Source organism: Mesorhizobium waitakense (assembly GCF_056431085.1).
In genome coordinates, this window is the sequence record NZ_JBWKME010000049.1 from 55,841 (window position 1) to 111,995 (window position 56,155).

A 56,155-nucleotide genomic window follows, 5' to 3' on the forward strand; every position below is an offset into this window, starting at 1 on the left:
AGGGCATCAACGCGCTGTGCCGCGTGCATGGGCTGGATCTCAGAGGCGTCGGCATGGATCGCGGCGGCATGCGGCCCGACGCATTCGAGGCAGCCTGCGCGCAACTGCGCCCGCGCGCGGTGTTCCTGGTGCCGACGCTGCACAATCCGACGACGATCACGCTCAGCGATCAGCGCCGGCACGAACTGGTGGCGGTCGCCCGGCGCCACAACGTCCTCATCATCGAGGATGACGTCTATCGGCCGCTGGCGGACAATCCGCCACCATCGCTGGCCAGCATCGAGCCCGAACTGACCGTCCATATCGGCGCCCTGTCGAAATGCCTGGCGCCAGGTCTGCGCCTGGGCTTCGTCATCGCGCCACGCACCATAGCCGGCCAGGTCGCGGCGGCTTTGCGTATCAATTGCTGGAGCATCAGTCCGTTGACGGCGCTGATCGGCACGCGGCTGATCGAAGAAGGCACGGCTGCCCGCATCATCGAGGCCCAGAAACAGGAATTGCGCCAGCGCCAGGCGGTGCTGAGCGAAATCCTCGGCGGCTACGATGTTCAGAGCCACGCCACCTCGACCCATGCCTGGCTGCGCCTTCCCGAGCCCTGGCGCGGTGCCGGCTTCGCCCGCACCTGCCTGGAGCGCGGCGTGGCCGTCCTTCCGGGCGATGCCTTCGCGGTCGGCCGCGAACCGGTGCAGCACGGGGTGCGCATCAATGTCGGCGCCGCCCGTTCGCTGGACGATCTGCGCACCGCGCTGACCACGATGGCCGATCTGCTCGCGGCCGGCCATTTGCAACTGCCAGGCTTTGTTTAGGAACCCTAGATTGTCAGCTTCTTCCGAGACGGTCGAAATCGCCATCGTCGGCGCTGGTGTGGTCGGGCTGGCGACGGCGCTCCGTCTTGCCGCCGAGGGGCGCGAAGTCCTGCTCATTGATCCCAACGAGCCCGGTTCCGGCGCCTCGTTCGGCAATGCCGGCACGATCGCCGAATACGCCTGCATGCCGGTTGGCAATCCGGCCGTGCTGCGCGCGCTGCCGAAACTGCTGCTCGACCCCGACAGCCCGTTTTCGCTGCGCTGGCCGGCGCTGTTGCAACTGGCGCCATGGCTGACTCAATTCGTGCGGCAGTCGTTGCCGGCGGCCACCCGCGCCAATGCGCTGGCGCTCGCCGGATTGTTGGCCGACGCCTTGCCGGCTTGGGAGGAAATGGTGACGGAGGCCGGTCTGCAGGACCTCTTGCGCCGCAATGGCTGCCTTTACCTCTATCGCCGCGAAAGCGATTTTGCCGCTGGGGCTGGCGGCCGGGCAATGCGCGCCGGATTTGGTGTCCACCAGGAGATCCTGACGCCAGATGAGGTGGCGGCACTTGAGCCCGGCCTGCCGGCAAGCGGGACGCGTGGCTTGTTCTTCCCGGATTCCACGAACGTCACCGATCCGAAGGCGGTGATGCAGCGGCTGCTCGGTGCGGCGACCGCTCGCGGCGCGTCGGTGACGCAAGCGACAATTACTGGACTGCACATCGAAACCGGTGCTGTCCGGGTCAGCGGTCCCGGCTTCAGCATCAAGGCGGGTACGGTGGTGATCGCCGCCGGTGCACGGTCGCGCGCCCTGGCCGCTCTGGCGGGCAACGATGTCCCGCTCGAGACCGAGCGTGGCTATCACTTGGAATTCCGGACCGACGCACAGTTGGTGACACGGCCTGTCTGTCCCGTCGATCTCGGTTTCTACATGACGCCGATGGCCGGCCGGCTGCGGATCGCCGGAACCGTCGAACTCGGCGGACTTGTCGCGCCACCAAATCCGCGCCGGCTGGCGCTGCTCGATCGCGGCGTCAGGCAATTCTTTCCCAAGCTCGGCTCACCTTCATCGGAATGGCTCGGCTTTCGCCCGTCTCTGCCCGATTCCCGGCCGGTAATCGGCCCTTCGCGCAGCAGCCCACGCGTGATCCATGCTTTCGGCCATGGCCATCTCGGTCTGACGCTTGCCCCGATCACGGCGCGGCTGGTCGCTGAGTTGATCGGCGGACGCAGCGACCCGGCACGTCTCGCACCCTTTGCGGCTGATCGTTTTGGTCGCTGATCGACTGGATCAGAATCCGGCCGCTCGTCCCCGTTAGTGCGCGAAAACCTGCTCCAGTGAGCGAAAGCCCTTGAATTCCAACGCATTGCCGGAGGGATCGCGGATGAACAGCGTTGCCTGTTCGCCGGGCTCGCCCTTGAAGCGGACCATTGGCCGTTCCAGCCAGTCGATGTCGCCGCGCGCCTCCAGCCGCGTCGCCAGCCGCTGCCAGTCGTCCATCAAGAGCACGGCGCCGAAATGCGGGATCGGCACGACGATGCCGTCGACCTTGCCGTCGCTGGCGGCTGGCGTGGCCTGTGGCCGCAGATGCGCCGACATCTGGTGGCCGTAAAGATCGAAATCGACCCAGGTCGCCGATGAGCGGCCGATCGCACAGCCCAGCACCTCGCCATAGAAAAAGCGAGTTTCATCGAGATCACGGACCGGGAAGGCGAGATGGAAAGGCGTCATCGAAAATGCTCCGAGCGGGCTGCGGACCGGGTTACCATGCCTCGGTTCGAGATCTGAACCGTGAACCGATGCATTTTGATTGAAGCCTATGCCATTGCACAAGCCGGACCGGAACAATAGATGGTGGCTGCGGCCAAAGCTCGCCGCGCCAGCGGGATCACGCGCATGACCGATATCACAGAAGCAGCAAAATTGACCGACCGTGTCGCGGCTTTGGTCGAAGCTGCCAGGAAGGCTGGCGCCGACGCCGCCGATGCGGTGGCCGTGCGCAGCCGCTCGACCGGTGTGTCGGTGCGGCTCGGCAAGGTCGAGGGCACCGAATCGGCCGAGAGCGAGGATGTCTCGCTACGCGTCTTCGTCGATGGGCGTGTGGCCAGCGTCTCGGCAACCGCGGCATCCGATCCTGCAACCCTGGCCGAGCGTGCCGTGGCGATGGCGAAAGTGTCGCCAGAGGACCCCTATCAAGGGTTGGCCGACCCGGCATTGCTGGTGAAACAGACGCGCGATCTCGACCTGTTCGACGCCACCGAGGTGTCGGCCGATCAAATGAAGGAAGCGGCACTTGCGGCGGAAGCGGCGGCCCTTGCCGTCAAGGGCGTGACCAATTCGGCCGGCGCCAGCGCCGGTGCCGGCCTCGGCGGCTTGGTGCTGGCCACCTCGCACGGCTTCCTCGGCCACTATGTCGGGTCGCGTTTCTCGCGCTCGGCCAGCGTCATTGCTGGCGAGGGCACCGGCATGGAGCGCGACTATGAATTCTCCTCGCGCCAGCATTTTGCCGATCTCGATGCGCCTGAAGACATCGGCCGCAAGGCCGGCGAACGCGCCGTGCGCCGTATCGGCGCGCGCAAGGCGGCGACCGGGCCGATCGACGTTGTGTTCGACCCGCGCGTCGCGCGCGGTATCGCCGGTCATCTTGCCGGCGCCATCAACGGCGCCTCCGTCGCGCGCAAGACGTCGTTCCTGCGCGACATGATGGGCAAGCAGGTGGCCGCCTCCGCGATCACCGTCACCGACGAGCCGCTCAGGCAGCGTGGCCAGGCCTCGCGTCCGTTCGATGGCGAAGGCATCGAGGGCGAGAAGCTGTTCATGGTCGAAAAAGGCGTGCTCAACCACTGGTTCCTGTCGACATCGGCCGCGCGCGAGCTTGGTCTTGTCACCAATGGGCGCGGTTCGCGCGGCGGCTCGTCCGTCTCGCCGTCCTCGACCAATCTCGCCATCGAACCGGGCGACCGGTCGCCCGAGGATTTGATCAAATCGCTCAAGACCGGCTTCTACGTCACCGAAGTGTTCGGCCAGGGCGTCGACATGGTCACCGGCGAATACAGCCGTGGCGCCTCCGGCTTCTGGATCGAAAATGGTGCGCTGGCCTATCCCGTCGCCGAGGTTACCATCGCCTCGAACCTGAAGACCATGTTCCTCAACATGGTGGCGGCTGATGACCTCGACCGCAATTTCGGCACCGCCGCCCCCACGCTTCTGATCGAAGGCATGACCCTTGCCGGAGCATGACCTGATCACTGCCAGTGCTACCGAGGATTTGCCTTTGCTGCGCGATGCCGCCCGAGAGGCCGGGGTCATCGCCATGCGCTATTTCGGCAACAACCCGCAAGTCTGGATGAAGGGCGGCACATCGCCGGTCAGCGAAGCCGACCATGCCGCCGACGCCTATCTGCGGCAGACGCTGCTTGCAGCACGGCCCGACTATGGCTGGTTGTCGGAAGAAACAACCGACGATCCGGTGCGGCTTTCGGCGCGCCGCACCTTCGTCGTCGACCCGATCGACGGCACGCGCGGCTTCCTGGAAGGCCAGCGCACCTGGTGCGTCAGCGTTGCCGTCGTCGAGCGTGGCCGCACGCTTGCCGGCGTGCTGGAATGCCCGGCGATGAACGAGACCTATTGGGCGCTGCCCGGACAGGGCGCCTTCCGCAACGGCAAGCGCATCGCCGTGCGCAAGCTGGCGGATACGGCCGAGATTTCCGGGCTGAAGCAGTTGACCGACCTGATGCCGGCCGACTGGCAGGCGCGACTGAAGCGGGCGCCCTACAGCCCGTCGCTCGCCTATCGGCTGGCCATGATCGCCAATGGCGCGCTGGATGCCACTTTCGTCAAGCCGAACGCGCATGACTGGGATATTGCCGCCGCCGATCTCATTTTGCGCGAGGCAGGCGGCCAGGTGCTCGACCGGCATGGCCGCGCGCCACTCTATGCCGGCGAGGTGACCCGCCACGGCGCGCTCGCCGCCGGCAGCGGTGAACTGCTGGCCGTGCTCGCCACTGTCATTGCCGGGCTGGATGGGTGAAAGCGTTTTCGAAGGTTCCAAAGTCGACGGCTTTGGTCTAGACCTGTCACAAACTCACGATATGTGAAGGACCGACATGGCCGCGGAAGACGGAAAAAAGCAGCTTTTGCACCTGGTGTTCGGTGGCGAGCTGACGAAGCTTGGCGGCTGCGAGTTCCGCGATCTCGATGGCCTCGATATCGTCGGCATCTATCCGGACTATCAATCCGCGCATACGGCGTGGAAAGCCAAGGCGCAAGCCAGCGTGGACAATGCCCACATGCGTTATTTCGTCGTTCATCTGCACCGGCTGCTGGACCCCGACAACAAGGCTGTCGGTTGACCTCGATGGAGCATGACCTGGCGAAAGAGCCAGCCACGGAGGCCGCGCCCGCGGGCAGGGGGCGCAGCCGCACGACCAAGGCCTTCTGGCGCAGGATTCGCGAACCGCTGGCGCAGTCGCGATTCGTCAAGAACGCCATCGCCAGCCTGTTCGCCCAGTTTGTTCGGCTGGTGCGCCTGACCAATCGCGTTGTCGAGGGGTCGGCGCGGTTTTCGAGCAGCACCTATGCCGAGTTCGAGCCCGGCATCATCGCCCTGTGGCACGGCCAGCACCTGTTGACGCCAGCCTACTATCCCGTGCGCAAGCCGCTGGTCGCCATGGTCTCGCGCAGCGCCGATGCCGAGCTCAACGCGCTGATGCTGGGGAAGTTCGGCATCGAGGCGGTGCGCGGTTCGGGCGGGCGTGAAAATGCCAGGCATCTCGACAAGGGCGGGGCAAAGGCGCTCATCGCCCTGAAAAAGTCGCTCGCCGCCGGCAAGAACGTCGCCATGATCGCCGACATTCCCCACGGCACGCCGCGTGACGCGGGGCTTGGTATCGTTCTCCTGGCACGCCTCTCCGGCCGGCCGCTGCTGCCCGTTGCCATCACCACCAGCCGCCGCAAGGTGCTGGAGAAGAGCTGGGACAAGACCACCATCAACCTGCCGTTCGGCCGCTCGTCGATCGTCATCGGCGCCCCGATCTTCGTGCCGACCGACGCCGACGAAGCCGAAATGGAACGCAAGCGCCAGGAAATCACGGTCGCGCTCAACGCCGCGACTGCCGAGGCCTACCGTCTCGTGGATGGTCCGCGATGAGCGGTCGCTGGGCGCGAACCATGTTGACGGCATACCGTTTCGCCGGTGCCGCCGCCTATCCGCTGGTCGGGCCCTATGTCGCCTGGCGCACCTCGCGCGGCAAGGAAGACCGCAGCCGCCGCCGCGAGCGCTACGGCGTCGCCGGCCGACCACGCCCCGAGGGGCCGATGATCTGGATCCATGCGGCGAGCGTCGGTGAGACCCTGGCCGTCGTGCCACTGGTCGAAAGCATTCTCGATTACGGCGTCAACATTGTGCTGACGACTGGCACGGTGACCTCGGCGCAGGTCGTCGACGAGCGGCTCGGCGATCGCATCATCCACCAATATGTGCCGCTCGACCTCAAGCCGGCGGTCAGCCGGTTTCTCGATCACTGGCAGCCGGATCTGGCGATCATCGCTGAATCCGAGATCTGGCCGATGACCATTCTTGAGCTTGGCGCGCGCCGCGTGCCGCAGGTGCTGGTCAACGGCAGGCTGTCCGACCGTTCGTTCACCTCGTGGAAGAAACGGGCCAACATCGCCGAGGCGCTGTTCGAGAATCTCGCCCATGTCGTTGCCCAGTCCGATGTCGATGGCGAGCGCTTCCTTGCGCTCGGCGCCCGCCCCGTGACAGTGTCGGGCAACCTCAAGGTCGATACCTTGCCACCGCCTGTCGACGAACGGGTGCTGGCGACGCTGCGGCGTCAGATCGGCGCCCGCCCGACCTGGGCGGCGATCTCGACCCATGATGGCGAAGAGGTGGTCGCCGCCGAGGTCCATGCGACGCTGCACAAACGCCATCATGGTCTTTTGACCATTGTCGTTCCGCGCCATCCCGATCGCGCCGAGGCGCTTGCGGCACAGATTTCGGGCATGGGCCTGTCGGTCGCGCGGCGCAGCACGGGCGACCGGATCGCCGCCGACACCGACATTCTGCTTGGCGACACGATCGGCGAGATGGGGCTCTATCTCAGGCTGACCGAAATCGCCTTTGTCGGCCGCTCGCTGACCTCGGAGGGCGGCCAGAACCCGCTCGAGCCGGCCATGCTCGACACGGCGGTACTCGCCGGCCGCAATGTGCAGAATTTTCGCGAGGCCTACCAGCGCCTGCTCGACAGCGGTGGCGCCAAGCTGGTGCGCGATCGCGACATGCTGGCCGGCGCCGTCAATTTCCTGCTGACCAACGAAGTGGCGCGTCACGAGATGATGGCGGCGGGCGTGGCGACCGTCGACGAGATGCGCGGCGCGCTGGCGCGCACGCTGAAATCGCTTGAACCCTATATCCAGCCGCTGGTCATCAAGTCGCGCCTGAAGGGCGCTAACGGGCGCTAAGGTGGCTTCCGAAGCACCACCATTCTGGTGGGAAAAGCCGGACTGGCGGGTCCTGGCACTGTCGCCGCTGTCGGCCATCTATGCGCTCGCCGCCGGCCGCGGCATGCGGCGCGCTCGGCGCGAGAAGATCGAGGCGCCGGTTCTGTGCATCGGCAACTTCACCGTTGGCGGCACCGGCAAGACGCCGGTGGCGATCGCCTTGGCCGAACAGGCCAGGCGCATGCAACTCAAACCCGGTTTCCTGTCGCGGGGCCATGGCGGTTCGTTCGCCGAGCCGCATGTCGTCGATGCCCACCACGACAGCGCCAGGCATGTCGGCGACGAGCCGCTGCTCCTGGCCGAACACGCCCCAGTGGCGGTGACGCCGAACCGTGCCGCCGGCGCCCGGCTGCTGCTGGAAAGACACGGCTGCGATTTCCTGATCATGGACGATGGTTTCCAGAGCGCGCGCATCCATATCGATTATGCGCTGGTGGTCGTCGACGCGCGCTATGGCATCGGCAATGGCCGCGTCATTCCGGGTGGTCCGCTCCGGGCCAGGATCGTCGACCAGTTGGTCTTCACCAGCGGGCTGTTGAAGATGGGCGAGGGCACCGCTGCCGATGCCGTGGTCCGCCAGGCGGCACGCGCCGCCCGGCCGATCTTCGAGGCCCACACCGAACCGAGCAGCAAGCAGGGGCTTGCCGGCAAGCGGTTCCTCGCTTTCGCCGGCATCGGCCATCCCGAAAAATTCTTCGACACGGTGCGCGAGGCCGGCGGCGAACTGGCGTTGAAGCGACCGTTTCCGGACCATCATTTCTATGGCGAGGACGAACTCGCCGAACTGGCGGCGGTGGCGCGGGCAGAAGGGCTCGGCCTCATCACCACGGCCAAGGACGCCGCCCGGCTGCGCCACCGCGCCCCACAGGACTTTCTCGACCGCCTCGAGGTCCTGGAAATCAAAACGGTTTTCGAGCTCGATCGCGTGCCCGAACGCATCATCGACGAGACGCTCGACGCCTGGCGCCAACGCAAGCTGAAGGGCTGACCTGTCGTCCAGAAGTGCGTTGCCGGCTGGGCGACGACGACTTGCGCAAACATCAACGCCGGCTGCGCATCTCCGGGTGCACCTCGATTTCGCGGCGCAGCGAAGCGGCGGCGTTGACGTAGGGCTCTTGCCTGGCGACGCTCCAGTATTTCAACTCATCGAGCGGGATGCTTTCGCCGGTCACCGCGCAGCGCACGAAAGCGCCCGGGCTGGTAACCTGGAAGTCGCCATCGAGATAGCGGATACGGGCTTCCTTGCCGCCAGGGCCTTCGAAACGGTTCATCATGCAGCGGCGCCGAGGTTCATGAGGATTTCATCGCCACAAATTGGCGGCAAGGTCAAGCATGTGACAAGCCTGAGACAATGCTGCCCCCTTATTCTTGGGCAGAAAAATGTTGTTGACGGGGCACCATGGACATTTCCTCCGCTCGTCTTGCCGCCTTGCTCAGGGAAGCGATGACACCGCAGGCCGTGCCGTCGGCAAAGGCCGATCCGGTCAAAACGGCACTGGTGAAGGCGCTGGTGGCGCCGCCGGCGCCTTCCGGCGCACCCGTGCGACCCGTGGCGACACCGGCGTTGCCGATGCTGTTGCAGGCGACAGCCGCAAGAGCGCAGCAGACGGCCTCGACCGAAATAATCCAGGCCTATCTGGCGCTCGCGCAACCGGACGGCGAAACAGCCGGCGACGCCGCATCGGTGTCCACTGCGCCGAGGAGACCAGCTGACGGCGACCCTGTGCAGCGTGGCTTGGCCCTGCCTTTGGCAAAGGGCGATGAGGGTGCCCCGGTTAGGCCGGCGACCTTGCCGTGGTTCCCGCTTCTCGCATCCGAGCCGTTGCGCCGAGCGCATGACAACGATGCCGCGGCCAGGCGAGGACGTGCAACCGCTGGGCCGAGCGAAGCCGTCAGGTCTGAAAACAGGCGGACGAGCGTCGGGCTGATGTCGCTGACTGCCGGGCTGCTGGCCGCCGCGGTCGTCGGGTTCGTTCTGGTGGTGCTGCGCTAAACCTCAGCCTCGATAAAGGCTTCCACCTTTTCCGATGCAAGCCCGGCCTGCACCGCAATACGGCGCGCCAGTTCTGCCGCTGCCGCACGTGGCCGTCCCATCGGCCGGTCGAGCCAGTAGGATACCGGATTGAGGGCGGTGCGCTCGTCGACGACGGTGATGCGGCCCGATTTCAGCTGATGCCCGGTCAGGGGTGGGCGCGCCAGCGCGATGCCGAGCCCATAGGCGGCGGCGTCGAGCACCAGATTGTAGTCCTCGAAGCGCCGATCCTGCGGGCGCGGACGATAGTCCATGCCTTGCGCGGCAAACCAGGCCCGCCAGGCCGAAGCGTCGGAATCATTGATCAGTGGAAATTTGAGCAGCCGGGCCGGGTCGCCGCGGCCGATCTCGCGGGCAAGCTCGGGCGACGCGACGGGAAAAACATGTTCCTCGAAAAGCTGCACCGAGACGCGGCCCGGAATGCCGCCGCGTCCACAGCGGATCGACAGGTCGATGCCCTCGTCGGCAAGGTCGGCCTGGCGGATATCGACGTCGAGCACGATGCGCAGCTTGGAGGGATTGTTCTCCAGCTCCGCCATGCGCGGCATCAGCCACAGCCCGCTGACCGAGGGGATCGAGGTCAGCCGCACCACCGCGGTGCCGCGCGGCTCGACCCAGCGGTCGGAATGGGTCGATATCAGCGCGAAAGCTTCCGCCGTGCGCAGATGCAGGCGGTTGCCTTCGATCGTCAGCGAGACACCGCGCGCCCCGCGATCGAACACTTTCAGCCCAAGCCAATCCTCGAGCTTGGCGATCTGCCGGCTGACCGCACCGTGGGTGATGTTGAGCTTTTCAGCGGCCGCCGAAAAGCTGCCCGTCCGCGCCGCCGCGTCGAAGGCGCGCAGCGTTTCTAGCGGCACCATTGTGTCTGAGCTGTGATCCATAGTCACAGCTGATCCTCGATTTGGTCGTTTGTCAACTGGCCCGAAAAGGCGTTTTCTGCATCTCAGGGCATGAGAATCGCGAGGACAGTGAGATGAGCGCAATGACCAGCACGTTGAATCCGACACAACGGATGGACACCACGGCAGCCATCGCAGTGGCGCTGACAGTGGTCGGCTGGGCCTCTGCTTTTCCGGCCATCCGCGCTGGTCTTGCCGCCTTCGGGCCGCTGGAACTCGGCGCGCTGCGCTTTGCCATCGCCGCGGTGCCGGCGGCGATCTTCCTCGCCGTCAAGCGTCCGGCGCTGCCCAGGCTGGACGAGTTGTGGCGCCTGGCCTTTGGCGGCGCCATCTTCGTGGCGCTGTACACGGCGATGCTCAATTTCGGCGAACTGACCGTCTCGGCCGGCGCTGCCGGCTTCATTATCAATGTCAGCCCGATCTTCACCGCCATCATGGCGATGGCGCTGCTTGGCGAACGCTTTTCAGGCATGGCATGGGTTGGCACCGCCATTTCCTTCGCCGGCATCGGCATTATCGCCATCGGCGACGGGGATGGCCTGCATTTCAACGCCGGGGCGCTGCTGGTGCTGGGTTCGGCGCTGTGCTCGGCCGTCAACACCATCGTCCAGAAGCCGCTCTTCGCCCGCCACCACCCACTGACCATTTCGGCTTCGAACATGGTGCTCGGCGCGCTCTGCCTGGCGCCCTTCCTGCCGAGCGGCCTGGCGCAGGCAGCGGTTGCGAACACAGCCGGCCTCGGAGCCGTGCTCTTTCTCGGCATCGTGCCCAGCCTGATCGCCTATGCCGCCTGGGCGACCGCGCTGTCGCGCCTGCCGGCTGCACGTGCTTCGAACTTCCTCTATCTGGTTTCGCCCATGTCCGCCCTGATCGGCTTCTTCTGGCTGGGCGAAGTGCCGACGCTGCTCGGCATGCTCGGCGGCGCATTGGCGCTGGGCGGTGTTATCGTGGTGAATTTGAAGAGATGAATCAGACAGTTATAAGGATTACTTGAAACGAAAAGGGCCGCTGAAAAGTGGCCCTTTTCGTACCGCCAATCCACTTACCGCCTCCCGAACAGCCTCTCGATATCGGCAAGCTTGAGCTCGATATAGGTCGGGCGGCCGTGGTTGCAGGTACCTGAGCCCGGCGTTGCCTCCATCTGCCGCAGCAGCGCATTCATCTCCTCGGCCTTGAGCAGGCGGCCCGAGCGTACCGAGCCGTGGCAGGCCATGGTTGCCGCGATCTTGTCCAGCCGCTCCTTCAGCGTATCGACCGTGTCGTTGTCGGCGATCTCGTCGGCAAGGTCGCGCACCAATTGCTGGACATTGGTCTCGCCCAGCATCGACGGCGTCTCGCGCACGGCGACCGCACCCGGGCCGAACCGTTCGATGCCGAGCCCGAAACGGGCCAGCGTCTCGGAATGCATCGCCAGCCGTTCGGCGTCTTCTTCCGGCAGGTCGACGATTTCCGGCAGCAGCAGCATCTGTGACGGCACCGCGCGCGAATGCAGCGCGTTCTTCAGGGCCTCATAGACCAGCCGCTCATGTGCCGCATGCTGGTCGACGATGATCAGCGAATCCCTGGTCTGCGCGACGATGTAGTTCTCGTGCACCTGCGCGCGCGCCGCACCCAGCACGGCGCCAAGCAGCGTCTCGGCCGCTTCGTTCTGCCCGGCGCGCGCATCGGCGCTCGCGAGCGGGCCGGCATCGAACCCTGCCTGCTCGTTTTCGCGCAAGCCGCGCTGATCGAAGCCCTCAAAGCCCATGTCGAGCGGCCGCTGCGGCGAGTGCGCCGGATCGAAGCCGGCTGGGCTGGAGGCATGGTATGAAGCCTCGTAGCTGCGATGGCCGTTTGCGGGCCCGCCATGGCCGTAGGATGCCGCACCGGGCCGGAACGCCGCCATCATGCCGGCCGCCCCCGTGGTGGCGGCGCGGATGCCGGCATCGGCGAGCGCTTGCCGAATGGCGCCGACGATCAGCCCACGCACCAGTCCGGGATCACGGAAGCGGACGTCGGCCTTGGCGGGATGAACGTTGACATCGACGATGGCCGGATCGAGCGTCAGGAACAGCACCGTCACCGCGTGGCGGTCGCGCGGCAAGACATCCGCGAAGGCGCCGCGTATGGCGCCGGCAATCAGCTTGTCGCGCACCGGCCTGCCATTGACATAGGCATATTGCTGCAGCGCGTTGGCGCGGGTGAAGGACGGGATCGACACGTGACCGGTCAGACGCACGCCTTCGCGCATCGCGTCGATGGCAATGGAATTGTCCGGAAACTCGGCGCCCATCACCTGGGCGACGCGGCGCAGGCTGCCTTCCGGACTGTCGTCGGTCGCCGGCAATTCCAGGGTCGAGCGATCCGAACCCGCCAATGTGAAGCGCACGGCGGGGAAGGCGATGGCGATGCGCTTGACCACGTCGCTGGTAGCCGAGCTCTCCGCGCGCTCGCCCTTCATGAATTTCAGTCGGGCGGGCGTGGCGAAGAACAGGTCGCGCACTTCGACCGTGGTGCCGCGGTTGGCTGCCGCCGGCCTGACGGGCAAGACGCGGCCGCCCTCGATGCCGATCTCGGCGGCGCTGTCGCTTGTTGCTGTCCGCGAACGGATCGACAGCCGCGACACCGAGCCGATCGACGGCAGCGCCTCGCCGCGAAAGCCCAGCGAACGGATGTCGTTGATATCCTCGGTGAGCTTGGAGGTGCAGTGGCGTGCGATCGCCATCGCCAGTTCCGGTTCGGGGATGCCGGAGCCGTCATCGGTGACGCGGATCAGGTTCAGCCCGCCGCCGGCGGTGACGATCTCGACACGGGCAGCACCAGCATCGAGCGCATTCTCGACCAGTTCCTTGACCACGCTTGCCGGACGCTCGATGACTTCGCCGGCGGCGATCTGGTTGATCATCGTTTCGGAAAGCTGGCGAATGGGCATGGAGATAGTATAGGCGGATTCGGGGGGCGCGGGAGAGGCAATATCGCGAGGTCGGTGGATCAAGTTGCGGTGCGGATTTCACGCACGCCCTTGTGTAGCCGCCGGCGCAACAGATTGCGCAGCGTCACCCCGTCGTCATAGCCGACCTTCGCGGCGATCTCATCGACACTGTCGGATGTGGTCTTCAACAAATGGACAGCCTGCTCGACCCGCAGATCCTGAAAATAGGATAGCGGTGTCTTGCCAAGCACATCGTTGACCCTCCGCGACAGCGTGCGCTTGCTGGCTCCCAGTGCCGCGGCAGCTTCGTCTAGGTTGAAGCCGGCGGCGAGATGGCCGCGCGCCCATCGCTCGAAACGCTCGACCAGCGGGTTCGAATGGGCGAGATGATCCGAGATGGCATAGGCCGACTGCAACGGCCGGCTGTCGACGATCAGATATTTGGCGGTCAGCGCCGCAAGTTCCGGGCTTGTCTGGCGGATGACCATCAGAGCGAGGTCGATGTGGCCGAGTGCTGCTCCGGCGGTTGCGAACTGCCCGTCATTGATCAGCATGCGCGAGGCATCGAGCCGCACTTGCGGGTAGCGTTGCCGGAACATCGGTGCCAGCCACCAGGTCGTGGTTGACGGCCGACGGTCGAGCAGGCCGGTTTCCGCCAGGATGAAAGTACCGATACAGGCCGCCCCGATGCGCGCGCCGGCATCGGCGGCAGCCCGCAATGCCTTGGTCGCCTTGGCAATGTCGCTTCGCTTCAGCGCCTCGCCAAGCGGGCCGGGCATCTTCTGGCCGATCGCGGGGATCACCAGCCAGTCGGGCTCCGGCTCGCTGCCCATCGAGACGACCGGCACCTGAAGGCCTTGCGCGGTGTGGACCGTGTCGCTCACCCCGACAATGGTCACGGCAAAACAGCCGGGCGGGGATGCCAGCATCCCTGCCAGCTCATTGGCGGTGCCGAACACGTCGAGAACGGAGGCCAGCCCGGTGTCGAAGACCCCATCAAGCGCAAGGACGGAAATGTTCATGGCAATAATGATATCAAAGATGTCATTCTTGCCAATACACATTCTGGTTCGATGCTGCGACTGTTGTTTCGACGGCCGTGTTGGCCGCACATCGACGAGGAGAAGACAAATGATCAAACTTGCATTGTTCGCACGCTTCGAAGCCAAGCCTGGCAAGGAGAAGGACGTCGCCGCGTTCCTCAACACCGGGCTGCAACTGGCCAATCAGGAAGCCAGGACCCCTATCTGGTTCGCCCTGCAGCTTTCGCCAAGTGTCTTCGGCGTGTTCGATGCCTTTCACGACGAAGCAGGGCGGCAGGCACATCTCACCGGCGAGATCGCCAAGGCGCTGATGGCCAATGCCGAAACGCTGTTCGTTGGCCCGCCGACCATCGACAAGATCGACGTGCTCGGCCTCAAGAACGACGGCTCAGTCTGATCCTTCGGCATACGAAACGCAATCCGGTCACGCGCCGGATTGCGGTGGCGTGCCTATGCCTGAGCCGCCAGCCAGTCGCGTACCTTGCGTGCATTGTCGCTGAGCTCGCGGTTCTTTGGCCAGATGACGTAGAATCCGATGCCGGTCCTCAGCACATGATCCGTCACCGGCACCAACAGGCCTGATGCCACGAGGCGCTCGACGAGATGCCGCCAGCCGAGCGAGATGCCTTGTCCCTCCATGACCGCTTGAATCACCAAGGCATAATCATTGATGCGCAACCCGCGCTCGGCATTACGGAGGCTGGTTCCGGCTGCCGCGAACCATTCGTCCCAGTTCGGGGCCTCGCGGTAGGGCTCCTCGAGATGGATGAGCCGATGCATGGCAAGTTCGGCGACAGTCTCTGGCAGCCCAAACTTCGCCAGATAGCTGGGGCCGGCGACCGGGAAGATCTCCTCGTCTGCAAGCAACAGCGAATGATAGTCCGGCCAGTCGCGCGGCACGCCGCCGCGCACGCCGAGCGGGATGCCCTCGGCGATGATGTCGAGGTCGCGGTCGGCGGTCTGGATACGCAGATCAACGCCCGGCAGTTCGTCGCGGAATTGCTGTAGGCGCGGCATCATCCAGAACGAGCCAAAGGCGGTCGAGGCGGCCAGCGTCACATGGCCGCCGGTCGCCTGCAGGCGCAGATCCTCCGCCGACTTGCGGATATGCGACAGCCCGAGCGAGACGTCGGCGTGGAAGCGCTCGCCGGCCTCCGTCAAGAGAACCTGGCGGTGGCGGCGCTGGAAGAGCTTGGCGCCGAGCTGTTCCTCCAGCCCGCGCACGGCGTAGGATACGGCCGCCTGCGTCATGCCGAGCTCGCGCCCGGCGGCGGTGAAGCTCGACAGCCGGCCGGCCGCCTCGAAGACAATCAGGCTGCCGGCGGAGGGCAGCAGGTGGCGCAGGCTTCGCATAAGGAGAGTTTATACAAGAGATCAGGATTTTCCAGCGTCACAGCTATATTCCGTCTCGCTAAGTTGACGGGCTGTTGGAGGGATGGGTGCCATGAATGAACCGGCCGTTGCAGTGACCGAACACGCCAACCGCAGAAGCGGCGGTCGCCTGGGGCGCAAGGCGATACGTGGCGCTCCCGTAGCCTCGTTTCCTACGCTGGTGCGCCAGATCCCCGCCTATCAGATGGTGCCTGACGAGGCGGTGGAGTTGATCCACCAGGAATCGCTCTTGATCCTCGAAGAGGTCGGCTGCGAATTCCGCGACGATGAGGCGATCGCCCTGTGGAAGGCCGCCGGGGCCGATGTATCCGAGACGCGCGTCCGCATCGATCGTGCGCTCTTGATGGAGTTGGTCTCGAAGGTCCCGCCGGAATTCACCCTCAATGCCCGCAACCCCGAGCGTACCGTCCGCGTCGGCGGCAGGAATTCCATCTTCGTGCCGATGTATGGCGCGCCCTATGTGCGCGACCTGGACAACAACAGGCGCTACGGTTCGCTCGCCGACCTCAACAATTTTCACAAGCTCGCCTACATGGCGCCGGCGCTGCACTCGTCGAGCTCGGTCATCTGCGAGCCGATGGAAATTGCAGTGCCCAAGCGTCACCTCCACATCATCCATTCGGCGCTGAAGCACTCCGACAAGCCGTTCATGGGCATCGTCACCTCGAAGGAACGCGCCGAAGACACGATGGCGATGGCCGGCATCGTGTTCGGCGAAGAGTTCGTCCGCGACAACCCTGTGCTGGTGTCGATCACCAATTGCAACTCGCCGCTCGTGTGGGACGCCACCATGCTGGACGCCATGAAGGTCTATGCGCGCAACAACCAGCCGTTGATCCTGGCGCCCTTCGCGCTGTGCGGCGCCTCGACCTCGGCCTCTGCCGTCGGCGCGGTGGCGCAAGTCAACGCAGAAGCACTCGCTGGCGTCGCCTTCACGCAGCTCCTGCGTCCGGGGTCGCCGCAGATCTACGGCCAGTTCATGGTGACGGTCGACATGAAGACCGGGGCGCCGATGGGCGGCACGCCGGAGGCCGCCCAGATGATGTACCTGATGGGCGCGCTGGCGCGGAAATACCGGCTGCCTTGGCGCACGTCCGGCTTCCATGTCGGCTCGAAGCTCAATGACGCCCAGGCCGGCTACGAGGCGAACATGCTGATGCACGCCGCCATCCTCGCCGGCGCCAACTACATCTGGCACTCGGCCGGATGGCTGGAGGCTGGGCTCACCTGCGGCTATTCGAAATTCGCCACCGACTGCGAGCAGCTTATCGGCTGGTACAAATATGCAGGTGGCCTTCCGTTCGACGATTTCAAGGAAGCGATGGCGGCGATCCGCGAGGTGGGGCCGCAGGGCCATTTCCTCGGCACCCAGCACACGCTCGAACATTTCGAGTCCGCTTTCTTCATGCCCACCATCATGGACTTCAATTCGTACGAACAGTGGAAGGCCGAAGGCGCGAAGGACCACGACACGCGCGGCCGCGAGAAGGCGCGCAACATGCTGGCCGACTATGAGGAGCCGAAGCTCGACGAGGGCATCGCCGAGGGTCTCAAGGATTTAATCGCGCGGCGTGAGGAAAAACTGCCGGACAGCGTTAGTTGATGTGACAGGCGAAGACCTGACGGAACAACCAAGGGAGGAAAACATGACGCTCTTCAGAAGCAATGGCGACCGCGTGCCGGGCGCTATCGAGACAATGGCGAAAGAGACGCGTGCAGGCCGCATGGACCGGCGCGAATTCCTGGCGCTGGCCAGCGCCTTCGGCGCGTCGACGGCTTTCGCCTATGGCATGATCGGCCTTGCCGCGCCGACAAAGGCCTTGGCCGATGAACCGAAAAAGGGTGGAACGCTGCATGTCGCGATGTCGGTCAAGGCGCAGAAGGATCCGCGCACCTATGACTGGACCGAGATGGCAAACGTCACCCGTTGTTGGTTGGAGCCGCTCGTCCGCTATACGCACCAGTTCACTTTCGAGCCGGTCCTGCTCGAAAGCTGGGACGTCAATGACGACGCCACCGAATACACCCTGCATCTGCGCAAAGGCATTACCTGGAACAACGGCGACGCCTTCAACGCTGATGACGTGGTCTCCAATCTGAACCGCTGGTGCGAGAAGGGTGCTTCCGGCAATTCCATGGCGGCACGCGTCGGCGCGCTGATCGACACAAAGACCGGCAAGGCCCGGGATGGCGCTATCACCAAGGTCGATGACCTCACGGTCAAGCTGAAGCTGACCGAACCCGACATCGCGATCATACCGGGCTTCACCGACTATCCGGCGCTGGTCGTGCATCGCGACTTCGATAAGGATGGCGCCGACCCGATCAAGAAGCCGATCGGTACCGGACCTTTCGAGTTGGTGTCTTATGCAGTGGGTTCGAAGGCGGTCGTCAAGCGTCGCGAGAACGGCAAATGGTGGGGTGGTGAAACGCCGCTCGACGGTGTCGAGTTCATCGACTACGGCACCGACTTCAACGCCACGCTGAATGCCTTCGAATCTGGCGAGATCGACCTCGATTTCGAAACGCCGGCCGACTTCATCGATGCCCTCGACAAGATGGATCTGGTGAAATCGGAGGTCGCGACGGCGACCACGCTCGTTGCCCGCACCAACATCACCCACAAGCCCTATGACGACCAGCGGGTGCGCAATGCGCTCCAGATGGCCGTCGACAACAATGCCGTCATGCAGCTCGGCTACGCCGGGCTTGGCACGGTTGGCGAGAACCACCACGTCGCCCCGATCCATCCCGAATACTATCCGCTACCCAAGAAGACACGCGATGCCGCCGCCGCCAAGAAGCTGATGGCGGATGCCGGGCAGGCCGACTTCGAGCACGAGCTGATCACCGTCGAGGACGAATGGCAGAAGAACACTGGCGATGCGATCGCCGGCCAATTGCGCGATGCCGGCATCAAGGTGAAGCGTACGGTGCTGCCGGGCTCGACCTTCTGGAACGACTGGACGAAGTATCCGTACTCGATGACCATCTGGTACATGCGGCCGCTGGGCGTCCAGGTGCTGGCGCTCGGCTATCGCTCGGGCGAGGCCTGGAACGAAACGGCCTATGCCAACCCGGATTTCGACGCCAAGCTGAAGCAGGCGCTTTCGCTGGCCGATCCTGCCAAGCGCAAGGAGGTGATGAAGGACGTCGAGCAGATCCTGCAGGATTCCGGCGTCATCATCCAGCCGTTCTGGCAGAAGCTCTACTGCCACATGAGCAAGAAGGTGAAGAACTACGGAATGCACCAGACCTACGAAATGGACTTCCAGAACGTTTGGCTGGACGCCTGATTTAACTCCCGAGACTTGCAAGCAAATGCCGCCGGCACCTATGACAAAAGGTGCCGGCGGCCCGTAAATCACTGACAAGCAATTGGCGCAGGCAAAATGTCCGACGACGAGATCATCCTTTCCGAACTTTCCGACGACGAGTTGGTGCAGCAGATGCACGACGACCTCTATGACGGGCTGAAGGAAGAGATCGAGGAAGGCACCAACATCCTGCTCGAGCGCGGCTGGGTACCTTACAAGGTGCTGACGGAAGCGCTGGTCGAAGGCATGCGCATCGTCGGCGAGGATTTTCGCGACGGCATCCTGTTCGTGCCCGAAGTGCTCTTGTCCGCCAATGCGATGAAGGCCGGCATGTTCATCCTGCGTCCGCTGCTTGCCGCCACCGGCGCACCGAAGCAGGGCAAGATGGTCATCGGCACAGTCAAGGGCGACATCCACGACATCGGCAAGAACCTCGTCGGCATGATGATGGAAGGTGCCGGCTTCGACGTCATCGACCTCGGCATCAACAATGCGGTCGAGAAGTATCTCGATGCGATCGAGCAACACCAGCCCGACATCATCGGCATGTCGGCACTGCTGACCACGACCATGCCCTATATGAAGGTCGTCATCGACACGATGAAGGAAAAGGGCATCCGCGACGATTATGTCGTGCTGGTCGGTGGTGCACCGCTGAACGAGGAATTCGGCAAGGCTGTCGGCGCCGACGCCTATTGCCGCGACGCCGCGGTGGCGGTCGAGACCGCCAAGGACTTCATGAAGCGCAAGCACAACGTGCGGACTTGAGCACAGCAGTTCGATCCATGTTTGTGACCGAGAGCGCCGCCATGCACCCGGATGGCAAGATGGCCAGAACCGCTTGGCACGAAGGGGGCTGAGGTCCGTATGCGCATCGAGTCGATCAAAGTCTATCAGGTCCTTCTGCCTGTCAAAGGCGGCGCCTACCGGATGGCTAGCGATACCGTGCAGAATCTGGATAGCACACTCGTTGAAGTGACCACCGAGGACGGACTGTCAGGCTGGGGTGAGACGTGCCCGGTCGGCCCTGTTTATCAGCCCCAACATGCTCTGGGTGCGAGAGCGGCAATTGCCGAAATAGCGCCTGGACTCGTTGGTGAGGGCACTGCGTCCATGCGCCGCCTCGCGAAAAGAATGGACGAGCGGTTGAACGGTCACAACTATGCCAAGGCGGCCTTGGACATAGCCCTCCTCGACCTCGCCGGCCTGCGGCTGGGCGTTCCGGTTTCAACACTTCTGGGCGGGGCGCTCACCGATCGTGTGCCGTCTTACTACTCGACTATTGTCGGTGCACCGGACGAGACGGCGCGTATTGCCGTCGACAAGGTCAAGGCCGGATACCCACGACTTCAGATCAAGATAGGCGGACGGGATCTCGAGCAAGACGTTGCCACCGTGCACAAGGTATGGGAAGCGGTTGGCTTCAAGGCACGGATAGCCGTCGACGCCAATCGCGGCCTCACCGCCGCGGCCGCGCTGCACATCGATCGGCTTTGCCAGGCAATCCCGTTCGTGTTCGAACAGCCTTGCAACACCATGGAGGAAGTCGCGAGCCTCAAGGGGCGCGTGACCCATCCGGTCTACCTCGATGAGAATACCGAGGATTTGAATGCCGTCCTGCGGGCAGTTTCTTCAGGTATCGCGGACGGATTCGGATTGAAGGTCACCCGCCTTGGCGGCCTCACCAAGATGGTCACGGTCCGCGACCTGTGTGCGATACGATCGCTTCCGCACAGCTGCGACGATGCCTGGGGTGGGGACGTCATCGCCGCGGCATGCGTGCACCTCGCCGCTACCGTCGAGCCGAGCCGTTTTGAGGGCGCCTGGATCGCGCAGGAATACATCGAAGGGCATACCGACCCGGTAAACCCCGTCGTCATCGAAAACGGACATATATGCGTCCCGCAGATGCCAGGGCTCGGTGTCAAGCCCGAGCGCTCCCGGCTCAAAGCGCCTGTCGCGACTTTCGGAGGCTGAGAATCCTGTGATGTTCGCGGCGATTGTAACTGCCAGTATCGTCGGCAGTTAACCGCGGAAGTGCTTTTGCGAACCTCCAGAACGTTTGGCTGGATGGCTGAACCAAGGCGCCGCAGGACTTCATGAGCCGCAAAAAAGTCGATATGCAGGATGTGTGGTATTGATAGCCTCAAGCCATCAAAAGCCGGAGACCCTGCATGAGACGGACAGTGCTCGTTGCCGCCCTTTCGATAGCCTTGCCCGCGGCTGCCTTCGCCGGACCAGCGTCCGATGCGGTGAAGTTCTTCTATGTGCCGGCGGTCAAATTCGAGGCCGACGAGCAATACCGGGATCGGTTTACCGAGCCGGTGACGAACCTGTTCAACCTGAACGACCAGGCAACGAAAAAGAACCCGGACGAGGTCGCCTGCATCGATTTCGATCCTGGCCTGGATGCGCAGGACTTCGATCAGAAGACTGTCTCGAAAACGCTGAAACTGTCCGAGAAGTTGGATGGTGACACCGCCGAGGTTACGGCGTCCTTCAGCCTTTTTGCAGAAGGCGATGACTCCAAACGTGACATGGTCTGGTCGCTCAAGAAGATCGACGGCAAGTGGAAGATATCGGACATTGCCTCCAAGACCAGCGACTGGAAGCTCAGCGCGCTGGAATGCGTGGCCGGCCAGACGCCGGAGTGAAGGCGATGGTCCGTCGCCGGATCCTGGCACTATCGGCCATGTGCCTGCTGGCAGCGGGTCCGAGCGGCGCCGCCGCGCAAGGGCTGTTCGGTGCGCCGCCGGCAAACGCGCCGGCTGACAGCGCCCCGGGCGACAGCGGGGCGCCAGCTGCAATTGCGCCCGGCGGTGCGGTGGAACCCGCAACGCCACCAGTGGCATGGCCGCCCAGCGAGCCCGCCGCACCCATCCAGCCGGGATCGCCGACGGCGGTGGTGCGGCCATTTTACGATCAGGTCGGGCTCGAACTCGATCCGGCGCAGCGCAGCCATTTCATCGATCCGGCGAAAACCGTTCTCGACAAGAGCGACGCCTTGCGCAAATCGGGACAGGGCGAATGCCTCGACCCCAACATGGCGCTCGACAACGCGAACTATGACAAAGCCGAGATCGACAAGAGCCTGAAGACGCTTGAAGCGATCAATGGCGACAAGGCCAAGGTCATTGTCGCCTTCGTTGTCGCCGGCAACCCGCACCGGCTGGAATGGAAGTTCAGCAAGGTCGACGGCGACTGGAAGATATCGGACCTGTTGTCGGTGACCGGCGAATGGGCGCTCAGCCAATATCAGTGCGAATGAGCGGGAGACCAAAAGCGCCTTGTTGAAACGGATTCAGGCGACGCGCTTTAAGTCTTTGTTCTTATATATGCCGTTGCCTCAAAACCGGCGTCAATTTTGGGTGACATGCATCAGCCGCGCCCGCGATAGGGCGCCACTCCGGTATCGGGCAACCAGGCGCCTTCCGGCGGCGCGCCGGTCTGCCAGAACACGTCGATCGGAATGCCTCCGCGCGGGAACCAGTAGCCGCCGATACGCAGCCACAGCGGCTTGGTTGCCGCCACGATGCGGCGGCCGATCATGACGGTGCATTCTTCATGGAAGGCGCCGTGGTTGCGAAATGAGGTCATGAACAGTTTCAGCGACTTCGATTCCACCAGCAGCGCATCGGGGGCGTAGTCGATGACGATATGGGCGAAGTCCGGCTGGCCGGTGACCGGGCACAGCGAGGTGAATTCCGGGCAGGTGAAGCGCACGATTGCGGGCGGGCCATCGCCGCGCGTAAACGGCACGGTCTCCAGCACCGCTTGATCGGGGCTCTGGGGCGTCTCGACGTGTGCGCCGAGCTGGGTGAGGTTCTTGGTGACGGTCATGGGCAGCATTCCTTCGAATTTGCCGCTCATTAGCACCGGACCGAAAAGCGCGCAGCGGTTTTCGGACGAATCCAATCATTAAGTAGGATCTGAACCATCGGACCGAAAAGTGCCCCGGCATCGTTGGTGGCGCGCGGTCGGCCCTGCGTACGAGAGCCCGTGTACGTTGGTCAGACCGCGCGCCCGCACGTCATCGGCTTGTCGCCAGACAACGTACGATTCTGTGAGTTGCTGCGTCTCAGACCATCCTGGCGACGGCCATGCAGAGCACGGTCACGACCAGCAGCCGCGCGGCAATGCGCTCGCCCGTCGCCATTCTGGCGCGCAGTTGCGTTTCGGTTTCCGCACTTGCGCCGGCAAGCCGCCGGCTGGGCGCCCTGACCATGGCGCCGAGCACGCCCGCGGCGGCGAAAGCGGTCAGGATGCCAAGCGCCAGCACCATTTCCATCGAGCCGAAATAGGCGCCGTGGAAGAAATACCAGAGCAGCGCTCCGGTCAGGAAAACCATGCCGGCCGCACCCATTTGCGGCTGGATGAAGCGCTCGGCACGGATATCGGGATCGCGCGCCAGCGTGATCGTCGTGCCTGCCCAGAATACGCCCGCCATGACGTGAAGGCCGATAACGACGATGTAGACGTACTGCATGACCGGATTCTCCTCTTTCGTGCGTCATTGCCATATAGTTAGATATCTAACGGTTAGGTGTCAATGTATAAACCACGGCCAGTTCCATCGGCCTTTCCCTTGTTCTAGTGTCTGGCAATGACGCCCTTTGAACGCCCGCCAATAGGCATGAATCTCGGCCGTACCGCCAAGCTGGTTGCCCAGGCTTTTGACGCTGCCCTGGTCGAGGCTGGCGGCACGCTGCCGGTCTGGCTCACTCTGCTGTCGGTCAAGTCGAGCAAGCTTGCCAACCAGCGCGAACTCGCCGGCATGATCGGCATCCAGGGCGCGACGTTGACCCATCATCTCAACGCGATGGAGACGCAGGGCCTGCTGACGCGCCGCCGCGATCCCGTCAATCGCCGGGTTCATCTGGTCGAATTGACCGAGGCCGGAGAAGCGATGTTCGAGACATTGCGCAAGGCAGCTCTTGTCTTCGACAAGCGGCTGCGGGTGGGGCTTTCCGACGAGCGGCTGGCGGAGTTCGCACAGGTGCTGGCGGCCTTGCGGGCCAATGTGGAAAGCTAGGGCAGGCTCAGTCGTCGTAGCTCTGGATTGCGCCAAAGGTGTAGTGGCGCAGCTTCAGTGCGGTGATCAGGTTGGTCAGCTTCGTCTTGCCGTCGAAACTGTCCTGGAACATCTCGTCATGCATCAGCAGGATCAGCTTGCGCGGCTTGACGAAGCGGCCGTAGCCGAACAGGTGATCGATCTCGCTGACCAGATGGTCGACGCTCTGCACCGGCTCGCCGCTGTCCTTGTGCACCCATTCATGGTCCCAGCCGTAGAGATAAAAGCCTGAGGCCGCGACAAACTCATAGTCGGGCTCCTCGCGGCCCTCCTGGGCCAGGCCAAGCGAAGTGTCGTTCTTCGACATCGAGGGCAGCCTGAACACGTCGCGCCCCGGCAGCCGGGCGTGTGCACCACCGGCTTGAGGCCGAGCACCGCGTTTGCCCGCATCATGTCGGCGACGACGCCTTCGGTGTCGGCGTAGTAATGCTGGTAGCGGTTGTTGGCGTGGCTGTAGCTGTGGTTGCCGAGTGTAACCAGCGGAAGCTGTTTGGCGCGCTGGACGAGCGCCCTGTTGGCGGCGCTTGCTTGCGCATGCATGCCGACCATGAACATGGTCGCCGGAACCTGTTCGGCTTCCAGCACGTCGAGGATGTTGCTGGTGCCGTTCAGCGGGCCATCGTCAAAGGTGAGATAGATTGTGCGATCCGCCCCATGGGCGGGGAACGCAAGAATCAACAGTGCCGCCAGGACAATCCGAAACGGTGTCATCACCCGCACTATCAGGTTGCGATGGCGACAGGCCGCCATGTCCACAACGGCTTGTCAAGGCGTGCGGTGCATGTCGCCCAAAAGTGCGCAGCGGTTTTGGGGCAACGACATGGAGAAAACAGAGAGACAAAGCGCGTCGGATGTCTCCGCTCGAGCGCGACGCGCTTTGCCTACGCCAGGCTTCCTTGCAGCACCGTCAGCCTGGCCTTCTTCGGCATGCGGGCCGTCAGCCATTCCAGCGCCTTGTCCTGCGGCATCGGGAAGGCGATGGAATAGCCCTGCACCTGATCGCAGCCGATTGCCATCAGCGAATCGAGCTCGGCCTCGGTTTCAGCGCCTTCGGCAACGATCGAGATGCCAAGGCCACGCGCCAGCTCGGTGATGGCACGCACGATCTTCGAGTTGTCGCCATTCTCATGGATGTTCTGAACGAAGCGTCGGTCGATCTTCAGCCGGTCGATCTCGTTGGGGTTGACGTGGCTGAGCGAGGCATAGCCGGTGCCGAAATCATCGAGTTCGAGATGGACGCCGGCTGCCCTGATATGGCGCAGCTTGGCGGCGATGCCGGTCTTCTCGTCGTCGAGAATGACGGACTCGACGATTTCCAGCGACAGTTTCTGCGGCGGCAGCCCAGCCTTCTCCAGCGTCTCGAACAGGAACGCATCGAAGTCGTGCTCGCGCAGTTCGGTGCCTGAAACATTGACGGCAAGCCGCCCAAAGGCAATGCCGGCGCGGTTCCATTCGGCGGCTTCGTTGATCGCCTTCGAGATGACGATGCGGCCGATCTCCGGCATGAAGCCGCATTTCTCGGCGACCGGAATGAATTCGCCGGGCGAGATCATGCCGCGCTCGGCATGGTTCCAGCGCACCAGCGCCTCGATGCCGCTGATCGTGCCGTCGGTCAGCGAAACCTGCGGCTGGAAATAGACCTGGAACGCCCGGTCCGCGATGGCGATCTTGATGTCGTGCTCGAGCTGCTTGCGATAGTCGAGCTCGCGGCGCAACTCCTCGGAGAAGAACGAGAAGTTGCTGCCTCCCAGCTTCTTGGCGGAGTAGAGCGCCAGATCGGCGTGGACCAGCAGGTCCTGCGCATTGTCGGCGTCGACCGGGTAGACGGCGATGCCGGCGCTGGCGCCCGGAAGAATGGTCGTGCCCTGAAAGATGATCGGCTCGTTGATGTGGGCCAGGATACGCCGCGCCAGCATGTTGATGTCTTCGGTACCGCCGGCGCCGCCGAGGATCATGACGAACTCGTCGCCGCCCAGGCGTACGCACAGGTCCGATGCCCGGCAGGAATCGCGCATGCGCTGCGCCGTGACGACCAGCACATAGTCGCCGGCGGCGTGGCCGAGCGTATCGTTGATCTGCTTGAACCGGTCGAGGTCGAGCTGGACGACGGCAAGCCGCTCACGACGCCGTTGCGAGCCCTTGATCAGCGTATCGAAATGATCGGTCAGGAACGTGCGGTTGTGCAGGCCGGTGAGGCCGTCGTGCACCGCGATGAAGGCCATGGAATTGCGTGCGTCGATCAGCTCATGCGTCTTGCGCAGGATGGCGTTCGACATCGGCCGGAAGATGAAGAGCGCCACCAGCACGATCACCCCGAGGGTGGCGTAGAACAGCGTGCGGTGAAGCGCGAGCAGCTTCTCGGCGCGCTCGTCGGCATCGGCGCTGATGCGCTGGCCAAGCGCTGCGTAGCCCGACAAGGTCGCGTTGGCGACAGAGGCATCGAGATTGACGCGCTCGCCACTGCCCTTGTAGCCGTCACTGGCGCCCGTCAGCTGGGATTCAAAGGATGAAATCAGTCGCTTGCCATTGGCGACGAGGCCTACCGAGAAATAATCGAGATGGAACGGCTTGGCGAACAGCACGCTCTCGGTCGATTTCGGGTCCAATCGGGCAGGGGACATCGGGTCGGCGTTGGTCTGCTCGAGCAGCAGATCGTAGTTCGTCTCGAACTCCGCCGTCGCCTGCTTGAGAGCGCTGACCAGCGCCGGCTGCTTGTCACGCGAACCAGAACTCGTTGCGCCGGCAAGGAAGACGATGCGCTGCGACAGCGTCTTTTGCGTGCTGACTATGTCAAGCAAGGTGTTGTTGTGCTGCTGGGTGGCCATCATCTGCTGCAGCAGGATGAAGGAGGCTATCACCATGGCGGCGATGATCAGCAGGGCCAGCCAGTAGCCAGCCTTGATCAGCAGTATGAGCTTGCCTGAAACGGTTTGCACCGGCTGCTGCGACATGTTGGGGGGCGGCCCTCTCGCCAACGGATTCTTGTTGCGAGGACCATTGGCTTGCAAACGTTAACAGGTCTGGAAATCGACAGCCGGACGGCGAGGGGGAAACGCTTAAAGATCGCGAAATGGTTATCGGCCGGTTTAGCCCTGTGTCGGCATTTGAGCGGTCGTCGGTCAGTACCGTTGTCGTGACGTCGCTTCCGCGGCCGCATGACGATGCATATCGGGGCCGCCTGCCCACCGATCCGGTCGTTTTTGCGATGGATTTTTCGCGCGGGCCGGACGACAGTCGGTCCACATCAAACGAGGCCCGATCATGACCGCAGCATTTCTCTCTCACATCGACAGCGAACTCGCGGGGCTTAAGTCGGCCGGCCTCTATAAATCCGAGCGGGTGATCTCTTCGACCCAGTCGGCGCAGATCGAGGTCGGCGGTCAGAAGGTGCTTAATTTCTGCGCCAACAACTATCTCGGCCTCGCCGACAGCGCCGACCTGCGCGCGGCGGCCAGCCAGGCGCTCGACCGCTATGGCTATGGCATGGCCTCGGTGCGCTTCATCTGCGGCACGCAGGAGGAACACAAGCAGCTCGAGGCGACGATTTCATCCTTCCTCGGCCTGGAGGACACCATCCTCTACGGCTCCTGCTTCGACGCCAATGGCGGCCTGTTCGAAACGCTGTTGGGGGAGGACGATGCGATCATTTCCGATGCGCTGAACCACGCCTCGATCATCGACGGCGTGCGGCTGTCGAAGGCAAAACGCTTCCGCTACGCCAACAACGACATGGCCGACCTCGAAGCACGGTTGAAGGAGGCGAAGGATTGCCGCTTCCGGCTGATCGCCACCGACGGCGTGTTTTCCATGGATGGCATCATCGCCAATCTCAGGGGTGTCTGCGACCTCGCCGACAAGTACGATGCCATGGTTATGGTCGATGACAGCCATGCGGTCGGCTTCGTCGGCCAGAATGGCCGCGGCTCTGCAGAGCATTGCGGCGTCGAGGGCAGGATCGACATCATCACCGGCACGCTCGGCAAGGCGCTCGGCGGTGCATCCGGCGGCTACACATCGGGCAAAAGCCAAGTGGTCGACTGGCTGCGCCAGCGCTCGCGGCCCTATCTCTTTTCCAACACGCTGATGCCGGCGATCGCCGGCGCCTCGATCAAGGTGTTCGACCTGATCCGCAATGGCGACGCCTTGCGCGAACGCCTATATGCCAATGCGGCACGGTTCAGGTCGCAGATGGGCAAGCTCGGCTTCACGCTGGCCGGGGCCGATCATCCGATCATTCCGGTGATGCTGGGCGACGCGACGCTGGCGCAGGAGATGGCGGCGCGCATGCTGAAGCGCGGCATCTATGTCATCGGTTTTTCCTTCCCGGTGGTGCCGAAGGGCCAGGCGCGCATCCGCACGCAGATGTCGGCGGCGCATTCCAGTGCCGACATCGACCGTGCAGTGGAGGCGTTCGGCGCTGTCGGGCGCGAACTCGGGGTGATTTCCTGAAAGGCCGGAATCGCAAAGCGATTTCGAAACAAGAGATTCAAGGGACAGAAGCATGTCGAACATGATGAAGGCGCTGGTGAAGGCGAAGGCCGAGCCGGGCATCTGGATGGAGGAGGTGCCGGTGCCGGAGATCGGCCCCAACGACGTGCTGATCAAGGTCAGGAAGACCGCGATCTGCGGCACCGACGTCCACATCTACAATTGGGACCAGTGGGCGCAAAAGACCGTGCCAGTGCCGATGGTGACGGGCCATGAATTCGTCGGCACGGTTGCCGATTTCGGCGCCGCGGTCACCGAATATAAGGTCGGCCAGCGCGTGTCGGGCGAAGGCCACATCGTCTGCGGCCATTGCCGCAACTGCCGCGCGGGCCGGGGGCATCTCTGCCGCAACACGCTCGGCGTCGGCGTCAACCGCCCCGGCGCCTTCGGCGAGTATCTGGCGATCCCGCAGCACAATGTCGTGCCGATCCCCGACGACGTGCCGGACGAGATCGCCGCGATTTTCGATCCGCTCGGCAATGCGGTCCATACCGCCCTGTCCTTCGATCTGGTCGGCGAGGATGTGCTGGTCACCGGGGCCGGGCCGATCGGCATTATGGGCGCGCTGGTGGCGCAATGCGTCGGCGCGCGAAAGGTGGTCATCACCGACATCAACCCGGTGCGCCTGGCGCTGGCGAAAAAGCTTGGCGTGCAGCACGTCGTCGACGCCTCGAAGGAAAAGCTGCGCGACGTCATGCCGGTGCTCGGCATGACCGAGGGTTTCGACGTCGGTCTCGAAATGTCGGGAGCGGCGCCCGCCTTTCGCGACATGATCGACACCATGAACAATGGCGGCAAGATCGCCATTCTCGGCATCGCGCCGACCGGCTTCGAGATCGACTGGAACAAGGTCATCTTCAAGATGCTGCATCTCAAGGGCATCTACGGCCGCGAAATGTTCGAGACCTGGTACAAGATGATCGCGCTGGTGCAGGGGCCGCTGGATGTTTCCGGGCTGATCACCCACCGCATCGGCATCGACGACTTCCAGACCGGTTTCGATGCAATGCGCAGCGGCAGTTCCGGCAAGGTGGTGATGGACTGGTAGGCGCCGCCTAGGAGGCGTAGCGATTCTTCGCGCCGACCGCCAACGATCTAATTCTTGCCCAACGCTTGCTCTAGCGCAGCCAATCCTTCCGCGATCGCTGCACGCTCGTCCACACTCAACTTGTCCAGCAACCCCCGCTCGAACGCCTTCGCCAGCGGCACCATTTCGCCATAGGCGGCAAGGCCCGCCTTGGTCAGGGTCAGATGCTCGACGCGGCGGTCGTTTTCATCAGGAGTGCGCGTCAGCCAGCGCCGCCTTTCGAGTTCGGCAACGGCGCGTGACACCTTGGTCTTGTGCATGGCCGATTGCTCGCCGAGTGCTGTCGCGGTCATTGTGCCGTGCTGGCCCAGCCCCGAAAGGGTGCGCCATTCGGGCCGCGTCAGGCCATGGCTGTCCTTGTATATCCCCGCGAATTCCCGGCTGACCGCGTCGGCCAGGCGATAGAGCCGGTAGGGCAGGAAGTTTTCCAGGTCGAGGATTTCCATGGTTGCACATCCCGGCAGAAGCATTGGCATTGATAGTTACATTTTCGATGGTTACAAATGAAACCAGTTTGGTCAATTCCGGAGGAAGCAATGGCCTTTTCCTACATGCCGGGCTTCGGCAACGACTTCGAAACCGAAACCTTGCCGGGCTCGCTGCCGCAGGGGCGGAACTCGCCGCAGCGGCCGGCCTACGGCCTCTACGCCGAGCAGCTTTCCGGTTCGCCCTTCACCGCGCCGCGCGGCACAAATGAGCGGTCCTGGCTCTATCGGATCCGGCCGAGCGTGAAGCACACCGGCCGTTTCAAACCGGCTGACTATCCATTGTGGAAGAGCGCTCCCAATGTCGGTGATCACGAGCTGGCGCTCGGCCAGTACCGCTGGAACCCGGTGCCGATGCCGAAGGAGCCGACCGATTTCATCACCGGCATGCGCAGCATAACCACGGCCGGCGACGTGCTTGGGCAAACCGGCATGGCGGCCCACGTCTATGTCGCCAACCGCTCGATGGTTGACGACCATTTTTTCAACGCCGATGGCGAGTTGCTCATCGTGCCGCAGGTCGGCGCCTTGCGCTTCATCACCGAGATGGGCGTCATCGAGCTTAGGCCCGGCGAGATCGCCGTGCTGCCGCGCGGGCTTGTCTTCAAGGTCGAGCTGGTCGATGCCGAAGTGCGCGGCTATGTCTGCGAGAACTACGGCGCCAAGCTGACCCTGCCGGATCGTGGCCCGATCGGCGCCAATTGCCTCGCCAACCCGCGCGATTTCAAGACGCCTTGCGCCTGGTTCGAGGAGAAGGAGACGCCGTGCCGGCTGATCGTGAAGTGGTGCGGAAATTTCCATGTCACCGAGATCGGCCATTCGCCGCTGGATGTCGTCGCCTGGCACGGCAACTACGCGCCCTACAAATATGATCTGGCGACCTTTTCGCCGGTCGGTGCGCTGCTGTTCGACCACCCCGATCCGTCGATCTTCACCGTGCTCACAGCCCCGAGCGGCGAGGAAGGCACCGCCAACATCGACTTCGTCATCTTCCCGCCGCGCTGGCTGGTGGCCGAAGATACGTTCCGGCCGCCCTGGTATCACCGCAACATCATGAGCGAGTTCATGGGGCTGATCCACGGCCAGTACGATGCCAAGGAGGAGGGCTTCGTGCCCGGCGGCATCAGCCTGCACAACCTCATGCTGGCCCATGGGCCGGATGCGCCTGGCTTCGAAAAGGCCTCGCGCGCGGACCTGAAACCGGTCAAGCTCGACAGCACCATGGCCTTCATGTTCGAGACCCGTTTTCCGCAGATGCTGACCCACTACGGCGCCGAACTGGAAACCCGGCAGGACAATTACATCGACTGCTGGGCCGACCTGAAGAAGCGCTTCAACGGCACGCCCGAGGGCGACTGGTCTTGAGCAGCAAGTCCATGCCGGACCGGCTGGTGCTTTTGGGCTCGAAGGGCGGACCGGCGCTGCGGCCGGGTGGCCCATGGCCGAGCTCGTCGCTGCTGCAGATCGGCGGTCGCAGCATTGTCGTCGACTGCGGGCTTGGCGTGACGCGCGGCCTGGTCGATGCCGGCATCGGGCTGAAGGCGCTCGACCTGATCTTCATCACGCATCTGCATTCCGACCACGTGCTGGAACTCGGGCCGCTGATCCACACCGCCTGGACGGCCGGTCTGGCGTCGACCGTCGGCGTATTCGGTCCGCCAGGCACCGACCATTACTGGCGGCGCTTTTGTCAGGCGATGGAATTCGACATCGAAATCCGCATCGTCGACGAGGGCCGGCCAGATATTCGCGAACTGGTTTCGATCAACGAATTCACCGAAGGCTTGATTGTCGAGCAACGCAGCCTCAAGGTTTCGGCGCTACGCGTTGACCATCCGCCGGTGACCGACTGCTTTGCGTTGCGCTTCGAGCATGGCGGGAAAAGCGTGGTGTTCTCCGCCGATACGGCCTTCTTTCCGCCGCTCGCTGATTTTGCCCAAGGCGCCGACATCCTCGTCCACGAAGCTATGCTGGAGGAAGGCATAGAGCGGCTGGTGACCAAAACCGGCAATGGCGCGCGGCTGCGGGAACATCTGCTCGCCAGCCACAGCTTTGCCGAGGAGGCCGGGCGCATCGCCAGCGATGCCGGCGTGAAGAGGCTGGTGCTTAATCACCTCATTCCCGCCGACGATCCCGGAATCGGCGAGGGCGACTGGATCGCCGCTGTCAGGAAAACATGGGCCGGCGACTTGACGATCGCCCGCGACGGCCTTGTTGTGGAGTTCGCATGACCCTGAAAAGTGGAAACCGCTTTTCGCTGGAGATAATGCGTAAGAAAAGAATCCAAAGCGGCGCCAAGGCCGTAACAGGAGAGGAAACCGCATGAAGCTTGCCACACTGAAGGATGGGACGCGTGACGGAAAACTCGTCGTCGTCTCGCGCGACCTGACACGCTTCACCGACGCCTCGTTCCTGGTGCGCACCCTGCAGGCAGCGCTCGACGACTGGCGGCGCATCGCCCCGCACCTCGCGACAATAGCGGAATCGCTGGAGAACAACGCGGTGCCGTCGGAGCGCTTCCACGAGCATGACGCGCACTCACCGCTGCCGCGTGCCTATCAATGGGCCGATGGCTCGGCCTATGTGAACCATGTCGAACTGGTGCGGAAAGCGCGCGGCGTCGAAATGCCGGCAAGTTTCTGGACCGATCCGCTGATCTACCAGGGCGGTTCGGATTCCTTCATCGCGCCGCGTGATCCGATCCGCATGGCCGACGAAGCCTTCGGCATCGACATGGAGGGGGAAGTCGCTGTCATTGTCGACGACGTACCTATGGGCGCCAGCCTCGATGAGGCACGCGCCGCGATCCGCCTGGTGATGCTGGTCAATGACGTGACGCTGCGCGCACTCACCGGACCGGAACTCGCCAAGGGTTTCGGCTTCTTCCAATCAAAGCCGTCCTCGGCATTTTCACCTGCCGCGGTGACGCCCGATGAATTGGGCGACGCCTGGGATGGCGGCAAGGTCAGCCTGCCGCTGCTCGCCGACCTCAACGGCAAGCCGTTCGGCCGGGCCAATGCGGGCGTCGACATGACCTTCGATTTTCCGGCCCTGATCGTCCACGCCGCAAGGACGAGGCCGCTGGTATCGGGTACGATCATCGGTTCCGGCACCGTCTCCAATAAGCTCGACGGCGGGCCAGGCAAGCCTGTCTCGGCCGGCGGCGCCGGCTATTCCTGCATCGCCGAACTGCGCATGATCGAGACCATTGTATCAGGCGCGCCCAAAACGCCGTTCCTGCGCTTCGGCGACACGGTGCGCATCGAGATGAAGGACAGGACGGGTCATTCGATCTTCGGCGCCATCGAGCAGAAGGTCGAGAAATACGAGAGGTGAGGGAATGACGGGGGAAGCGTTCTATATGCTGGCGGGCGTCTGGGCGCTTGCCATATTGGCTGTCTTCATCCTGGCGATCCGGTTGAGCTACCGCATCGAGGCGCGCTCGCCGGACCTGACCAACCGCAGCGGCTTTCCGCGCAAGGCGATGATGTTCCACACCATCACCAACATGAAGGTCGCGCGGGACGGGGAGACGCAGGCAATGCGGCGGCGCATGAACAGGCTGCTGCTGATCGTTCTCGCCGGATTTGCGGTTATGTGGGCGGGTCTGTATCTGGTGCGGTCCGCCGGATGAACCTGCTGGATCATCTGCGCCGCATGGCCGGCAACAATCTCTGGTCGAACGATCGGCTGTACCGTGCTGTTCTGCAGCTCAAGCCCGGCGAATTCGCAGCCGAACGCACCAGTTTCTTCCCGTCGGTCGAGGCGACGCTCAACCACATCCTTGCGGTCGATCTTCTCTATCTCGATTTTCTCGAAGAGGGTGGCGTCGGTGCTGCCGCCCATGACGATTTTTTGCCAATCGAAGAACCGCAGGCGTTGTTTGCCGCACAGGTCGCCGCGGACCGTCGCCTGATCGCTTTTTGCGACCGGCTCTCGGCAGCCGATCTCGATCGTCAGGTCGTCACCGACCGGCGCAAGGACGGCATGATCCCCGAGCGCATCGGCGACATCCTCGCTCACGTCTTCCTGCATGACATCCACCATCGCGGCCAGGTGCACGCGATGCTTTCCGGCACGTCGGTCGCGCCGCCGCAGCTCGATGAATTCCTGCTCGACTACGATATGAAGCTGAGGAAAGAAGAGGTCGAGCGGCTGGGCCTCAAGATCTGATTTGGCGCATGACCCGAAACCAGGGTCATGCGCTATCCGCTCGACCTGAAGCCTACTCCGCCGCCTGAACCTTGATCACGCCGCGCTTGATCTGGTCCTGCTCGATCGATTCGAACAGGGCGCGGAAATTACCCTCGCCAAAGCCTTCGTCGCCCTTGCGCTGGATGAACTCGAAGAAGATCGGCCCGATAACGGTTTTCGAAAAGATCTGCAGCAGGATCTTGGTCATGCCGCCGTCGACGACGCCTTCGCCGTCGATCAGGATGCCGTGCTTCTTCATCCGTTCGATCGGCTCGTCATGGCCGTTCACGCGGTCATAGGACATGTCGTAATAGGTTTCCGGCGGGCCGGGCATGAACTTCAGTCCGTTCTCGGCCAGCCTGTCGGTGGCGGCGTAGATCTCGTCGGTGCCAACCGCAATGTGCTGGATGCCTTCGCCATTGTACTTCTTCAGATACTCGGCGATCTGGCTGGTCTCGTCCTTGGACTCGTTGAGCGGGATGCGGATCTTGCCGCAGGGCGAGGTGATGGCGCGGCTGACTAGACCGGTGATCTTGCCGTCTATATCGAAGAAATGGATCTGCTTGAAGCCGAACAAATTGCGGTAGAAATCCCACCATTTGTCCATCTGGCCGCGATAGACATTGTGGGTGAGGTGGTCGAGAAAATAGAAGCCGACGCCTTGCGGCCGCGGATCGCGCGCGCCGACCCACTCGAACTCGGCATCATAGGCCGAGCCCTTCTTGCCATAGGTGTCGATGAAATAGAGCAGCGAGCCGCCAATGCCGACGATGGCCGGCACGTCGAGCGCCTTGTCGTCGCCTTCGTAAGGCGTGGCGCCCTTGGCAACGGCGTGGTCGAAAGCGTGCTTGGCATCGACCACCCGCCAGGCCATCGATGCAGCACAAGGGCCGTGCTTGCCAGCGAACTTCATAGCATGTGAGCCCGGCTCGGCATTGACGACATAGTTGATGTCGCCCTGGCGCCAAACGGTGATGTCTTTCGTGCGGTGCTTGGCCACCGCGACATAGCCCATGCGGGTGAACAGTTCGGCGAGCTTTTCCGGCTCCGGATGCGCGAACTCGACAAACTCGAACCCATCCGTGCCGGCGGGGTTGTCCTTGCTGATCTTGGCGGGCGGGGCGTCGTGCGGGAAGGGGCCCATGATAGTCCTCCGGATATGGCTTGGCCTGAAATGGCCACCTGACGCGATCATAGCGCGGAGCCGGCGCATGGTGCTTGCATTCAAACGCTTGAAATGATCAGTTTATGCGCAAAGCGTGCACAAAAGGGCAGGACTCCATGGATGAGACGCGCATTGATCAGTTTGACCGCAAGATAATGGCACTCTTGCAGGGGGATGCGGGGTTGACCAACAACGATCTTTCGGAGCGGGTGAACCTGTCGGCGTCGCAATGCTCGCGCCGCCGCCAGCGGCTCGAGGAGGACGGCTATATCAGGGGTTACCACGCCGTGCTCGACCGCGACAAACTCGGCTTCTCGCTGGTCAACGTCATCTCGGTGACGCTCGCCACCCACAACCGCGACAATGCCAGGCGCTTTGGCGAACTGGTGGCGCGGCTGCCCGAGGTGCAGGAAGCGCACGCGCTGACCGGCGAGATGGACTATATCCTGAAAGTGGTGACGCCCGACCTGAAGTCACTATCGGAATTCGTCAACGGCGTACTGCTGCCGCACGAATCCGTGCAGCATGTCAAGACGGCGATCGTGCTTGAGACGCTGAAGGAAACCGGCGCGCTGCCGATTTGAACCTCCGGTCGATTTAACCCTTCGACTGCTGGATCAGCCCGTAGAGGTTGGTGCAGCGCGCGCCGGAGCGGCAATAGGCGAACACCGGGCCGTCGAGTTCGTCGAGCGCCTCGGCTTGATCCTCGACATTCTCGGCCGTGATCTGGCCGCTGATGACGGGGATGTAGCGGAAGGCCATGCCGGCGGCCTCGACCACTGCCTTGAGCGTGTCGGCCGAAGGCTGGCCGGGCTGCTCGTCATCGGGCCGGTTGCAGATGACGCTCTTGAAGCCGGCCTCCTTGATGGCGGTGACGTCTTCGGGCTGGATCTGGCCCGAGACCGAATAGTCCTCGCTGATCTCGCGGTATTCCATGGCAGCATCCTCGCAATCTGGTTTGGCGGAGAGTCTTGCCACTCCCTGACGTGGCCGGCAACTACTTCCTATGCCGCGGCCGGCTGAGCAAGCCGTGCCCTGGCGAAACGCGCCACGACGATGCCGGCGATCACGGCCGCGACAAAGATCGCCGTCGCGGAGGAGCCGAGACCAAGCGCGGGAATGGCGCCGCCGGGACAGAAGCCGGCGATGCCCCAGCCGATGCCGAAGACAGCGGCGCCGCCGGCCAGCTCCGCGTCGATGGCTCGCTTCGTCGGCAGGGCGAACGCGGTTTCGAACACCGGTGACTTGCGGCGCCGGAATGTCAGGCGGTAGCCGGCGAATGCGACCGCAAGGCCGCCACCCATCACGAAGATCAGGCTCGGGTCCCAGGTGCCGGCGATGTCGAAGAAGTTCAGCACCTTGGCTGGATTTATCATCCCGGACACGGCGATGCCGAGGCCGAAAATCCCCCCGATCAGAAATGCCGAGACGAGCTTATTCATGGGCTCAGCCTCCGATCACGTGGCGGATGATGAAGACGGTGACGAAGGCTGTGACCATGAAGATTGCGACGGCGACGATTGAGCGTGGCGATTGCCGCGCTATGCCGCAAATGCCATGTCCGCTCGGGCAGCCGCCACCGAAATGCACGCCGACGCCGACCAGGAAGCCGCCACCGACAAGTGCCAGCGTTGGCACGGGCACGCTGAAGGCGATGTGTCCGCCGACAGTCTGATAGAGAAGCGGCGCGGCCACGGCGCCGGCGAGAAAGGCGGCCCGCCAGCGCCATTCAGGCGAAAGCGGCGGGATGACGCCGGTCAGGATGCCGGTCATCCCGGCAATCCGCCCATGCAGTGCCATCAAGAGCACTGCCGACAGGCCAATAAGGGCGCCGCCAAGCAGGGACTGGAAAGGCGTAAAGTCTGTCATGTGATGCCGGCTTTTGATCCACGGTCGATCCGCGTCTTTGCGTAAGTCGACACCATAGCGCAAATAGGCATTTCCGTCGTGGAATCCAACTCAAACTGCCAGAGCGCAAACAGAGAGGCGGAGACCGGCTCCGCCTCTCCGGGGCGGGGACGCGTCAGCTGCCGAGGATGGCGCCTTTGATCTGGCGGATGTTGTTGTGCATCATGTCGATATAGGTCGAAGCCGGGCCGTCAGGCTGCGACAGCGCATCCGAGTAGAGCGTGCCGCCCACCTTGATGCCGGTCTCGCTGGCGATCTGCTCGATCAGGCGCGGGTTGGTGATGTTCTCGACGAAGATCGCGGCCGCCTTGTCGTGCTTCACCTGGTCGACCAGCCTGGCAACGTCTGCGGCGGACGGCTCGGAGTCCGTCGAAATGCCTTGCGGGGCGAGGAAGGTCAGGCCGTATTCGTGCTCGAAATAGCCGAAGGCGTCATGCGAGGTGATGACGACGCGCTTCGCTTCAGGGATCGACTGGATCGCGGCCTTCACTTCGCCTTCGACCGCGTCGAGCTTCTTGGTGTAGGCGGCGGCATTGGTCTGGTAGCTGACACAGCCGTCGGAATCGGCGGCGCAGAAGGCGTCGGCGATGTTCTTCACATAGATTTTTGCATTGGCGATCGACTGGAAGGCGTGCGGGTCTGTGACCGTCTTGCCGCCGCCGGTGCCGGCGCCTTCGGCAGCGTCGGCGTCGGCGAATTCTGGCTTGAAATCGATCGGCGTCACGCCCTTGGTCAAGGTGACGATCGAGGCCTTGGTGGCGCTGGCATCGACCAGCCGCTGCAGAAAGCCTTCAAAGTGCAGGCCGTTGACCAGCACGATATCGGCCTTGGCCATGGCCACCGCGTCGGCCGGGCTCGGCTCATAGACATGGGCGTCGCCATCAGGCCCGACAATGGTGGTCACATCGATGCGGTCGCCACCGACATTTCTGGCAAAATCGGCAATGACGGTGAAGCTGGCGACCACTTTCAGCGGTGCCGCGAAGGCCCGCGATGCGCCAAAGGCAGTTAATGTTATAACGCTCATCGCCAGGGCGGTACGGATCGATTTCAGCATGGGCGGGTCTCCTTTTAGGGCCAGGGACGGGTTGGTGATCAGGCCGTTCTGTGGCGGTGATGGACGATGCGGGCGCGAAGAATGCCGCGCGTGCCGAACACGATCGAGGCGAAATAGACGACGCCGGCGGACAGGATGATGGCCGGGCCGGACGGCAGCGACGCGTGATAGGACAGAAGCAACCCGGCGATGCAGGAGGCAAAGCCGATCAGCACCGCCAGCACGCACATCGGCTCGACGCGCACGGTCCAGAAACGGGCGGCTGCCGCCGGCAGCATCATCAGGCCGACCGACAGAAGCGTGCCGAGTGCCTGGAAGCCGCCGACGAGGTTGAGCACGACGAGGCCGAGGAAGATGAAATGCACCGGGCTGCCGAGCCGGCTGACCGAGCGCAGGAACAGCGGATCGAGGCATTCGGCGACCAGCGCCCGCCAGAAAATGGCGAGGCTGACCAGCGTCACCGCCACAATGCCGCCGATCAGCGTCAGCGCTTCGTTGTTGAGCGCCAGCACGGTGCCGAACAGCACATGCATGAGATCGACGCTGGAGCCGCGGATCGACACCATCAAGACGCCGATGGCGAGCGAAATCAGATAGAAGGCTGCCATCGAGGCGTCTTCGCGCTGGATGGTGAAGCGCGAGACGGCGCCAGCGCCGAGCGCCACGATGACGCCGGCGATCAGCCCGCCAATGGTCATCGGCAGGATTTCCAGGCCGTAGAGCAGGAAGCCGGCGGCGGCACCCGGCAAGATGGCATGCGCCATGGCGTCGCCGGACAGGCTCATGCGCCGCAGCATCAGGAACACGCCAACCGGGCAGGCGCCGAGCGACAGCATCAGCGAACCGATCAGCGCCCGCTGCATGAAGCCGAAATCGGCGAAGGGCGCGATGAAGAGACCGTAAAGCGTGTCCATCAGGCAGCCCTCGGTCCGGCACCGTGGTGATGGTCATGCCCGTGAGCGTGGCCATCATGGTCGTGATCGTGGTCATGAGCATGCCCGTCCGGCTCGCACCAGGGCGCATTCTCTTCCCAGGCTTCGTGGAAGCGACGGGCGCGCAACAAGTTCTCCGGCTTCAGCGTTTCCCTGGTCTCGCCCCAGGCAATCGGCTGGCGGGCCAGCAGCAGCGTTTCGGGGAAATTCTGGCGCACCAGGTCCAGATCATGGACGACGACCAGAATGGTGCGTTCCTCGCCATGCCAATGCTTGATCAGTGCGATCAGGTCGCCGACCGTCTTGGCGTCGACAGCGTTGAACGGCTCGTCGAGCAGGATGAGGTCGGCGTCCTGCAGCAGGACACGCGCAAACAGCGTGCGCTGCAACTGGCCACCCGACAGCGTGTCGATCGGCCGCTTCTCGAAGCCGCCGAGACCGACGGCCATCAGCGCCTGGCTGACGGAATCGCGATCATCCCTGGTGTGGCGGCCGAGCAGCCCGCGCCGTGGCCACAGGCCGAGCGAGACCAGATCGACCACCCGCGCCGGGAAGGAGCGGTCGAGTTCCGATTGCTGCGGCAGATAGGCGGCACGCACGCCAGGCGCGCGCGTGACCTCGCCGGCCATCGGTTTCAACACGCCGACAATACCCTTCATTAGCGTCGATTTGCCGGAGCCGTTGGCACCGACCACGGCTGTCAGCGAGCCTTTGCGAATCGCACCGTCAAGATGATGGATCGCCGGGTGGCTGCCGTAGCCAAGCGTCAGGTCGTGGAAGGTCAGGCAGGTATTTGTCATTCTGCGATCCATGGGGCAGCGAAATCCGGCCGCTGGCAGCGGCCGATTGGATATGTGATGTTATTACATTAGTCAACAAGCCATTCGGGCGGAATTGCGGCTGCCGGGTCAACTTGCCGTGTGTGGACATCATACGCCGTTGGCCCAAGGGGATTCGACCGGGCGACCTTGCCCGGAGCCGGCCGCAACTCTAAAGAAGCGCGACCACAAAGGAAGGAACCTCCCATGAGCATTCGTCGCATCGATGTTGGCCCGCGCATGAGCCAGATCGTCATCCACGGCAACACCGTCTATCTGGCCGGCCAGGTTGGTCAGCCGAGCGGCAACGTCGCGTCGCAGACCAGGGATGTCCTGGCGGCCATCGATGAACTGCTGGCCAAGGCCGGTTCGGACAAGACCAAGATCCTGCAGGCGATCATCTGGCTCGCCGACATGGGCACCTTTGCCGAGATGAACGCGGAATGGGACAAGTGGGTGCCGCAAGGCAACACGCCGGCCCGCGCCACCGGCGAAGCAAAGCTCGCCGGACCGGAATACCTGGTTGAGATCATCATCACGGCGGCGATTTAAGGCTTTCTACCTCCTCGAAGGTCCGGGTGGGGGCCGGCGCCGCCCCCACCCCACTGCTTCGCAGTCACCCTCCCCACAAGGGGAGAAGGTGATGTGGCGCTACCCCTGCGACGGCCTGAACCGCGCCACCAGCGTGTGGCTGTCGGCGGCATAGGTGAAGCGGACATGGGTGACCGGATGCTCGGCGCTCCATGTCCGACGCTCGACCACCAGACAGGGCGCGCCGGCCGCGATGTCGAGCGCTGCCGCGATCTGCCTGTCGGCGCCGACCGCACGAATGCGGTGCTCGGCCTCGCTCCACGGCACGCGTCCAATCAGCCACGGGCTGGGCGCGATGGCCAGAAATTCCTCGTCGGCCGCTTCCGGCACGGCGGTGAGATTGATGAGTCGCCGCTCATGCGCGAACGGCCGCTTGCCGGCGAAATGCCGGCATTCCAGTGCCAGCACAGGTCCGGCGGCACCGAGTTCCAGCAAAGCGCGGTCCTCGGCGTCGCTGCGCCTTTTGTGCCGCGCCACGCGCTCGTAGCGATAAAGCAGGCCGAGTGCTTCGACCTCGACCCGGATGTCATGGATCTCCAGCACGGCCGCTTGCGATTGCGGTTGGCGGACAAAGCTGCCGGAACGGCGGCGCCGCTCGATCAGTCCGGCCTTGGCAAGCTGCGACAGCGCCTTGTTCACCGTCATGCGCGAGCAATTGTATTGCACGCTCAGTTCGTGCTCGAACGGAATGCGATGACCGGGCGCCCAGGCACCCGACAGGATCCTTTCGCTGATGTCGGACAGGATGCGCTGGTGCAGCGAGACGCCGCCTTCCGCATCCGCCGTCTCGATCATGCTCATGCCGAAAGCGCCGTCATCACGCCGCGAAACCGCTCGGCGATGGCCTCGCGCCTTGCATGCCGCCCGCCGCTGACCTGTTTGTTGCCATGCACCCAGACGCAGTCGACCTTGCTGCCATTGGCGAAGATCCAGGCGTCGAGGATCGCGTCACCGGTCTTGCCGGCCAGCGAGGGGTGATTGCCGTCGAGCGAGACGAGATCGGCGGATGCTCCCTTAGCGATTTGCGAGGCGCCGGCCCCGAGGGCGGCACTGCCGCCGTCGAGCGCGGCCTCGAACAGCGCGTGTCCGGTCGAGCCGCCGGCTACCGCCAGCACATTGCGGGCGCGGTGTGCAAGGCGCTGCGAATATTCGAGCTGGCGCAACTCGTCGGGCAGGCCGATCAGCACATTGGAATCGGAGCCGACGCCGAAGCGGCCGCCATGCTCCCAGAACAGCGGCGCTGCAAAAGTGCCATCGCCAAGATTGGCCTCGGTGATCGGACAAAGGCCGGCGATCGCGCCGCTCCTGGCCATCGCGACCGTTTCGACATCGGTCATATGCGTGGCGTGGATGAGACACCAGCGTTGGTCTACTTTCGCGTTGGCCAGCAGGAATTCGACCGGTCGCGCGCCCGACCAGGCAAGGCAGTCCTCGACTTCCTTCACCTGCTCGGCGACGTGGATATGGATCGGCCCATCCGGCGCCATGGCGGCCACCTCAGTTAATTCCTCGACTGTCGCGGCGCGCAGACTGTGCGGAGCGACGCCGACAACAGCTTGATTCAAAGTGCGAACGCATTCCCGGCTTTTCTCAACAAGCCTGGAGAAGCGATTCACATCGTTGATGAAACGCCGTTGGCCTTCGTTGGGCGCAGCGCCTCCGAAAGAAGAGTGCGCGTAGAACACCGGCAGCAGCGTCAGGCCGATGCCCGTTTCGCCGGCCGCCGCCGCGATGCGCTCGGCCATCTCGGCAAGATTGGCGTAGGGTTTTCCATCGCGGTCGTGATGCAGATAGTGAAATTCGCCGACGCGTGAAAAGCCGGCCTCCAGCATCTCGACATAAAGCTGCGCGGCAACCGCCTCGACCTGGTCGGGCGTCATCGACAGGGCGAAGCGATACATCACCTCGCGCCAGCTCCAGAAACTGTCGGCGGAAGACCCACGAAGCTCGGCCAATCCGGCCATGCCGCGCTGGAAGGCATGGCTGTGCAAATTGGGCATGCCGGGCAGCAGGATCGTGTGGCGTTCGTCGCCGGCCACGGCGGTCGCACCCGGCTCGACCGTTGTTATGCGTCCCTTGGCCAAGGTGATCCGCACATTGCTGTGCCAGCCATTGGGAAGGAGCGCCTGTTCAGCGAAGATGTCAGTCACTTTTCTCTCCGGTTCCCTGTCTCATATGCGATGATGGCACTTGCAGTGCGTTTCAATATGTATATACATAATCGCCACCGATTGAAACGGAAAAGATGATGGCTGCAGAGAGCAAAAGCCGGGCAGGGGGTCTTCGTCTATGGCGCAATGCGCGCCTGGCGACCATGGCCGAGGGTGCCGCCGGACTTGGCGTCGTCGAACACGGCGCGGTCGCCGTGCGTGACGGCCGCATTGTCTATGCCGGCCCTGAATCGGGCATGCCCGCAACGCTTGCCCAAAATGTCGAGACGATCGATTGCGAGCAGCGCTGGATCACGCCCGGCCTGATCGACTGCCATACCCATCTGGTCCATGCCGGCAACCGCGCCAATGAATTCGAGATGAGGCTGGCCGGCGCCACCTATGAAGAGGTCGCCAGGGCCGGCGGCGGCATTGTCTCTTCGGTCAAATCCTTGCGTGCCGCCGGCGAAGACGATCTGGTCGCGCAATCGCTGCCGCGCCTCGATGCGTTGATCGCCGAGGGCGTGACGACGGTAGAAGTAAAGTCGGGCTATGGGCTCGATCTGGAAAACGAAAAGAAGTCGCTGCGCGCCGCACGGCGGCTGGGCGGTGAGCGGCCGGTGACGATCCGCACGACTTTCCTCGGCGCCCATGCGTTGCCGCCGGAAGCCAAAGGCGACAAGGACGCCTTTATCGATCTGGTCGCAAGAGAAATTCTCCCGGCGGTTGCCGCCGAGGGGCTGGCCGATGCCGTCGACGGGTTTTGCGAAGGCATTGCCTTTTCTCCGGAGCAGATGGCGCGGGTGTTCGATGCCGCCAAGGCGGCAGGCCTGCCGGTCAAGCTCCACGCGGACCAGCTCTCCAACCTGCATGGCGCCGAACTTGCCGCCCGCTATGATGCGCTGTCGGCCGATCATCTCGAATACACCGATGAGGCAGGCGCCGTGGCCATGGCGAAGGCGGGAACCGTGGCGACGATCCTGCCCGGTGCCTACTATTTCATTCGCGAGACCAAGAAGCCGCCGGTCAGCCTGTTCCGCCAGCACGGCGTCAGAATGGCGGTCGCCACCGACAACAATCCCGGCACCTCGCCGCTGACCTCGCTTTTGCTGACCATGAACATGGCGGCGACCTTGTTCGGCCTGACGGTCGACGAATGCCTGGCAGGCGTTACCCGCGAAGCCGCCCGCGCGCTCGGCCTGCTGGGAGAGACCGGCACGCTGGAAGCCGGCAAATCCGCCGATCTGGCGATCTGGAACATCGAGCGCCCCGCTGAACTCGTCTACCGCATGGGCTTCAACCCGCTGCATGCCCGCATCTGGAGAGGACAATGACCGAACTGACCCTGAAGCCTGGCAATGCGACGCTGGCCGACTGGCGCGCCATCTACCGTGGCGCCGTGCCCAAGCTTGACGATGCCTGCCAGCCAAAAATCAAGGCGAGCGCCGAGGCCGTCGCCAGGATCGTCGCCAAGGGCGACCCGGTCTATGGCATCAACACCGGCTTCGGCAAACTGGCCAGCGTCCGCATCCCCGCCGCGGACCTCGAGACCTTGCAGCGCAACATCGTGCTGTCGCATGCCGCCGGCGTCGGCGAGCCGATGCCGGTCGCTGTTTGCCGGCTGATGATGGCGCTGAAGTTGGCCAGCCTGGCGCAGGGCGCCTCCGGCGTGCGGCCGCAGACCATCGAGTTGCTTGAAGCGATGCTCGCCAACGACGTCATCCCGGTGGTGCCGGCGCAAGGCTCCGTCGGCGCTTCCGGCGACCTTGCCCCGCTGTCGCACATGACCGCGGTGATGATCGGCGTCGGCGAATGCTTTACCCCGCATGGCCGTTTCCCGGCCAAGGTCGCCTTCGTCTCGCACGGGCTGGAGCCTGTGACATTGGGCGCCAAGGAAGGCCTGGCACTGCTCAATGGCACGCAATTCTCGACGGCCTATGCGTTGGCCGCTTTGTTCGAGGCCGAAGTGCTCTACCAGTCGGCGCTGGTCGTCGGCGCCTTGTCGACCGACGCGGCAAAAGGCTCCGACGCGCCCTTCGATCCGCGCATCCATCAACTGAGAAAGCATCGCGGCCAGATCGAGACGGCGGATGCCCTGCGCAATCTGATGGCCGGCAGCGCCATCCGTGAATCGCATCGCGTCGGCGACGAGCGCGTGCAGGATCCCTATTGCCTGCGCTGCCAGCCGCAAGTGATGGGTGCGGCACTCACCGTCCTGCGTCAGGCGGCGGACACGCTGGGCACCGAGGCGAATGGCGTCACCGACAATCCGCTGATCTTCGCCGAGGACGATACCGCACTTTCCGGCGGCAATTTTCATGCTGAGCCGGTGGCCTTTGCCGCCGACATGATCGCGCTCGCCGTTTGCGAGATCGGCTCGCTGTCGGAGCGGCGCATCGCCATGCTGGTCGACCCCGCGCTGTCGGGCATGCCGGCCTTCCTGACGCCCAAGCCCGGCTTGAATTCCGGTTTCATGATCCCGCAGGTGACGGCGGCGGCGCTCGTTTCCGAGAACAAGCAGAAAGCCTATCCGGCCAGCGTCGATTCCATCCCGACCTCAGCCAACCAGGAAGACCACGTTTCGATGGCAGCGCATGGCGCGCGCCGGCTGCTCGGCATGGTCGAGAATGCGACGGCAGTGATCGGCATCGAATTGCTGGCCGCAGCGCAAGGCTGCGATTTCCATGCGCCACTGGCATCGAGCAATGCCCTGGAAGCGGTGCGCAAGTTGGTCCGGGCCGAGGTGCCGCATCTCGACAATGACCGCCACTTCCATCCTGATATGGAAAAAGCCATCGCCATGGTGCGCAGCGGCGCGACCGTCAAGGCAGCCGGCGCGCTAACACTGCCTTCGATCTCGGGAGCCTGAACATGACCGACTGGCTTACAGTGACGGAAGGCACGGCACCTCTGCTGGTGTCGATCCCGCATACCGGCATCGATCTCGCCGGCATCGACAACCGGCTGGTCTCACCCTGGCTCGGTCGCCGCGACTGCGACTGGTGGATCGACCAGCTCTACGATTTCGCAGCCGACCTTGGCGCGACAGTCGTGCATACGTCGATCTCCCGCACCGTCATCGACGTCAACCGCGATCCCTCAGGCGCCTCGCTCTATCCTGGGCAGACGACGACGACGCTTTGTCCGACAGAGACTTTCGACGGCGATCCGCTTTACCTGCCCGGCGAGGAACCGATGCCGGCGGAAATCAGCCAGCGCTATCAGTCGTATTTCGCACCCTACCATGAAATGTTGGGGGCGCAGGCCATCAGGATGCGCGGCCTGCATCCGAAGGTCGTCATCTATGATTGCCACTCGATCCGCTCGGTTCTGCCGCGTCTGTTCTATGGCACGCTGCCGGTGTTCAATCTCGGCACCAATGACGGCCAGACCGCCGATCCAGTGCTGCAGGGCCTAGTCGGCCAGATCATGGCCGAAAGCGGCGACAGCTACGTCATCAACGGCCGTTTCAAGGGTGGCTGGATCACGCGCTACTTCGGCAATCCGCAAGGCGGCTTCCATGCCCTTCAGATGGAACTTGCCGATCGCGGCTACTTGTATGAGCCCGAGGGCAAGGGTGAACCGGACAATTGGCCGGTGCCTTATGATGCCGCGTTCGCCGCACCCATGGCCGCGAAGCTGAAGAAGATTCTCGAGACCGCGATCACCTGGGCGCAGAGCTGACATCGAAACATCGGGAGGATGTCATGAACCGCCATGCCAGGATCGGCTTTCTCGCCATTCTGTTCGCAGCGACGCCGGTTTTCGGCGCGTCCGCCGATGAGGTGACGATGAAGGGCGCCAATATCCTCGCCACCTTGAAAGGCGCGCATGTCGAAGGGCCGGACTGGACACAGAGCTTCGACGACGGCGGCGCCACCATCTACACAAAAGGCGGCACCCAGTCTCCCGGGCGTTGGGATGTTCGTGGCGACCAGTACTGCTCGCTATCGCCGCCTTAGGATGTCTGGGCCTGCTACGCCATGACCATCGATACTTCCGACCCTGCCCATGAGCAGGTCACCTGGATCAGTGCTGACGGCCACCGCAACGCCGCGCACCTCATTCGAAAGGGACAATGATGAACAATCCTCGCCACAACATCCGCGAAGTCCGCAGCCCGCGCGGCACGGAAATCAGCGCCCGCTCCTGGTTGACGGAGGCGCCGCTGCGCATGCTGATGAACAATCTCGACCCGGACGTCGCCGAAAACCCCAACGAGCTGGTTGTCTATGGCGGCATCGGCCGGGCGGCGCGCACCTGGAACGACTTTGACCGCATCGTCGCCTCGTTGAGGACGCTGGCCGATGACGAGACCTTGCTTGTGCAGTCGGGCAAGCCGGTCGGCGTCTTCCGCACCCATCCCGACGCGCCGCGCGTGCTGATCGCCAACTCCAACCTGGTGCCGCACTGGGCGACATGGGAAAAGTTCAACGAGCTCGATAAGAAGGGCCTGATGATGTACGGCCAGATGACGGCCGGCTCGTGGATCTACATCGGCACGCAAGGCATCGTGCAGGGCACCTACGAGACCTTCGTCGAGGCCGGCCGCCAGCACTATGGCGGCAATCTCAAGGGCAAGTGGATCCTGACCGGCGGCCTCGGCGGCATGGGCGGCGCCCAGCCGCTCGCCGCAGTCATGGCCGGCGCCTGCTGCCTGGCCATCGAATGCAACCCGGATTCGATCGATTTCCGCCTGCGCACCCGCTATGTCGACGAGAAGGCCGAGACACTCGACGAGGCGATGGCGATGATCGAGCGCTGGACCAAGGCAGGCGAGGCGAAGTCGGTGGGCCTGCTCGGCAATACGGCCGAGATCGTTCCGGAAATGTTCAGGCGCGGCATTCGCCCCGATATGGTCACCGACCAGACCTCGGCCCACGACCCCATCAACGGCTATCTGCCCAAGGGCTGGACGATGGCTGAGTGGCGTGAGAAGCGCGTCAGCGACCCGAAGGCAGTTGAAAAAGCCGCCCGCGTCTCGATGCGCGAACATGTCGAGGCGATGGTGGCGTTCTGGAACGCCGGCGTGCCGACGCTCGACTACGGCAACAACATCCGCCAGGTGGCCAAGGAGGAGGGGTTCGAGAACGCCTTCGCCTTCCCCGGCTTCGTGCCGGCCTATATCCGTCCGCTGTTTTGCCGCGGCATCGGCCCGTTCCGCTGGGCGGCCCTGTCGGGCGATCCGGAGGATATCTACAAGACCGACGCCAAGGTTCGCGAACTGACGCCCGGCAACACCCATCTGCACAACTGGCTCGACATGGCGCGCGAGCGCATCGCCTTCCAGGGCCTGCCGGCGCGCATCTGCTGGGTCGGTCTTGGCGACCGGCACAGGCTCGGCCTCGCCTTCAACGAGATGGTGGCCAAGGGCGAGCTCAAGGCGCCTGTGGTCATCGGCCGCGACCATCTCGATTCCGGCTCGGTCGCCTCGCCGAACCGCGAGACGGAATCGATGAAGGACGGCTCCGACGCGGTGTCCGACTGGCCGCTGCTCAACGCGCTGCTCAACACCGCATCGGGCGCCACCTGGGTGTCGTTGCACCATGGCGGTGGTGTCGGCATGGGCTTCTCACAGCACGCCGGCATGGTCATCGTCGCCGACGGTACGCGTGAGGCGGCCAGGCGCCTCGAGCGGGTGTTGTGGAACGACCCGGCGACCGGCGTCATGCGCCACGCCGATGCCGGCTACGACATCGCCGTCGAATGCGCGAGGGAGCACCAGCTCAACCTGCCCGGCATTCTCGGGTGATGGACTGACTGATGCGCGTCCTGCGGGCAGCCGGATACAAGTCCATGCCGTGGAAGAACGGCGGCGGGGTGACGACCGAGGTCGCCGTCTCGCCTGCCGGCGCCGGGCTCGATGACTTCGACTGGCGCGTGTCGATGGCGCGCGTCGAAGGCAGCGGTCCGTTCTCGCAATTTGCCGGTATCGATCGCACGCTTGCCGTGCTCGAAGGCGAGGGCATCGTGCTCGATATTGCTGGCCGCCCGCCGATATCAGTCACCAGGGCGACCGATCCACTTTCTTTCGCGGCTGACGTGGCGACCGCGGCCGCGCTGATCGGCGGGCCGATCACCGATCTCAATGTCATGACCCGCCGCAGCCGGATGACGCATTCGGTCGAACGCCTTATGCTTTCGAACCCTGTGGAAATCAGGACCGGGACCGGGACGACCCTCGTCCTGTGTCTGAACGGCGAAGTCACCGTCCCCGGCACCGAGTCGGTCCACCTCGGGCCGCTCGACACGCTGCTGCCCGGCCCGGACACCGCCAGCCTCTTTATCCAGCCCGTCCAGGAGACGGCGCTGTTCGTGATCCGGATCGGCGGCATCTCCGGCAACGATTAACGCTTGTTTCCAAACATGATCGCAGTGCCGGCGAAATATAGCGTAAGCTGTCGGCGGCATCACGAAAAAGCCTGAATCCTCCCCGTCGATCGAGCCTGACGGGAAGAGGGGCGCTCGTCTTGGGACTTTTGCTGAGAGACAACGCCCTGTCGTGGTGCGGAAACAAACTTTCAGCAAGTGGGATTATGCAACCAATTGCATTTGAATCGGTTTTAGGGCCATTGCCGTGGCGGTGACGCCGCTCAGTGTCCGCATACGGAATTTTCAATGAATATTCAGACGACCCCTGCCCAGATCCAGAAGACGAGCGCGAGCTTCCCAGCCATCACGGAAGAGCCGATCCGATCCAATTTCCTGCCCGAAGAGCGTCTTCGCCTGCTTGGCGAAAGCCTGGCAAAAGGCGACCTTACCGATCTGTTCGGCCTGACGCCCTTCGATTTTCAGGCCCGCATCCGCGACAGCGCCAAGAAGATCTTGGAAGTCTATCGTTCGACCAATGCCGCGCAGGCGAGGGGCGAGACGATCACGCCGGCGGCGCAGTGGCTGCTCGACAACAATTACCTGGTCGAAGAAACCATTTTCCAGGTCAAGCGCGATCTGCCGCGCCGCTTCTACCGCCAACTGCCCAGCCTGAAACTGCCCGAGGGCGGCAGCGTGCCGCGCGCGCTGGCACTGGCCTGGACCTATGTGGCGCATTCGGACAGTTCCGTCTCGGCGACGATGTTCAAGTCCATCGTCCAGGGCTTCCAGTCGCTCGAGCCGCTGAAGATCGGCGAACTCTGGGCGCTGCCGTCGCTTCTGCGCTTCGTCCTGATCGAAAATCTCCGCCGGCTGGCGGTCAGGGTCAACCGCACCCGCCAGATGCGCCAGATCGCCAACGATGTCGCCGACAAGGTTCTGTCGACCGACGACAGCCCGGACCGGCAGGCGATCCTGTCCAAATTCAGCGCTCATGCGCAGGACACCACCTTCGCCACCCAGCTGCTCTATCGCTTGCGCGATGGATCGCAGAATGCCGGCAAGGCCCTGGAATGGCTCGAAGGCGAGCTCGAAAAGACCGGCTCCGACGCCGAGGAAATCATCATTTCCGAACATCACACGCTGTCCAGCGGCAATGTGACGACCGGAAACATCATCCGTGGCCTGCGCCTTATCAACGACGTCGACTGGACGGTGTGGTTCGAAGGCGTCAGCCGCATCGACACCGTGCTGCGCGAGCGCACCGATTTCGCCGCGCTCGACTTCTTCTCGCGTGACCAGTACCGGACCGCGATCGAGGAACTGGCGCGCCGCTCCGACCTTTCGGAATATCGCGTCGCCGAGAAGGCCATCGAACTGGCCGATCACGCCGCCACCGAGACCCTATCGGGCGATGATGAAGGCGCTGCCACCCAAGTTGCATCCGCCCACACCGATGTCGGTTTCTTTCTCGTCGGTCCGCGCCGGCTGGAACTGGAGAAGGCGATCGGCTACCGGCCGACCATCAGCCAGACGGTCAAGCGCACCTTCCGCAAGACCGGATGGCTTGGCATCGTCGTACCGGTATTTGCGCTGACGGCCCTGCTTCTCGTCCTCACCGGCAACGCGCTGGCCAATCTCGGCCTGTCGGTGCCGTCGATCGTCGTGATGCTGGCGCTGTTTGCCGTACCGGCTAGCGAGGGCGCTCTCGCCTTCTTCAACACCGTCGTATCGCTGTTCCTGAAACCGACGCGCCTCGTCGGCTATGATTACAGGCACGGCGTGCCGTCCGAGGCACGCACGCTGGTGGTGGTGCCGTCGCTGATCGGCTCACGCGACGACGTCGAGGAAAACATCCGCAATATCGAGGTGCATCATCTCGCCAACACTGCGGATGAAATCTATTTCGCGCTGCTGTCGGATTGGCCCGACAGCAAGATCGAGATCGATGCGGCCGATACCGAGATCCTCGAATTCGCCCGCGCCGAGATCGCTCGTCTCAACGCCCGCTATCCCTCTGAAGGCGCGCCGCGTTTCTACATCCTGCACCGGCGCCGGCTCTTCAATGCGGCGCAAGGGTCCTGGATGGGCTGGGAGCGCAAGCGCGGCAAGCTACACGAGCTCGACCTTCTGCTGCGCGGCGACAGCGACACCACATTCCTGCCGCTCGACGTGCCGCTGCCCGAAAGCGTCGTCCATGTGATGACGCTCGATGCTGACACGCGCACCACCCGCGACGCGGTCGCGACCCTGGTCGGCAAGCTCTGCCATCCGCTCAACCGGCCGCATTTCGATGCCGCCAGGCGCGTCGTCACGGCCGGCTACGCGATCCTCCAGCCGCGCATCACCGCGTCGCTGACCAGCGGCGACGACGCTTCGTTTTTCCAGCGGGTCTTCTCGGCCAATCGGGGTCTCGACCCTTATGTCTTTGCTGTGTCCGATCTCTATCAGGACGTTTTCGGCGACGGGTCTTTCACCGGCAAGGGCCTTTATCACATCGACGCTTTCGAGGCCGCGCTGCAGGGCCGCATCGAGGAAAACACCATCCTCAGCCACGATCTGTTGGAAGGCGCGCTGGCGCGCTCGGCGCTGGTCACTGACGTCGAACTGGTTGAGGATTATCCGACCCGCTACTCGGTCGACGCCTCGCGCCATCATCGCTGGGCGCGCGGCGACTGGCAGCTTCTCGGCTTCATGCTCGATCCGCGCTCCGGCGTGCCGGCTCTGTCGCGCTGGAAGATGGTCGACAATCTGCGCCGCTCGCTGACGCCGATCTTCTGGGTCATGGCCGCGATCGCCGGCTGGACGCTGCTGCCCTTCACGCAGGCCGCCCAATGGCAGGCCCTGCTGATCCTCAGCCTGTTCATGGCGCCGACATTCGACATCGTCAACGCCATCCTGCCAAAGAGCGGCGACCAGACGCCGCGCGGCCATTTCTCGGCCCTGGCACGCGACGTCGCCTTCGGCACCGCCATGGTGGCGCTGAAGATCGTGCTGATGGCGCATAACGCCTGGATGATGGGCGACGCCATCGTCCGCACGCTCTACCGGCTGTTCGTGAGCCGCCAGAACCTCCTGGAATGGCGCACCGCCTCGCAGGCGCACAAGGCGGGCGACAACGATGTCGGCTCCTACTACGGCATGATGTATGGCGCCGTGATCATCGGCTTCGTCGGCCTCGCCATCCCGGTGCTGGCCGATTCCACTGGCGCCTTCGTCGCCTTCTTCTTCGCCCTGTTCTGGATCGCGTCGCCGGCCATCTCCAGCTGGATCAGCCGTTCGGCCGAAACCGAGGATCGCTTGCGCATATCGCAAGCCGATATCCACGCACTGCGTACGGTGGCGCGGCGCACCTGGCATTATTTCGAAAGCTTCGTGACGGCCGAGCACCACAATCTGCCGCCGGACAATTTCCAGGAAAGCCCGGCGCCTGTCGTGGCGCCGCGCACCTCGCCGACCAATATCGGCGTCTATCTGCTGTCGGTCGTCTCTGCCCGCGACTTCGGCTGGATCAGCCTGTCCGACGCCATCACCCGCATCGACGCCACCATGACGACGATCGAAGGCATGCCGCGCGACCGTGGCCACCTCTTCAACTGGTATGACACGACGACGCTGAAGCCGCTCTACCCGCTCTACATCTCGGCTGTCGACAGCGGCAATCTGGCCGGCCATCTGGTGGCGGTGGCGGCGGCTTGCGCCGAATGGGCGGAAGCGCCCTCGGTCCATCTCCAGGGCGATTTCGAAGGCATTCTCGACACGGTGACCATCCTCAGCGAGAGCCTCGACGAGTTGCCCGACGACCGCCGCCAGCTGCGGCCCTTGCGCCAGCGCCTCGTCGACCGTCTCGACGGCATGCGGCGCGCGGTCGACACCATCAAGGCGCAGCCGGAAATGGCGTCGATCCGCACCATCAATCTGGCCGTGCTGGCCGGCGAGATCCGCAAGCTCGCCACCGCCATCCACACCGAGGCGGCGTCGGCCCAGAGCGACGTCATCGTCGACTGGGCGGCCAGGCTCGAAGCCACCTGCGAGGCGCATGTCCATGACGCGCACAGCGACGACAATGCCGTCGAGGCGCTGCGCGCCAAGCTGCTCACCTTGCGCGAGCGCACGCGCCGCTTCGCCTTCGAGATGGATTTCTCCTTTCTGATGCGGCCCGAGCGCAAGCTGCTGTCGATCGGCTACCGGGTCGAGGAGCACCAGCTCGATGAAAGCTGCTACGACCTTATGGCTTCCGAGGCGCGGCTGACCAGCCTGTTCGCCATCGCCAAGGGCGACCTGCCGACCGAGCACTGGTTCCGGCTTGGCCGGCCGATCGTCGAGATCGGTTTCAAGGGCGCGCTGATGTCCTGGTCCGGCTCGATGTTCGAGTATCTGATGCCGCCGCTGGTGATGAAGGAGCCGCAAGGCAGCATTCTCAACCAGACCAGCAAGCTGATCATCAAGCGCCAGATCCAGTATGGCCGCCAGAAGAACGTGCCGTGGGGCATTTCGGAAGCGGCCTACAACGCCCGCGACCGCGAACTGACTTACCAGTACACCAATTTCGGCGTGCCCGGGCTCGGCCTGAAGCGCGGCCTTGGCCAGAACACGGTGATCGCGCCCTATGCCACCGTGCTCGCGGCACAGTTCAACCCGCGCGAAGCCGTGCAGAATCTCGCCAGGCTGCGGGAGATTGGTGCGCTTGGCCGCCACGGTTACTACGACGCCGTTGACTTCACGCCGCAGCGCGTGCCGGAAGGCACCGATCATGTCGTCGTGCAGAACTACATGGCCCACCATTCGGGCATGTCGATCGTGGCCGTAGCGGACGCCATCTTCGAAGGCCGCATGCGCGACCGCTTCCACAGTGATCCGGTCATCGAATCGGCTGAACTGCTGCTGCAGGAGAGGGCGCCGCGCGACATCCCGACCGCGACCGTCAGGACCGAGGCCGACGAACGCTCCAAGGACGAGACAGAAGTCGAGAGCCCCGACACCCGCATCGTGCTCGATCCGTTGCGGTCGCTGCGATCGACCAGCGTGATGTCGAACGGCCGCTATTCGGTGATGGTCACCGCGACCGGCTCGGGCTACAGCCGCTGGGGCGATCTCTCCATCACCCGCTGGCAGCCGGATCCAACCGAGGACCGGCTCGGCTCCTACATCTTCCTGCGGGACGCAGGCACCGGCGTCTGGTGGTCCGCCACGGCCGAGCCGAAGCGTGCGGCCGAGGAGAAGGCGCAGACCTTGTTCTCCGACGACAAGGCGAGCTTCGTCAAATCGGTGGGCACGTTGCGGTCCGAGGTCGAATGCATCGTCATCTCGGAAGGCAATGGCGAGGGCCGTCGGGTCACGCTCTACAATGACGGGCCGTCCGACCGTCACATCGAAGTGACCTCCTTTGCCGAACTGGTGCTCGGCCTGGAGGCGTCGGACAACGCGCATCCGGCTTTCTCGAAGATGTTCGTGGAAACCGAAATCACATCGAACAACGCGCAGATCTTTGCGACGCGGCGCAAGCGGGAGACCAGCGAGCCCGATATCGCCATGGTGCATTTCGTCACCGATCCGTCCGGATCGGCGCGCGATGCCGAAGCCGAGACCGACCGGCGCGCCTTCATCGGCCGCGGCCGCACCATCGTCGACGCGGCCGCCTTCGACCCCGGCGCCAGGCTTGGCGGCCATTCGGGCTTCACGCTCGATCCGGTCGCAGCGCTGCGCCGCCAGGTGCGCGTGCCTGCCAACAAGAAGATATCGCTGACCTTCTGGACCGTCGTCGGCGCCAGCCGCGCCGAACTGGAAGAGGCCCTTGCCCGGCTTGACCATCCGGAGAGTTTTGCCCGCCAGGCCATGCTCGCCTGGACGCGAAGCCAGGTGCAGACCCGCCATATGGGCCTCAGCCTGACCGATGCCGCCAATGTGCAGAAACTGGCGCGCTATCTGATCTATCCGGATCCGTTCCTGCGTCTTCCGGCCGAATCCATCGCCACGGGGCTGGGCAAGCAGTCGAGCTTGTGGCCGACCAGCATTTCGGGTGATTTCCCGATCTTCCTGGTCAGGATCGGCGACGTCGCCGATCTCGAAATCGTCGCCCAGGCGCTGCGTTTCCAGGAATACATGCGCACCCGCGGCATGATGATCGACTTCGTCGTCGTCAACGAGCAGGCGTCGTCCTATGTCCAGGACCTGCAGCGGGCAGTGGAGACGCTGTGCGAAAACAGCCGCCTGCGCGGCAAGGAACTCGGGCCTCGCCAGCACATTTTCGCGGTGCGCCGCGACCTGATGGACGAGACCACCTACAAGACGCTGCTCGCTGTCGCCCGCGTCGTCCTGCACACGCGCAACGGCACCATCTTCGACCAGATCGAGCGGGCGGAGGCGGCCGCCCTGCAGGCGCGCGACGCCCTGCAGCCGGCAGCATTGGCGGTCGCGCGCGAATTGCCGTCGCCGGTGCCCGTGATGCACGCCTCGCAGGCCGTGGCGGATGTCAGCGCCGATGGAAGCGGCCTCGGCCAATGGAATGGCTTCGGTGGTTTCGATGGCGACGGGCGGCACTATGTCGTGCGTCTGGCTGGCCGTCGCACCACGCCGCAGCCATGGATCAACGTCGTCTCCAACGCTTCGTTCGGCTTCCACACCTCTGCCGAGGGTGCCGCCTTCACCTGGAGCCGCAACAGCCGCGACTACCAGCTGACGCCGTGGTCGAATGATCCGGTCTCGAACCGGCCGGGCGAGGGCGTCTACATCTACGATCAGGCCAGCGGCAAGGCGTTCTCGCCGCTCGCCGCCGTGGTACGCGACCCCTCGATGACCTACGAGGCCTGGCACGGCCAGGGTTTCTCGACGTTCCGTTCGAGGCGCGGGCCGTTGTCGATGGACCTCACCCATGTCGTCGACCCTATCGACCCGGTGAAGATCTCGCGGCTACGCATCCAGAATTCGGGCTCGGTGCCGGCGCGGCTGCGTGTCTACGCCTATGCCGAATGGGTGCTCGGCGGGCATCGGTCGCGCACGGCGGCAACCATCGT

54 protein-coding genes and 1 pseudogene (2 of these 55 cut by a window edge) are annotated in these 56,155 nt (G+C 63.9%); 34 read left to right on the top strand and 21 right to left on the bottom strand.

What is annotated here, in order from left to right:
* Positions 1–806: the 3' portion of an aminotransferase-like domain-containing protein gene (locus AC07FD_RS11000; protein WP_478349864.1), read on the top strand. 583 nt of this gene lie to the left of the window's left edge; only the last 806 of its 1,389 coding nucleotides appear in the window; its start codon lies off the left edge, out of view; it ends in the stop codon at positions 804–806.
* Positions 807–816: 10 nt separating this feature from the next.
* On the top strand, positions 817–2,070 hold the full coding sequence (locus AC07FD_RS11005) for an NAD(P)/FAD-dependent oxidoreductase (protein WP_478349865.1): 1,254 nt from the start codon (positions 817–819) through the stop codon (positions 2,068–2,070).
* 33 nt (positions 2,071–2,103) lie between these two features.
* Here AC07FD_RS11005 and AC07FD_RS11010 read toward each other — a convergent pair whose 3' ends face one another.
* The gene (locus tag AC07FD_RS11010) at positions 2,104–2,520 is read right to left on the bottom strand and encodes a VOC family protein (RefSeq protein WP_457151740.1); all 417 of its coding nucleotides are present in this window, start codon (positions 2,518–2,520) and stop codon (positions 2,104–2,106) included.
* 165 nt (positions 2,521–2,685) lie between these two features.
* Here AC07FD_RS11010 and AC07FD_RS11015 point away from each other — a divergent pair, with 165 nt between their 5' ends.
* The 6 genes from AC07FD_RS11015 (at position 2,686) to lpxK (ending at position 8,278) form a co-directional block, all read left to right on the top strand.
* Positions 2,686–4,029, top strand: coding sequence for a TldD/PmbA family protein (locus tag AC07FD_RS11015; RefSeq protein ID WP_478349866.1), 1,344 nt, complete (start codon positions 2,686–2,688; stop codon positions 4,027–4,029).
* Positions 4,016–4,819: a 3'(2'),5'-bisphosphate nucleotidase CysQ gene (locus AC07FD_RS11020; RefSeq protein ID WP_478349867.1), complete on the top strand. Its 804-nt coding sequence runs from the start codon at positions 4,016–4,018 to the stop codon at positions 4,817–4,819. Before AC07FD_RS11015 ends, AC07FD_RS11020 begins: the two co-directional genes overlap by 14 nt.
* A 76-nt stretch (positions 4,820–4,895) precedes the next feature.
* Positions 4,896–5,141, top strand: a complete 246-nt coding sequence (locus tag AC07FD_RS11025; RefSeq protein WP_478349868.1) for a DUF4170 domain-containing protein — start codon at positions 4,896–4,898, stop codon at positions 5,139–5,141.
* Between the two features lie 5 nt (positions 5,142–5,146).
* Positions 5,147–5,938, top strand: coding sequence for a lysophospholipid acyltransferase family protein (locus AC07FD_RS11030; RefSeq protein WP_478349869.1), 792 nt, complete (start codon positions 5,147–5,149; stop codon positions 5,936–5,938).
* The gene (gene waaA / locus AC07FD_RS11035) at positions 5,935–7,251 is read left to right on the top strand and encodes a lipid IV(A) 3-deoxy-D-manno-octulosonic acid transferase (RefSeq protein ID WP_478349870.1); all 1,317 of its coding nucleotides are present in this window, start codon (positions 5,935–5,937) and stop codon (positions 7,249–7,251) included. The genes AC07FD_RS11030 and waaA overlap by 4 nt, the downstream gene beginning before the upstream one ends.
* A gap of 1 nt (position 7,252) precedes the next feature.
* Complete coding sequence (lpxK, locus tag AC07FD_RS11040; protein WP_478349871.1) at positions 7,253–8,278, top strand: tetraacyldisaccharide 4'-kinase; 1,026 nt, start codon at positions 7,253–7,255, stop codon at positions 8,276–8,278.
* A gap of 52 nt (positions 8,279–8,330) precedes the next feature.
* Here the strand turns inward: lpxK and AC07FD_RS11045 are convergent, their stop codons facing one another.
* Positions 8,331–8,564, bottom strand: coding sequence for a DUF2093 domain-containing protein (locus AC07FD_RS11045; RefSeq protein WP_184871008.1), 234 nt, complete (start codon positions 8,562–8,564; stop codon positions 8,331–8,333).
* A gap of 125 nt (positions 8,565–8,689) precedes the next feature.
* Between AC07FD_RS11045 and AC07FD_RS11050 the strand changes: the two genes are divergently transcribed.
* Entirely contained in the window at positions 8,690–9,283 is a 594-nt protein-coding gene (locus AC07FD_RS11050; protein ID WP_478349872.1) for a hypothetical protein, read from the top strand.
* Here the strand turns inward: AC07FD_RS11050 and AC07FD_RS11055 are convergent.
* Complete coding sequence (locus tag AC07FD_RS11055; protein WP_478349873.1) at positions 9,280–10,206, bottom strand: LysR substrate-binding domain-containing protein; 927 nt, start codon at positions 10,204–10,206, stop codon at positions 9,280–9,282. The two genes, AC07FD_RS11050 and AC07FD_RS11055, sit on opposite strands and share 4 nt — an antisense overlap.
* 92 nt (positions 10,207–10,298) lie before the next feature.
* On the opposite strand from AC07FD_RS11055, the gene AC07FD_RS11060 reads away from it, so the two are divergent.
* On the top strand, positions 10,299–11,192 hold the full coding sequence (locus AC07FD_RS11060; protein ID WP_478349874.1) for a DMT family transporter: 894 nt from the start codon (positions 10,299–10,301) through the stop codon (positions 11,190–11,192).
* 74 nt (positions 11,193–11,266) lie between these two features.
* Here the strand turns inward: AC07FD_RS11060 and mutL are convergent, their stop codons facing one another.
* Positions 11,267–13,135 carry a DNA mismatch repair endonuclease MutL gene (gene mutL, locus AC07FD_RS11065; RefSeq protein WP_478349875.1) on the bottom strand — a complete coding sequence of 623 codons (1,869 nt, stop codon included), beginning with the start codon at positions 13,133–13,135 and terminating at the stop codon, positions 11,267–11,269.
* 59 nt (positions 13,136–13,194) lie between these two features.
* Positions 13,195–14,157, bottom strand: a complete 963-nt coding sequence (locus tag AC07FD_RS11070; RefSeq protein ID WP_478349876.1) for a GlxA family transcriptional regulator — start codon at positions 14,155–14,157, stop codon at positions 13,195–13,197.
* Between the two features lie 109 nt (positions 14,158–14,266).
* Here AC07FD_RS11070 and AC07FD_RS11075 point away from each other — a divergent pair, with 109 nt between their 5' ends.
* Entirely contained in the window at positions 14,267–14,575 is a 309-nt protein-coding gene (locus tag AC07FD_RS11075; protein WP_457152315.1) for a putative quinol monooxygenase, read from the top strand.
* A 53-nt stretch (positions 14,576–14,628) separates the two neighbouring features.
* Here AC07FD_RS11075 and AC07FD_RS11080 read toward each other — a convergent pair whose 3' ends face one another.
* Positions 14,629–15,531: a LysR substrate-binding domain-containing protein gene (locus tag AC07FD_RS11080; RefSeq protein ID WP_478349877.1), complete on the bottom strand. Its 903-nt coding sequence runs from the start codon at positions 15,529–15,531 to the stop codon at positions 14,629–14,631.
* A gap of 91 nt (positions 15,532–15,622) precedes the next feature.
* Between AC07FD_RS11080 and AC07FD_RS11085 the strand changes: the two genes are divergently transcribed.
* From AC07FD_RS11085 to AC07FD_RS11110, 6 genes are all read left to right on the top strand, one after another.
* Entirely contained in the window at positions 15,623–17,173 is a 1,551-nt protein-coding gene (locus tag AC07FD_RS11085; protein WP_478349878.1) for a trimethylamine methyltransferase family protein, read from the top strand.
* A gap of 43 nt (positions 17,174–17,216) precedes the next feature.
* Positions 17,217–18,866, top strand: coding sequence for an ABC transporter substrate-binding protein (locus AC07FD_RS11090; protein ID WP_478349879.1), 1,650 nt, complete (start codon positions 17,217–17,219; stop codon positions 18,864–18,866).
* Between the two features lie 96 nt (positions 18,867–18,962).
* Complete coding sequence (locus AC07FD_RS11095; protein WP_478349880.1) at positions 18,963–19,655, top strand: corrinoid protein; 693 nt, start codon at positions 18,963–18,965, stop codon at positions 19,653–19,655.
* Positions 19,656–19,754: 99 nt separating this feature from the next.
* Positions 19,755–20,864, top strand: a complete 1,110-nt coding sequence (locus AC07FD_RS11100; RefSeq protein ID WP_478349881.1) for a mandelate racemase/muconate lactonizing enzyme family protein — start codon at positions 19,755–19,757, stop codon at positions 20,862–20,864.
* Positions 20,865–21,061: 197 nt separating this feature from the next.
* Complete coding sequence (locus tag AC07FD_RS11105; protein WP_478349882.1) at positions 21,062–21,541, top strand: DUF3828 domain-containing protein; 480 nt, start codon at positions 21,062–21,064, stop codon at positions 21,539–21,541.
* A 5-nt stretch (positions 21,542–21,546) separates the two neighbouring features.
* Positions 21,547–22,155, top strand: a complete 609-nt coding sequence (locus AC07FD_RS11110) for a hypothetical protein (protein ID WP_478349883.1) — start codon at positions 21,547–21,549, stop codon at positions 22,153–22,155.
* 110 nt (positions 22,156–22,265) lie between these two features.
* Here AC07FD_RS11110 and queF read toward each other — a convergent pair whose 3' ends face one another.
* The gene (gene queF, locus AC07FD_RS11115; RefSeq protein ID WP_095086672.1) at positions 22,266–22,727 is read right to left on the bottom strand and encodes a preQ(1) synthase; all 462 of its coding nucleotides are present in this window, start codon (positions 22,725–22,727) and stop codon (positions 22,266–22,268) included.
* Positions 22,728–22,965: 238 nt separating this feature from the next.
* On the bottom strand, positions 22,966–23,373 hold the full coding sequence (locus tag AC07FD_RS11120) for a hypothetical protein (protein WP_477228875.1): 408 nt from the start codon (positions 23,371–23,373) through the stop codon (positions 22,966–22,968).
* 117 nt (positions 23,374–23,490) lie between these two features.
* Between AC07FD_RS11120 and AC07FD_RS11125 the strand changes: the two genes are divergently transcribed.
* On the top strand, positions 23,491–23,919 hold the full coding sequence (locus AC07FD_RS11125) for a MarR family winged helix-turn-helix transcriptional regulator (RefSeq protein WP_478349884.1): 429 nt from the start codon (positions 23,491–23,493) through the stop codon (positions 23,917–23,919).
* A 7-nt stretch (positions 23,920–23,926) separates the two neighbouring features.
* On the opposite strand, the gene AC07FD_RS11130 is transcribed toward AC07FD_RS11125, so the two are convergent.
* The 3 genes and pseudogenes from AC07FD_RS11130 to AC07FD_RS11140 all read right to left on the bottom strand — a co-directional run bounded on the left by AC07FD_RS11130 (position 23,927) and on the right by AC07FD_RS11140 (position 26,909).
* Positions 23,927–24,265, bottom strand: coding sequence for a polysaccharide deacetylase family protein (locus tag AC07FD_RS11130; RefSeq protein ID WP_478349912.1), 339 nt, complete (start codon positions 24,263–24,265; stop codon positions 23,927–23,929).
* A 131-nt stretch (positions 24,266–24,396) separates the two neighbouring features.
* Positions 24,397–24,708: pseudogene (locus tag AC07FD_RS11135) on the bottom strand (polysaccharide deacetylase family protein); the annotation flags it as partial.
* Between the two features lie 131 nt (positions 24,709–24,839).
* Positions 24,840–26,909 (bottom strand): putative bifunctional diguanylate cyclase/phosphodiesterase, encoded by a 2,070-nt coding sequence (locus tag AC07FD_RS11140; RefSeq protein ID WP_477398236.1) that lies wholly within the window; start codon positions 26,907–26,909, stop codon positions 24,840–24,842.
* Between the two features lie 310 nt (positions 26,910–27,219).
* On the opposite strand from AC07FD_RS11140, the gene AC07FD_RS11145 reads away from it, so the two are divergent.
* Positions 27,220–28,407: a glycine C-acetyltransferase gene (locus AC07FD_RS11145; RefSeq protein WP_478349885.1), complete on the top strand. Its 1,188-nt coding sequence runs from the start codon at positions 27,220–27,222 to the stop codon at positions 28,405–28,407.
* A gap of 52 nt (positions 28,408–28,459) precedes the next feature.
* Positions 28,460–29,494 (top strand): L-threonine 3-dehydrogenase, encoded by a 1,035-nt coding sequence (tdh, locus tag AC07FD_RS11150; RefSeq protein ID WP_040584004.1) that lies wholly within the window; start codon positions 28,460–28,462, stop codon positions 29,492–29,494.
* Between the two features lie 47 nt (positions 29,495–29,541).
* Here tdh and AC07FD_RS11155 read toward each other — a convergent pair whose 3' ends face one another.
* The gene (locus AC07FD_RS11155) at positions 29,542–29,979 is read right to left on the bottom strand and encodes a MarR family winged helix-turn-helix transcriptional regulator (RefSeq protein WP_478349886.1); all 438 of its coding nucleotides are present in this window, start codon (positions 29,977–29,979) and stop codon (positions 29,542–29,544) included.
* 90 nt (positions 29,980–30,069) lie between these two features.
* On the opposite strand from AC07FD_RS11155, the gene hmgA reads away from it, so the two are divergent.
* The 5 genes from hmgA to AC07FD_RS11180 all read left to right on the top strand — a co-directional run bounded on the left by hmgA (position 30,070) and on the right by AC07FD_RS11180 (position 34,191).
* The gene (hmgA, locus tag AC07FD_RS11160; RefSeq protein WP_478349887.1) at positions 30,070–31,383 is read left to right on the top strand and encodes a homogentisate 1,2-dioxygenase; all 1,314 of its coding nucleotides are present in this window, start codon (positions 30,070–30,072) and stop codon (positions 31,381–31,383) included.
* Between the two features lie 11 nt (positions 31,384–31,394).
* Positions 31,395–32,249 (top strand): MBL fold metallo-hydrolase, encoded by an 855-nt coding sequence (locus AC07FD_RS11165; RefSeq protein WP_478349911.1) that lies wholly within the window; start codon positions 31,395–31,397, stop codon positions 32,247–32,249.
* Between the two features lie 91 nt (positions 32,250–32,340).
* Positions 32,341–33,354: a fumarylacetoacetate hydrolase family protein gene (locus AC07FD_RS11170; protein WP_477304473.1), complete on the top strand. Its 1,014-nt coding sequence runs from the start codon at positions 32,341–32,343 to the stop codon at positions 33,352–33,354.
* A 4-nt stretch (positions 33,355–33,358) separates the two neighbouring features.
* On the top strand, positions 33,359–33,652 hold the full coding sequence (locus AC07FD_RS11175; protein WP_478349888.1) for a hypothetical protein: 294 nt from the start codon (positions 33,359–33,361) through the stop codon (positions 33,650–33,652).
* Positions 33,649–34,191: a DinB family protein gene (locus AC07FD_RS11180; protein ID WP_478349889.1), complete on the top strand. Its 543-nt coding sequence runs from the start codon at positions 33,649–33,651 to the stop codon at positions 34,189–34,191. The genes AC07FD_RS11175 and AC07FD_RS11180 overlap by 4 nt, the downstream gene beginning before the upstream one ends.
* A gap of 52 nt (positions 34,192–34,243) precedes the next feature.
* Here AC07FD_RS11180 and hppD read toward each other — a convergent pair whose 3' ends face one another.
* Entirely contained in the window at positions 34,244–35,356 is a 1,113-nt protein-coding gene (gene hppD, locus AC07FD_RS11185; protein WP_478349890.1) for a 4-hydroxyphenylpyruvate dioxygenase, read from the bottom strand.
* 137 nt (positions 35,357–35,493) lie between these two features.
* Here hppD and AC07FD_RS11190 point away from each other — a divergent pair, with 137 nt between their 5' ends.
* Entirely contained in the window at positions 35,494–35,961 is a 468-nt protein-coding gene (locus AC07FD_RS11190; protein ID WP_478349891.1) for an Lrp/AsnC family transcriptional regulator, read from the top strand.
* Between the two features lie 13 nt (positions 35,962–35,974).
* On the opposite strand, the gene AC07FD_RS11195 is transcribed toward AC07FD_RS11190, so the two are convergent.
* The 6 genes from AC07FD_RS11195 to aztA form a co-directional block, all read right to left on the bottom strand.
* Entirely contained in the window at positions 35,975–36,313 is a 339-nt protein-coding gene (locus AC07FD_RS11195) for a protein tyrosine phosphatase family protein (protein WP_478349892.1), read from the bottom strand.
* 68 nt (positions 36,314–36,381) lie between these two features.
* Positions 36,382–36,819 (bottom strand): DUF6691 family protein, encoded by a 438-nt coding sequence (locus tag AC07FD_RS11200; RefSeq protein ID WP_478349893.1) that lies wholly within the window; start codon positions 36,817–36,819, stop codon positions 36,382–36,384.
* Positions 36,820–36,823: 4 nt separating this feature from the next.
* On the bottom strand, positions 36,824–37,246 hold the full coding sequence (locus AC07FD_RS11205; RefSeq protein WP_478349894.1) for a YeeE/YedE family protein: 423 nt from the start codon (positions 37,244–37,246) through the stop codon (positions 36,824–36,826).
* A gap of 154 nt (positions 37,247–37,400) precedes the next feature.
* Positions 37,401–38,342 carry a zinc ABC transporter substrate-binding protein AztC gene (gene aztC / locus AC07FD_RS11210; RefSeq protein ID WP_478349895.1) on the bottom strand — a complete coding sequence of 314 codons (942 nt, stop codon included), beginning with the start codon at positions 38,340–38,342 and terminating at the stop codon, positions 37,401–37,403.
* A gap of 38 nt (positions 38,343–38,380) precedes the next feature.
* Positions 38,381–39,256 (bottom strand): zinc ABC transporter permease AztB, encoded by an 876-nt coding sequence (gene aztB / locus AC07FD_RS11215; protein ID WP_478349896.1) that lies wholly within the window; start codon positions 39,254–39,256, stop codon positions 38,381–38,383.
* A complete protein-coding gene (gene aztA / locus AC07FD_RS11220) occupies positions 39,256–40,074 on the bottom strand; it encodes a zinc ABC transporter ATP-binding protein AztA (protein WP_478349897.1) in 819 nt (272 codons plus the stop codon). Before aztA ends, aztB begins: the two co-directional genes overlap by 1 nt.
* Positions 40,075–40,299: 225 nt before the next feature.
* Here aztA and AC07FD_RS11225 point away from each other — a divergent pair, with 225 nt between their 5' ends.
* Positions 40,300–40,644 (top strand): RidA family protein, encoded by a 345-nt coding sequence (locus AC07FD_RS11225; protein WP_478349898.1) that lies wholly within the window; start codon positions 40,300–40,302, stop codon positions 40,642–40,644.
* A 99-nt stretch (positions 40,645–40,743) separates the two neighbouring features.
* Here the strand turns inward: AC07FD_RS11225 and hutC are convergent, their stop codons facing one another.
* Together hutC and AC07FD_RS11235 are read right to left on the bottom strand one after the other, a co-directional pair.
* Positions 40,744–41,484, bottom strand: a complete 741-nt coding sequence (hutC, locus tag AC07FD_RS11230) for a histidine utilization repressor (protein WP_478349899.1) — start codon at positions 41,482–41,484, stop codon at positions 40,744–40,746.
* The gene (locus AC07FD_RS11235) at positions 41,481–42,833 is read right to left on the bottom strand and encodes a formimidoylglutamate deiminase (RefSeq protein WP_478349900.1); all 1,353 of its coding nucleotides are present in this window, start codon (positions 42,831–42,833) and stop codon (positions 41,481–41,483) included. Before AC07FD_RS11235 ends, hutC begins: the two co-directional genes overlap by 4 nt.
* Positions 42,834–42,931: 98 nt before the next feature.
* Between AC07FD_RS11235 and hutI the strand changes: the two genes are divergently transcribed.
* From hutI to AC07FD_RS11270, 7 genes are all read left to right on the top strand, one after another.
* Positions 42,932–44,167 (top strand): imidazolonepropionase, encoded by a 1,236-nt coding sequence (gene hutI / locus AC07FD_RS11240; protein ID WP_478349901.1) that lies wholly within the window; start codon positions 42,932–42,934, stop codon positions 44,165–44,167.
* The gene (gene hutH, locus AC07FD_RS11245; protein WP_478349902.1) at positions 44,164–45,702 is read left to right on the top strand and encodes a histidine ammonia-lyase; all 1,539 of its coding nucleotides are present in this window, start codon (positions 44,164–44,166) and stop codon (positions 45,700–45,702) included. The genes hutI and hutH overlap by 4 nt, the downstream gene beginning before the upstream one ends.
* A 2-nt stretch (positions 45,703–45,704) precedes the next feature.
* Positions 45,705–46,517: an N-formylglutamate deformylase gene (gene hutG / locus AC07FD_RS11250; RefSeq protein WP_478349903.1), complete on the top strand. Its 813-nt coding sequence runs from the start codon at positions 45,705–45,707 to the stop codon at positions 46,515–46,517.
* A gap of 23 nt (positions 46,518–46,540) precedes the next feature.
* Positions 46,541–46,795 carry a hypothetical protein gene (locus AC07FD_RS11255; RefSeq protein WP_478349904.1) on the top strand — a complete coding sequence of 85 codons (255 nt, stop codon included), beginning with the start codon at positions 46,541–46,543 and terminating at the stop codon, positions 46,793–46,795.
* 116 nt (positions 46,796–46,911) lie between these two features.
* Complete coding sequence (gene hutU / locus AC07FD_RS11260) at positions 46,912–48,585, top strand: urocanate hydratase (protein WP_478349905.1); 1,674 nt, start codon at positions 46,912–46,914, stop codon at positions 48,583–48,585.
* Between the two features lie 11 nt (positions 48,586–48,596).
* Entirely contained in the window at positions 48,597–49,184 is a 588-nt protein-coding gene (locus AC07FD_RS11265; RefSeq protein WP_478349906.1) for a HutD/Ves family protein, read from the top strand.
* A gap of 267 nt (positions 49,185–49,451) precedes the next feature.
* On the top strand, positions 49,452–56,155 hold the 5' portion of the coding sequence (locus AC07FD_RS11270; RefSeq protein WP_478349907.1) for a glycoside hydrolase family 94 protein. Its footprint extends 1,879 nt past the window's final position; the window shows 6,704 of its 8,583 coding nt (coding positions 1–6,704); the start codon lies at positions 49,452–49,454; its stop codon lies beyond the right edge, outside the window.

Excerpts from the sequence above, each read along its gene's own strand:
- AC07FD_RS11255 (WP_478349904.1), top strand. The coding sequence starts at position 46,541 with ATGAACCGCCATGCCAGGATCGGCTTTCTCGCCATTCTGTTCGCAGCG.
- AC07FD_RS11265 (WP_478349906.1), top strand. The coding sequence starts at position 48,597 with ATGCGCGTCCTGCGGGCAGCCGGATACAAGTCCATGCCGTGGAAGAAC.
- hutU (WP_478349905.1), top strand. The coding sequence starts at position 46,912 with ATGATGAACAATCCTCGCCACAACATCCGCGAAGTCCGCAGCCCGCGC.
- AC07FD_RS11175 (WP_478349888.1), top strand. The coding sequence starts at position 33,359 with ATGACGGGGGAAGCGTTCTATATGCTGGCGGGCGTCTGGGCGCTTGCC.
- AC07FD_RS11130 (WP_478349912.1), bottom strand. The coding sequence starts at position 24,265 with ATGTCGAAGAACGACACTTCGCTTGGCCTGGCCCAGGAGGGCCGCGAG.
- AC07FD_RS11080 (WP_478349877.1), bottom strand. The coding sequence starts at position 15,531 with ATGCGAAGCCTGCGCCACCTGCTGCCCTCCGCCGGCAGCCTGATTGTC.
- hutC (WP_478349899.1), bottom strand. The coding sequence starts at position 41,484 with ATGAGCATGATCGAGACGGCGGATGCGGAAGGCGGCGTCTCGCTGCAC.
- AC07FD_RS11075 (WP_457152315.1), top strand. The coding sequence starts at position 14,267 with ATGATCAAACTTGCATTGTTCGCACGCTTCGAAGCCAAGCCTGGCAAG.
- hmgA (WP_478349887.1), top strand. The coding sequence starts at position 30,070 with ATGGCCTTTTCCTACATGCCGGGCTTCGGCAACGACTTCGAAACCGAA.
- AC07FD_RS11125 (WP_478349884.1), top strand. The coding sequence starts at position 23,491 with ATGACGCCCTTTGAACGCCCGCCAATAGGCATGAATCTCGGCCGTACC.
- AC07FD_RS11015 (WP_478349866.1), top strand. The coding sequence starts at position 2,686 with ATGACCGATATCACAGAAGCAGCAAAATTGACCGACCGTGTCGCGGCT.
- AC07FD_RS11070 (WP_478349876.1), bottom strand. The coding sequence starts at position 14,157 with ATGAACATTTCCGTCCTTGCGCTTGATGGGGTCTTCGACACCGGGCTG.
- AC07FD_RS11105 (WP_478349882.1), top strand. The coding sequence starts at position 21,062 with ATGAGACGGACAGTGCTCGTTGCCGCCCTTTCGATAGCCTTGCCCGCG.
- hutH (WP_478349902.1), top strand. The coding sequence starts at position 44,164 with ATGACCGAACTGACCCTGAAGCCTGGCAATGCGACGCTGGCCGACTGG.
- AC07FD_RS11190 (WP_478349891.1), top strand. The coding sequence starts at position 35,494 with ATGGATGAGACGCGCATTGATCAGTTTGACCGCAAGATAATGGCACTC.
- AC07FD_RS11060 (WP_478349874.1), top strand. The coding sequence starts at position 10,299 with ATGAGCGCAATGACCAGCACGTTGAATCCGACACAACGGATGGACACC.
- AC07FD_RS11110 (WP_478349883.1), top strand. The coding sequence starts at position 21,547 with ATGGTCCGTCGCCGGATCCTGGCACTATCGGCCATGTGCCTGCTGGCA.
- queF (WP_095086672.1), bottom strand. The coding sequence starts at position 22,727 with ATGACCGTCACCAAGAACCTCACCCAGCTCGGCGCACACGTCGAGACG.
- AC07FD_RS11165 (WP_478349911.1), top strand. The coding sequence starts at position 31,395 with ATGCCGGACCGGCTGGTGCTTTTGGGCTCGAAGGGCGGACCGGCGCTG.
- AC07FD_RS11155 (WP_478349886.1), bottom strand. The coding sequence starts at position 29,979 with ATGGAAATCCTCGACCTGGAAAACTTCCTGCCCTACCGGCTCTATCGC.
- AC07FD_RS11030 (WP_478349869.1), top strand. The coding sequence starts at position 5,147 with ATGGAGCATGACCTGGCGAAAGAGCCAGCCACGGAGGCCGCGCCCGCG.
- tdh (WP_040584004.1), top strand. The coding sequence starts at position 28,460 with ATGTCGAACATGATGAAGGCGCTGGTGAAGGCGAAGGCCGAGCCGGGC.
- AC07FD_RS11085 (WP_478349878.1), top strand. The coding sequence starts at position 15,623 with ATGAATGAACCGGCCGTTGCAGTGACCGAACACGCCAACCGCAGAAGC.
- AC07FD_RS11090 (WP_478349879.1), top strand. The coding sequence starts at position 17,217 with ATGACGCTCTTCAGAAGCAATGGCGACCGCGTGCCGGGCGCTATCGAG.
- AC07FD_RS11100 (WP_478349881.1), top strand. The coding sequence starts at position 19,755 with ATGCGCATCGAGTCGATCAAAGTCTATCAGGTCCTTCTGCCTGTCAAA.
- AC07FD_RS11180 (WP_478349889.1), top strand. The coding sequence starts at position 33,649 with ATGAACCTGCTGGATCATCTGCGCCGCATGGCCGGCAACAATCTCTGG.
- AC07FD_RS11200 (WP_478349893.1), bottom strand. The coding sequence starts at position 36,819 with ATGAATAAGCTCGTCTCGGCATTTCTGATCGGGGGGATTTTCGGCCTC.
- AC07FD_RS11010 (WP_457151740.1), bottom strand. The coding sequence starts at position 2,520 with ATGACGCCTTTCCATCTCGCCTTCCCGGTCCGTGATCTCGATGAAACT.
- hppD (WP_478349890.1), bottom strand. The coding sequence starts at position 35,356 with ATGGGCCCCTTCCCGCACGACGCCCCGCCCGCCAAGATCAGCAAGGAC.
- mutL (WP_478349875.1), bottom strand. The coding sequence starts at position 13,135 with ATGCCCATTCGCCAGCTTTCCGAAACGATGATCAACCAGATCGCCGCC.
- aztB (WP_478349896.1), bottom strand. The coding sequence starts at position 39,256 with ATGGACACGCTTTACGGTCTCTTCATCGCGCCCTTCGCCGATTTCGGC.
- AC07FD_RS11170 (WP_477304473.1), top strand. The coding sequence starts at position 32,341 with ATGAAGCTTGCCACACTGAAGGATGGGACGCGTGACGGAAAACTCGTC.
- AC07FD_RS11225 (WP_478349898.1), top strand. The coding sequence starts at position 40,300 with ATGAGCATTCGTCGCATCGATGTTGGCCCGCGCATGAGCCAGATCGTC.
- AC07FD_RS11195 (WP_478349892.1), bottom strand. The coding sequence starts at position 36,313 with ATGGAATACCGCGAGATCAGCGAGGACTATTCGGTCTCGGGCCAGATC.
- AC07FD_RS11055 (WP_478349873.1), bottom strand. The coding sequence starts at position 10,206 with ATGGATCACAGCTCAGACACAATGGTGCCGCTAGAAACGCTGCGCGCC.
- AC07FD_RS11145 (WP_478349885.1), top strand. The coding sequence starts at position 27,220 with ATGACCGCAGCATTTCTCTCTCACATCGACAGCGAACTCGCGGGGCTT.
- AC07FD_RS11120 (WP_477228875.1), bottom strand. The coding sequence starts at position 23,373 with ATGCAGTACGTCTACATCGTCGTTATCGGCCTTCACGTCATGGCGGGC.
- AC07FD_RS11205 (WP_478349894.1), bottom strand. The coding sequence starts at position 37,246 with ATGACAGACTTTACGCCTTTCCAGTCCCTGCTTGGCGGCGCCCTTATT.
- hutI (WP_478349901.1), top strand. The coding sequence starts at position 42,932 with ATGGCTGCAGAGAGCAAAAGCCGGGCAGGGGGTCTTCGTCTATGGCGC.
- AC07FD_RS11140 (WP_477398236.1), bottom strand. The coding sequence starts at position 26,909 with ATGTCGCAGCAGCCGGTGCAAACCGTTTCAGGCAAGCTCATACTGCTG.
- AC07FD_RS11050 (WP_478349872.1), top strand. The coding sequence starts at position 8,690 with ATGGACATTTCCTCCGCTCGTCTTGCCGCCTTGCTCAGGGAAGCGATG.
- aztC (WP_478349895.1), bottom strand. The coding sequence starts at position 38,342 with ATGCTGAAATCGATCCGTACCGCCCTGGCGATGAGCGTTATAACATTA.
- AC07FD_RS11025 (WP_478349868.1), top strand. The coding sequence starts at position 4,896 with ATGGCCGCGGAAGACGGAAAAAAGCAGCTTTTGCACCTGGTGTTCGGT.
- AC07FD_RS11095 (WP_478349880.1), top strand. The coding sequence starts at position 18,963 with ATGTCCGACGACGAGATCATCCTTTCCGAACTTTCCGACGACGAGTTG.
- hutG (WP_478349903.1), top strand. The coding sequence starts at position 45,705 with ATGACCGACTGGCTTACAGTGACGGAAGGCACGGCACCTCTGCTGGTG.
- waaA (WP_478349870.1), top strand. The coding sequence starts at position 5,935 with ATGAGCGGTCGCTGGGCGCGAACCATGTTGACGGCATACCGTTTCGCC.
- AC07FD_RS11045 (WP_184871008.1), bottom strand. The coding sequence starts at position 8,564 with ATGATGAACCGTTTCGAAGGCCCTGGCGGCAAGGAAGCCCGTATCCGC.
- aztA (WP_478349897.1), bottom strand. The coding sequence starts at position 40,074 with ATGACAAATACCTGCCTGACCTTCCACGACCTGACGCTTGGCTACGGC.